Origin of the sequence: Cernens ardua (assembly GCF_051251085.1) — a bacterium.
Classification (GTDB): Bacteria; Pseudomonadota; Gammaproteobacteria; order Pseudomonadales; family Halomonadaceae; genus Cernens; species Cernens ardua.
Map to the genome: position 1 here is coordinate 1 of NZ_JBPCZH010000002.1, position 57,671 is coordinate 57,671.

Annotated in this window: 52 protein-coding genes (1 of these 52 running past the window's edge); 35 read left to right on the plus strand and 17 right to left on the minus strand. The window is 49.9% G+C overall.

The window, feature by feature from the left end; genetic code table 11:
* Together LMG33818_RS04555 and LMG33818_RS04560 are read left to right on the plus strand one after the other, a co-directional pair.
* On the plus strand, positions 1–218 hold a 218-nt coding region (locus LMG33818_RS04555), incomplete at its 5' end, for a hypothetical protein (protein WP_442322185.1).
* Between the two features lie 807 nt (positions 219–1,025).
* Positions 1,026–1,556: a hypothetical protein gene (locus LMG33818_RS04560; protein WP_442322186.1), complete on the plus strand. Its 531-nt coding sequence runs from the start codon at positions 1,026–1,028 to the stop codon at positions 1,554–1,556.
* A 162-nt stretch (positions 1,557–1,718) separates the two neighbouring features.
* On the opposite strand, the gene LMG33818_RS04565 is transcribed toward LMG33818_RS04560, so the two are convergent.
* The 3 genes from LMG33818_RS04565 to LMG33818_RS04575 form a co-directional block, all read right to left on the minus strand.
* Positions 1,719–2,519, minus strand: coding sequence for a Tim44 domain-containing protein (locus tag LMG33818_RS04565; protein ID WP_442322187.1), 801 nt, complete (start codon positions 2,517–2,519; stop codon positions 1,719–1,721).
* Positions 2,520–2,572: 53 nt separating this feature from the next.
* A complete protein-coding gene (yaaA, locus tag LMG33818_RS04570) occupies positions 2,573–3,358 on the minus strand; it encodes a peroxide stress protein YaaA (RefSeq protein WP_442322188.1) in 786 nt (261 codons plus the stop codon).
* A 188-nt stretch (positions 3,359–3,546) separates the two neighbouring features.
* Positions 3,547–4,584, minus strand: coding sequence for an NADP(H)-dependent aldo-keto reductase (locus tag LMG33818_RS04575; protein WP_442322189.1), 1,038 nt, complete (start codon positions 4,582–4,584; stop codon positions 3,547–3,549).
* A gap of 471 nt (positions 4,585–5,055) precedes the next feature.
* Between LMG33818_RS04575 and LMG33818_RS04580 the strand changes: the two genes are divergently transcribed.
* A complete protein-coding gene (locus tag LMG33818_RS04580) occupies positions 5,056–5,772 on the plus strand; it encodes a hypothetical protein (protein ID WP_442322190.1) in 717 nt (238 codons plus the stop codon).
* Positions 5,773–5,810: 38 nt separating this feature from the next.
* Here LMG33818_RS04580 and LMG33818_RS04585 read toward each other — a convergent pair whose 3' ends face one another.
* The 4 genes from LMG33818_RS04585 to LMG33818_RS04600 all read right to left on the minus strand — a co-directional run bounded on the left by LMG33818_RS04585 (position 5,811) and on the right by LMG33818_RS04600 (position 8,007).
* A complete protein-coding gene (locus LMG33818_RS04585) occupies positions 5,811–6,353 on the minus strand; it encodes an LOG family protein (RefSeq protein WP_442322191.1) in 543 nt (180 codons plus the stop codon).
* Between the two features lie 66 nt (positions 6,354–6,419).
* Complete coding sequence (locus LMG33818_RS04590; protein WP_442322192.1) at positions 6,420–6,944, minus strand: DUF501 domain-containing protein; 525 nt, start codon at positions 6,942–6,944, stop codon at positions 6,420–6,422.
* A gap of 61 nt (positions 6,945–7,005) precedes the next feature.
* On the minus strand, positions 7,006–7,485 hold the full coding sequence (gene ybaK / locus LMG33818_RS04595) for a Cys-tRNA(Pro) deacylase (RefSeq protein WP_442322193.1): 480 nt from the start codon (positions 7,483–7,485) through the stop codon (positions 7,006–7,008).
* A gap of 99 nt (positions 7,486–7,584) precedes the next feature.
* Positions 7,585–8,007 (minus strand): hypothetical protein, encoded by a 423-nt coding sequence (locus LMG33818_RS04600; RefSeq protein WP_442322194.1) that lies wholly within the window; start codon positions 8,005–8,007, stop codon positions 7,585–7,587.
* A gap of 149 nt (positions 8,008–8,156) precedes the next feature.
* On the opposite strand from LMG33818_RS04600, the gene LMG33818_RS04605 reads away from it, so the two are divergent.
* Both LMG33818_RS04605 and LMG33818_RS04610 read left to right on the plus strand, forming a co-directional pair.
* Positions 8,157–9,311 (plus strand): MalY/PatB family protein, encoded by a 1,155-nt coding sequence (locus LMG33818_RS04605; protein ID WP_442322195.1) that lies wholly within the window; start codon positions 8,157–8,159, stop codon positions 9,309–9,311.
* Between the two features lie 277 nt (positions 9,312–9,588).
* A complete protein-coding gene (locus LMG33818_RS04610) occupies positions 9,589–9,804 on the plus strand; it encodes a hypothetical protein (protein ID WP_442322196.1) in 216 nt (71 codons plus the stop codon).
* A 115-nt stretch (positions 9,805–9,919) separates the two neighbouring features.
* Here the strand turns inward: LMG33818_RS04610 and LMG33818_RS04615 are convergent, their stop codons facing one another.
* Entirely contained in the window at positions 9,920–10,852 is a 933-nt protein-coding gene (locus tag LMG33818_RS04615) for a tetratricopeptide repeat protein (protein ID WP_442322197.1), read from the minus strand.
* 311 nt (positions 10,853–11,163) lie between these two features.
* Here LMG33818_RS04615 and trxB point away from each other — a divergent pair, with 311 nt between their 5' ends.
* Positions 11,164–12,135, plus strand: a complete 972-nt coding sequence (gene trxB, locus LMG33818_RS04620; RefSeq protein WP_442322198.1) for a thioredoxin-disulfide reductase — start codon at positions 11,164–11,166, stop codon at positions 12,133–12,135.
* A 352-nt stretch (positions 12,136–12,487) separates the two neighbouring features.
* On the opposite strand, the gene LMG33818_RS04625 is transcribed toward trxB, so the two are convergent.
* Positions 12,488–12,727: a SlyX family protein gene (locus LMG33818_RS04625; RefSeq protein WP_442322199.1), complete on the minus strand. Its 240-nt coding sequence runs from the start codon at positions 12,725–12,727 to the stop codon at positions 12,488–12,490.
* Positions 12,728–12,973: 246 nt separating this feature from the next.
* Between LMG33818_RS04625 and LMG33818_RS04630 the strand changes: the two genes are divergently transcribed.
* The gene (locus LMG33818_RS04630; protein ID WP_442322200.1) at positions 12,974–13,450 is read left to right on the plus strand and encodes a cold-shock protein; all 477 of its coding nucleotides are present in this window, start codon (positions 12,974–12,976) and stop codon (positions 13,448–13,450) included.
* Positions 13,451–13,694: 244 nt separating this feature from the next.
* Here LMG33818_RS04630 and LMG33818_RS04635 read toward each other — a convergent pair whose 3' ends face one another.
* The 6 genes from LMG33818_RS04635 to map all read right to left on the minus strand — a co-directional run bounded on the left by LMG33818_RS04635 (position 13,695) and on the right by map (position 21,286).
* Positions 13,695–14,084, minus strand: coding sequence for a hypothetical protein (locus LMG33818_RS04635; RefSeq protein WP_442322201.1), 390 nt, complete (start codon positions 14,082–14,084; stop codon positions 13,695–13,697).
* Between the two features lie 9 nt (positions 14,085–14,093).
* A complete protein-coding gene (dapE, locus tag LMG33818_RS04640; RefSeq protein WP_442322202.1) occupies positions 14,094–15,290 on the minus strand; it encodes a succinyl-diaminopimelate desuccinylase in 1,197 nt (398 codons plus the stop codon).
* Positions 15,291–15,537: 247 nt separating this feature from the next.
* Positions 15,538–16,560: a 2,3,4,5-tetrahydropyridine-2,6-dicarboxylate N-succinyltransferase gene (dapD, locus tag LMG33818_RS04645; RefSeq protein ID WP_442322203.1), complete on the minus strand. Its 1,023-nt coding sequence runs from the start codon at positions 16,558–16,560 to the stop codon at positions 15,538–15,540.
* A 101-nt stretch (positions 16,561–16,661) separates the two neighbouring features.
* On the minus strand, positions 16,662–17,030 hold the full coding sequence (locus tag LMG33818_RS04650) for a Spx/MgsR family RNA polymerase-binding regulatory protein (RefSeq protein WP_442322204.1): 369 nt from the start codon (positions 17,028–17,030) through the stop codon (positions 16,662–16,664).
* 190 nt (positions 17,031–17,220) lie between these two features.
* Complete coding sequence (glnD, locus tag LMG33818_RS04655; protein WP_442322205.1) at positions 17,221–19,941, minus strand: [protein-PII] uridylyltransferase; 2,721 nt, start codon at positions 19,939–19,941, stop codon at positions 17,221–17,223.
* A 547-nt stretch (positions 19,942–20,488) separates the two neighbouring features.
* Positions 20,489–21,286 carry a type I methionyl aminopeptidase gene (gene map, locus LMG33818_RS04660; RefSeq protein WP_442322206.1) on the minus strand — a complete coding sequence of 266 codons (798 nt, stop codon included), beginning with the start codon at positions 21,284–21,286 and terminating at the stop codon, positions 20,489–20,491.
* 361 nt (positions 21,287–21,647) lie between these two features.
* On the opposite strand from map, the gene LMG33818_RS04665 reads away from it, so the two are divergent.
* The 26 genes from LMG33818_RS04665 to LMG33818_RS04790 all read left to right on the plus strand — a co-directional run bounded on the left by LMG33818_RS04665 (position 21,648) and on the right by LMG33818_RS04790 (position 50,697).
* Entirely contained in the window at positions 21,648–21,821 is a 174-nt protein-coding gene (locus LMG33818_RS04665) for a hypothetical protein (RefSeq protein WP_442322207.1), read from the plus strand.
* Between the two features lie 21 nt (positions 21,822–21,842).
* Positions 21,843–22,574: a 30S ribosomal protein S2 gene (gene rpsB, locus LMG33818_RS04670; RefSeq protein ID WP_442322208.1), complete on the plus strand. Its 732-nt coding sequence runs from the start codon at positions 21,843–21,845 to the stop codon at positions 22,572–22,574.
* Positions 22,575–22,819: 245 nt separating this feature from the next.
* Entirely contained in the window at positions 22,820–23,689 is an 870-nt protein-coding gene (gene tsf / locus LMG33818_RS04675; protein ID WP_442322209.1) for a translation elongation factor Ts, read from the plus strand.
* A gap of 112 nt (positions 23,690–23,801) precedes the next feature.
* On the plus strand, positions 23,802–24,560 hold the full coding sequence (gene pyrH / locus LMG33818_RS04680) for a UMP kinase (protein WP_442322210.1): 759 nt from the start codon (positions 23,802–23,804) through the stop codon (positions 24,558–24,560).
* Positions 24,561–24,724: 164 nt separating this feature from the next.
* Entirely contained in the window at positions 24,725–25,282 is a 558-nt protein-coding gene (gene frr, locus LMG33818_RS04685) for a ribosome recycling factor (RefSeq protein WP_442322211.1), read from the plus strand.
* A gap of 6 nt (positions 25,283–25,288) precedes the next feature.
* Complete coding sequence (uppS, locus tag LMG33818_RS04690) at positions 25,289–26,056, plus strand: polyprenyl diphosphate synthase (RefSeq protein ID WP_442322212.1); 768 nt, start codon at positions 25,289–25,291, stop codon at positions 26,054–26,056.
* Entirely contained in the window at positions 26,049–26,849 is an 801-nt protein-coding gene (locus LMG33818_RS04695; RefSeq protein WP_442322213.1) for a phosphatidate cytidylyltransferase, read from the plus strand. Before uppS ends, LMG33818_RS04695 begins: the two co-directional genes overlap by 8 nt.
* A gap of 62 nt (positions 26,850–26,911) precedes the next feature.
* Positions 26,912–28,267, plus strand: coding sequence for an RIP metalloprotease RseP (gene rseP / locus LMG33818_RS04700; RefSeq protein ID WP_442322214.1), 1,356 nt, complete (start codon positions 26,912–26,914; stop codon positions 28,265–28,267).
* A gap of 303 nt (positions 28,268–28,570) precedes the next feature.
* Positions 28,571–30,913 carry an outer membrane protein assembly factor BamA gene (gene bamA, locus LMG33818_RS04705; RefSeq protein WP_442322215.1) on the plus strand — a complete coding sequence of 781 codons (2,343 nt, stop codon included), beginning with the start codon at positions 28,571–28,573 and terminating at the stop codon, positions 30,911–30,913.
* 264 nt (positions 30,914–31,177) lie between these two features.
* Positions 31,178–31,681 carry an OmpH/Skp family outer membrane protein gene (locus tag LMG33818_RS04710; protein WP_442322216.1) on the plus strand — a complete coding sequence of 168 codons (504 nt, stop codon included), beginning with the start codon at positions 31,178–31,180 and terminating at the stop codon, positions 31,679–31,681.
* A gap of 175 nt (positions 31,682–31,856) precedes the next feature.
* Positions 31,857–32,885, plus strand: coding sequence for a UDP-3-O-(3-hydroxymyristoyl)glucosamine N-acyltransferase (lpxD, locus tag LMG33818_RS04715; RefSeq protein ID WP_442322217.1), 1,029 nt, complete (start codon positions 31,857–31,859; stop codon positions 32,883–32,885).
* A 318-nt stretch (positions 32,886–33,203) separates the two neighbouring features.
* Positions 33,204–33,647, plus strand: a complete 444-nt coding sequence (fabZ, locus tag LMG33818_RS04720) for a 3-hydroxyacyl-ACP dehydratase FabZ (protein WP_442322218.1) — start codon at positions 33,204–33,206, stop codon at positions 33,645–33,647.
* Positions 33,644–34,411, plus strand: coding sequence for an acyl-ACP--UDP-N-acetylglucosamine O-acyltransferase (gene lpxA / locus LMG33818_RS04725; RefSeq protein ID WP_442322219.1), 768 nt, complete (start codon positions 33,644–33,646; stop codon positions 34,409–34,411). The genes fabZ and lpxA overlap by 4 nt, the downstream gene beginning before the upstream one ends.
* A 189-nt stretch (positions 34,412–34,600) precedes the next feature.
* A complete protein-coding gene (gene lpxB / locus LMG33818_RS04730; protein ID WP_442322220.1) occupies positions 34,601–35,779 on the plus strand; it encodes a lipid-A-disaccharide synthase in 1,179 nt (392 codons plus the stop codon).
* Between the two features lie 219 nt (positions 35,780–35,998).
* Entirely contained in the window at positions 35,999–36,667 is a 669-nt protein-coding gene (gene rnhB / locus LMG33818_RS04735) for a ribonuclease HII (protein ID WP_442322221.1), read from the plus strand.
* A complete protein-coding gene (gene dnaE / locus LMG33818_RS04740) occupies positions 36,661–40,164 on the plus strand; it encodes a DNA polymerase III subunit alpha (RefSeq protein WP_442322591.1) in 3,504 nt (1,167 codons plus the stop codon). Before rnhB ends, dnaE begins: the two co-directional genes overlap by 7 nt.
* A gap of 152 nt (positions 40,165–40,316) precedes the next feature.
* Entirely contained in the window at positions 40,317–41,273 is a 957-nt protein-coding gene (gene accA, locus LMG33818_RS04745) for an acetyl-CoA carboxylase carboxyl transferase subunit alpha (protein WP_442322222.1), read from the plus strand.
* Complete coding sequence (gene tilS, locus LMG33818_RS04750) at positions 41,257–42,705, plus strand: tRNA lysidine(34) synthetase TilS (protein ID WP_442322223.1); 1,449 nt, start codon at positions 41,257–41,259, stop codon at positions 42,703–42,705. The genes accA and tilS overlap by 17 nt, the downstream gene beginning before the upstream one ends.
* A gap of 852 nt (positions 42,706–43,557) precedes the next feature.
* The gene (gene rho / locus LMG33818_RS04755) at positions 43,558–44,817 is read left to right on the plus strand and encodes a transcription termination factor Rho (protein ID WP_442322224.1); all 1,260 of its coding nucleotides are present in this window, start codon (positions 43,558–43,560) and stop codon (positions 44,815–44,817) included.
* A gap of 338 nt (positions 44,818–45,155) precedes the next feature.
* Positions 45,156–46,625, plus strand: coding sequence for a 4-hydroxy-3-polyprenylbenzoate decarboxylase (gene ubiD / locus LMG33818_RS04760; RefSeq protein ID WP_442322225.1), 1,470 nt, complete (start codon positions 45,156–45,158; stop codon positions 46,623–46,625).
* 218 nt (positions 46,626–46,843) lie between these two features.
* Positions 46,844–47,668, plus strand: a complete 825-nt coding sequence (locus tag LMG33818_RS04765) for an FAD-binding oxidoreductase (RefSeq protein WP_442322226.1) — start codon at positions 46,844–46,846, stop codon at positions 47,666–47,668.
* Complete coding sequence (folM, locus tag LMG33818_RS04770; RefSeq protein WP_442322227.1) at positions 47,665–48,378, plus strand: dihydromonapterin reductase; 714 nt, start codon at positions 47,665–47,667, stop codon at positions 48,376–48,378. Before LMG33818_RS04765 ends, folM begins: the two co-directional genes overlap by 4 nt.
* 117 nt (positions 48,379–48,495) lie before the next feature.
* The gene (locus LMG33818_RS04775) at positions 48,496–48,687 is read left to right on the plus strand and encodes a hypothetical protein (protein ID WP_442322228.1); all 192 of its coding nucleotides are present in this window, start codon (positions 48,496–48,498) and stop codon (positions 48,685–48,687) included.
* Positions 48,688–48,878: 191 nt separating this feature from the next.
* Positions 48,879–49,013: a hypothetical protein gene (locus LMG33818_RS04780; protein WP_442322229.1), complete on the plus strand. Its 135-nt coding sequence runs from the start codon at positions 48,879–48,881 to the stop codon at positions 49,011–49,013.
* A gap of 134 nt (positions 49,014–49,147) precedes the next feature.
* On the plus strand, positions 49,148–50,212 hold the full coding sequence (locus LMG33818_RS04785; RefSeq protein ID WP_442322230.1) for a 3-deoxy-7-phosphoheptulonate synthase: 1,065 nt from the start codon (positions 49,148–49,150) through the stop codon (positions 50,210–50,212).
* Positions 50,213–50,223: 11 nt separating this feature from the next.
* Positions 50,224–50,697 (plus strand): GNAT family N-acetyltransferase, encoded by a 474-nt coding sequence (locus LMG33818_RS04790; RefSeq protein ID WP_442322231.1) that lies wholly within the window; start codon positions 50,224–50,226, stop codon positions 50,695–50,697.
* A gap of 94 nt (positions 50,698–50,791) precedes the next feature.
* Here LMG33818_RS04790 and dps read toward each other — a convergent pair whose 3' ends face one another.
* Positions 50,792–51,319, minus strand: coding sequence for a DNA starvation/stationary phase protection protein Dps (dps, locus tag LMG33818_RS04795; protein ID WP_442322232.1), 528 nt, complete (start codon positions 51,317–51,319; stop codon positions 50,792–50,794).
* Between the two features lie 473 nt (positions 51,320–51,792).
* A complete protein-coding gene (gene putA / locus LMG33818_RS04800; protein ID WP_442322233.1) occupies positions 51,793–55,737 on the minus strand; it encodes a trifunctional transcriptional regulator/proline dehydrogenase/L-glutamate gamma-semialdehyde dehydrogenase in 3,945 nt (1,314 codons plus the stop codon).
* 425 nt (positions 55,738–56,162) lie between these two features.
* Between putA and bla the strand changes: the two genes are divergently transcribed.
* Both bla and LMG33818_RS04810 read left to right on the plus strand, forming a co-directional pair.
* Entirely contained in the window at positions 56,163–57,080 is a 918-nt protein-coding gene (bla, locus tag LMG33818_RS04805; protein WP_442322234.1) for a class A beta-lactamase, read from the plus strand.
* A gap of 162 nt (positions 57,081–57,242) precedes the next feature.
* A protein-coding gene (locus tag LMG33818_RS04810) for a flavin reductase family protein (protein WP_442322235.1) crosses the window boundary here: on the plus strand, positions 57,243–57,671 show its 5' portion. It continues 201 nt past the right edge of the window; 429 of the gene's 630 nt are visible here — the first part of the coding sequence; its start codon is at positions 57,243–57,245; its stop codon lies off the right edge, out of view.

Genomic DNA, 57,671 nt, shown 5'->3' on the forward strand with positions numbered 1-57,671 from the left:
TTAGCGCCGATGGTAGTGTGGGGCTTCCCCATGTGAGAGTAGGTCATCGTCAGGCATCTATCCCAGAGAACCCGTTGTGTCGGAAGGCACAGCGGGTTTTCTTTTTGTCTGTAGGAAAATTGCCCGGTACCTCTCATGTTGAGTGTTCTCCCTCCTTTTTATTTCTTTTCTTTCCCTGGGTATCAATGACAGCGTGGTCGTGTGGAGAGTCGGCGTAGACTTACAGGAAGGAGCGCCAGAAAGACTTGACTCATAATTAAATTTATAAAAACGACATGTTTTAGTGACCGGATTTATTGGGAAATAGGGGCTATACTCTCATTCCTATCAGTTTGGTTGGGTGTATCTTCATAAAAGTGGTCCTGTTTGGCATATATATCCAGCTTGTGTAGTCGTTTTGGATATGCAAGGTTTGGAATTTTATAGACCGATTTTATATTTATCGAACGCTTTCCTATATACCCAGGTTATGTTGCCAAGTTTACCTAAAATACACAGATATAATTGGAAAAAATATTATTTGGTATAATGTAACTATTTAAATAATAGGGAATGATGTAGCGTAATCTGGAGAAATAGCAGATATCTCTTCATAAATACCATGCTGGCTATGCATGCATATCTAATATTGAAGAGAGTACAGGTATTGTTTCTATCAGATCTATGTTAAAAATATTCTCATTAGTCAGTTATGTGATTGATATATGGGCCATATTTATGAGAATGAGAGTAATTCTTATGATAGCGGTTATATAACCCATTCGCTTTTCGCATACGAATTAGCTATTACTAGTTGATATACATACTGAAGATATTATTAGCATGTTATTTAATATTCCTTTTCTTTAAACTAAAGTTGTATGTTTCATCTCGGAAGAGTAGCCAAAGCAATACTATACTCTGACTGTATACAATCAGGTGTATATTTTAACGTTAAATTACTTGCTGGTTTGGTAGTTTGATAATATAACTAGTACTGGAAGTTGTACGTTTAGTACGACATTGAACTTGAAGAGAGTATTGTTATGAAAAAATTGCTTGGAACAGTTGCAGCGAGTGTTTTTGTGATCTCGGCCTTGGCAGGATGTAACAAAGCACCCTCCAGTAACGATGCCTCCGATAGCGCATCGCAAGCTTCTCAGTCAGCAAGTAATGCTGCAAATGATGCATCAAGTTCTGCAAGTGATGCAGCAAATGACGCGTCCAACTCTGCCAGCAACGCGGCAGAAAACGCTAAAAATTCAGCAAGCAATGCGGCTGATAGTGCAAGTAACAGTGCTTCCAATGCATATGACAATGCAAAAAATGAAGCTTCTAATGCTGCTGATCATGCTTCTGATGCTGCGCATAATGCAGCACAAAAAGCTTCCGATGCAGCTAGTAAGGCTAAAGACAGTGCCTCTGACGCCGCTGGCAAAGCAAAAGAAAGTGCTTCCAATGCATGGGATAGTGCCAAGGAAGCTGCAAGCAATGCCAAGAAAAGCATTTCCAACTCATTGAGCAGTGATACTTCTACCAATACTAGCGATACCAGCAGCAGCGCTAGCGCTCAATAAGGTGTTTTACTCAGGCTAATGAGTAGCTTGAGTTTCAGGCAAGGGATTGCCACACTGTTTCAAGGCCTATCCTGAAAAGGGTAGGCTTTTTGTTTTAGGTTTCGTTATGGATAAAAAAAAGCGCTCTTATGAGAGCGCTTTTGCTTTACTGAAGAACAGGGATTAGCTGCGTTGCTCAATTCCCTGAATATACCAAGGAGCCTGATCCTGCATTGAGCGTGTCAGGTGCCAAACCTCATTGAATTCGGTCTGTTGGCCATTTTCAATCAAAGTACCTCTGAAGAGCACAGATGCTTCTGCACTTTGTCCCAGCTCTTGGATGCTTGCCAAGTCAGCAAAAAGACGGACAATATCTGTTTTGTTGTTGGCAGGTTGATTGGCCCGCTCTTGTCTCAGCACATTATAAAGAGCCGGGGTCACATAATCCTGAATTTCAGGCAGATTATTATCATCCCAGGCTTTCTGAATGCGGGTGAAATGTTGTTTTGCATCATTCAGGAACCGCTCCCGATCAAACCATGCAGGTACGGGCTGATGTGCTCCACCAGTATTCATCGTATTGAAACCACTGGCTGACTGCTGATTCACGTTATTGCGGTATTGTTGATTGGCAGAGGCATGCGCAGTTGCTGCACGACGTTTGGCGATAAAAGCGATTACAACGAAAGCGATGACGATGATGAGCAGGAAGTCCAGCAAATTAAACCCATGGAATCCGCCGCCAAAAAACAGGGCGCCGAGAAGGCCACCAGCGACCAGTCCGGTAAGAAAGCGGCCATGACCACTCGCAGGGGCTTTTGCGCCAGATTGTACGGGACGGTGTTGCGTTTGATAGTGCGGTGTAGCTGAGCGTGAATAGGTTCCCATACTGCGCCCACCACCGAAGCGTGCTGCATTGGCAGTATCGACAGCGAGGCCAAAGGCCATCAGACCTATCAGCATCGATATAATAAATTGCCGCATAAAAAACTCCTTAAGGTATGCGCGAATCAATATTCTTGTTTAAAGAGTAAGCTTTATTGCTCACCCCGGGTAAAGACCCAATCAGTTTCGTTGGAGAGTGCTGAATCAAATGTGTATCCAGCAATATCGAATCTTTTGAGTGCCTCTGGGTCGTCAAGGTTGTTTTTCAAAATCCACGAGAGCATTTGGCCCCGTGCCTTTTTGGCATAAAAGCTGATGACTTTCAGCTTACCGTTCTTTTCATCCTTAAAAATGGGGGTAATGACAGTACGCTTCAATGCTTTGCGATCAATTACTTTGGAATACTCATTCGAGGCCAGATTGATAAGAACAGGGCTGCCACTTTCATCAATGGCTTTGGTCAAATCCTTTGTTAGACGATCACGCCATACGTCGTAAAGATTATCACCCTCTGTTGTTTTGAGTTTGATCCCCATTTCAAGGCGATAGGGTTGTATCAAATCCAGCGGACGAAGCATGCCATAGAGTCCGGAGAGTATACGAACGTGCTGTTGTGCATTTTCCCATGTTTGTTTATCCAACGCCTTGGCATCCAGCCCTACATATACATCGCCCTGAAAGGCGAAGACTGCCTGGCGTGCAGGATTTTCCCTGGACTTCAGGCTGAAGGGTGGTTTCCATTCTGCATACCGGGCCACGTTCAGTTGTGCGAGCTTATCACTAATATTCATCAACGAAGATAATTCGGCAGGTGATAAGGTCCGCAGTGTCTGAATCAGCTTCTTGCTCTCCTCCAGATACTCGGGTTGGGTGTGTTCCGTAAAGGGAGGTGTTGACTCAAAATCCAGAGTCTTGGCTGGGGAGATAATACTCAGCATGGCAAATCTCTTTATAGGGGAGGTTAGCATTCGCATAGCCCTGATGGCTAATGTCCACCAAGGCTATTAAGGTATAAATAAGTTTGGATACCTGCATATGGCTATTTATAAAAGCTCATAAACAGCTATAGGTACGATTTTTCCATTACGCTATAAAATCAGGATATCCACTCAGTTAATGGATGGCGTCAGGGTGCTGGGTTTGGAATACGCTGATGGACTGCTTCAATCTCATCAAGGACCTCTTGTGACAAACTCAGCGATTCACTGGCAAGGTTGTCGTTCAACTGGGAAAGGGTAGTGGCCCCAATGATGTTGCTCGTCAGAAACGGCCGCGAGTTGACATAGGCCAATGCCATTTGTGCCGGGTCAAGATCATGTTTGCGGGCTATTTCTACATAAGACCATGTCGCTTCTTCGGCTAAGGGTGAATTATAGCGTTGAAACCGTTCAAAGAGTGTCAAACGAGCGTCTTTTGGTTTTTGGCCACCCAGATATTTACCCGAGAGGACACCGAATGCCAAAGGCGAATAAGCCAATAGACCAACATTTTCGCGGTAACTCACTTCTGCCAAACCTACTTCATAGCTTCTGTTCAGCAAATTATAGGGGTTTTGGATGCTGGCAATGCGAGGCAAACCCAGTTTGTCGGCAAGATGCAGAAATGACATGGCACCCCATGCGGTTTCATTTGAGAGCCCGATTGCCCGAACCTTCCCAGCATCGACCAGCGTTTTCAGCGCGCTGAGTGTCTCCTCCAGGGAAATGGCTTCATCATCCTCTTGTGCGGTATAGCCCAACTTGCCAAAAAAATTGGCCTGGCGTTCCGGCCAATGGAGCTGGTAGAGATCCAGATAGTCTGTTTGTAGTCGCTTGAGGCTATCTTCCAATGCACGTGTGATATGTTCAGCATTAAGGCGGGGGCCTCCACGCAAATGTGTCATATTACGGTTAGGCCCAGCCACTTTGGAGGCCAGTACGAGATCATCTCGCTTGCCTCTCTGTTTCAGCCAGCTGCCAATGTAACGTTCAGTGCTGCCTTGCGTCTCTGCTTTGGGCGGTACAGGGTACATTTCCGCGGTATCTATGAAGTTGACGCCAGAATCCAGTGCGCGGTCCAGCTGGTCGTGAGCATCGTTTTCAGTATTTTGCTCCCCAAATGTCATGGTGCCGAGGCATAGGCGACTGACTTGAATGCCGGTATTCCCTAAAGAACGATATTCCATGGTATCTCCTGAAAGATAGTGGTGGGGGAAAACATAAAGACGTGATTACCTTGATGTGTTCACTCTATCGCAAGATGCTATGTGACGTAACAAGAAGAGGGGCCATGATGGTGCTTTTTCATCAAGACCCCGCTGGTAAAGGAAGTGCTGATTGGAAGCCTTTATTAGAAGTAGTTGTTAACAGTATAAAGCCAAAAGGATCAATTGCCGATTGAAGCGGTTTATCTGCAAATTTACATAAAACTATTCATTCTCTTTGCGTTAAGTCTGCATTTCTTGCAAGTAAACTCGTTTCATAAAGAAAAGGACTTTTAACTTTTCTGAAACATTTTTACTTTTTTTTAGTCATATCAAACATTGTTTTAAGGTGAGTGTATTTTAGGCATGTATCTTGCACTTCAGTTATCAGTATCTTAATGAGCCCGCGGTGAATATGTATTGGGCGTCGAGAACAAGTCAAATAATAGAAAGATGTCAAAGCATATGGGTGTTATTGGTTTTTCCAGCCGTTCAGTGATGGTAGCGCGCGTGCTCGGTGATGTGTTCGGGACAGGGATGTTGGGATCAGGAGATCAACGGATGACGTTTGAACAGCGGCTCAAGAAATATGAGTCCCTGCGACAGAGGTGTGATGCTCGCCCTACGTCATTGGAGGGTGCGCCCTCTTATGGTGCAAATAGTCACCCTGCGCTGATTTCTTCCTCCGCGTTACCCGCTATCGTGGATGTTGAGGCATCAGGTTTTGGTCGGGGGAGTTATCCGATTGAAATTGCTATCGCTTTACCTCAGGGAGCTATTGAGTCACGCCTGGTGAAGCCACTGCCGGAATGGACGCATTGGACGGAAGAGGCAGAAGCGCTACACGGTATCAGTCGGGATCAACTATTGCGAGAAGGGACTGAAGTTGAGGAAGTAGCATTGTGGCTTAACAAATGCCTTCAGCTGATTGGTCTGGCATATTCCGACAGCTGGGGATATGACAGTAGCTGGATTGCACGACTCTATAATGACAGTGGTACGGTACAGCGGTTTCGTTTGGATAGTCTGCGTTCGATCCTGACTCAGCATCAGCTTGAGTGCTGGGATACTGTGCGTGCGGCTGTACAACATAATGATGAGATTCGCCGACACAGAGCGGGGGATGATGTTCGTATGCTGCAAAAAACCTTCGCCCTGACACGTATGTAAATAAACGTTCCAAATATCGAATCAGAGCGAATACATGATTATTTGGCTGCAAGCATTCGTGCTAATAGTGATGAAATGTCCGTATCGCAAAAGAGACTGTTGCGCGTCTGTTCATTCAAAAAGCCGTTTTGAACGGTTTCATCCATAAACTTCAATAACGTGTCGTAAAAGCTATTCACATTAAGAAGTCCTACCGGTTTGTCATGGTAATCCAGGTAAGACCATGTCCAGATTTCGAATAATTCCTCGAATGTACCTATGCCTCCGGGTAACGCGATAAATGCATCTGACAACGCGCTCATGCGTGCCTTGCGGGCGTGCATGTCTGTCACACGGATCAATTCAGTCAACCCTGTATGCTGTGCCTCACGTTCTACCAGAGCATCCGGAATAACGCCGACGACTTCCCCTCCCGCCGCCAGGGCACCTTCTGCACAACGTCCCATCAGGCCAACGCGTCCACCGCCATAAACAAGGCGATACCCCTGTTCGGCAATGGTGCGCCCCACCTGTTCGGCGACGTCACCCCACAAGGGGGAATTGCCATCTCGTGATCCCAGATATACACATACACTTGCCATGGGAAGACTCCTTGAAGTTAAAAATAGGCCGGTTATCCCGTTATTGAATAATCGGTACTTCAGTTCTCATCGAATAACCGCTGCGACTTGTGGATAGTGTTTGTCGATCCATGCACCAATAGCATTGTGGGTACTCAGATGATGCGCATACTGAGTGTGTAGACAACGCACCTGTTCCCAATTACTGATTCCCCCCACTCCACGCTCACGTAATGGACGTTCAAATCCGAGCTGCTCAGTTTGTTGCCGGACATCATCCGTCATGTAAAACCAGCGATCCTTTACATAGTCTTTATGGCTACGGGTATAGGCGGCCATCAATTCTGGATCTTCCTGCAGATGCGCCTCTAAAGCTTTGATAACACCCGCTGCTTCCAGGTGGGAAAGTTCCACTTTCAATTCTTCACTACAAAGCCAATAGAGCGTTGGGAAAGGAGCATTTTCAACAATGGAATGCATGCGTAAAGCAAGGGGCGTGCCCTGACTATCGGTGGCTGTTACCGCTTGAATGCCACGGGGAGCCCGACCAAGCTGCTCGGCGATAATATCCAGCTGGTGGGTTGAGGGGGGGTGGTCGACACGGATTAACATGTGTGTGTTCCTGACAAAAAATACAAATAAGAGAGGCGTCGTGGCAAGCACATCCTACTGACTAGGCGTATGTTGCAATGGGCTCGATTTTTGCCTCAATCAACGTGGCAAGGGACCCGGGTGCAATAGCGATTTCCAATCCACGCTGGCCGCCACTGATAAAGATCTCATCCTGCACTGAAGCGGAAGCATCGAGAACCGCTGGGCTCCGTTTTTTCTGACCCAAAGGACTAATACCGCCCACCACGTAACCGGTAATACGTTGAGCCACCTCTGGGGAAGCCATTTTGGCTTTTCTTACACCAAATACACGCGCCACGGCTTTCAAGTCCAGTTGTGCATTCACCGGTACCATGGCGACAGCAAGGTGTTCATTGCCAAGGTCAACCATTAATGTCTTGAAAACTTGTGCCTCTGCCTGCCCCAGTTCGGAGGCGGCTGACTGCCCGTAATGTCCCGAGTGCCCTTCAGCATTGAACTCGATAATGCGATGAGGCACTTTTTGGCGTTCCAATAATGTAATTGCCGGTGTCTTGGCCATGTTGACGCTCGCTTTCCGTGCCCACTGATAGGGAATGAAAAGGTGATAAATGATGATGTAATCAGAAAAACAGTGCTAGTGCGCTGAATGAGGCCTATTTTACAGTAATCGCTGCTGCTTCACATCTTCCCAGGCGAGAGAAACCCAAGGCGCCAACTCTTTCTTCAAATGAAGGGGGAGAGCCATAACAGCCGCTGCTTCCGAATCGAAGGATTTGATACGCAGCCATAAATAGGCCCAGGCAGCATGCTCTTCTGGCAGCTCGGGCTGAGGCTTTTGTGGCATTTGCAACATTAGGAACAGGGCGGTTTTCGCTAACCACAATGGGGGCGTCATTCGGGTATATTGTTGGAGCTCTTCAGGGGTAGGGTTGGCTTCAGGGCCGCCTAAATTGGCCAGCCGAGCGGTGTCTCCCAGAATCATGACAAGCTGCTGTGGAGACGCGTTGGCCAGTCCCACCATCCGCCGTACCACCAACGGCCATCCGCTGACAGCTTCGGAATAAAATGGGCGTGGATTCATTTATAAATGCCTTGGAAAGAGATAGCCTGATGGATTAGTTTATCGTATTGATCGCGCATTGTGTGTGAATTGCGGTATTAACGAGTTCGTACAACGTTCATGACTTTATGTGATCACCCTCTCCACAATAACAAACAGGATATTTCGGAATGCAGTTTGATTTTACTTCGCTGACGGATCGACGCCGTTACCCTTCAAAAAAATGGACGTTGTATGAACAGGATGTCCTTCCGTTGTGGGTAGCCGATATGGATTTTCCTGTCGCACCGGTGATCAGTGAAGCATTGACAGAGCAGATTGAAAAGCAGCCTACCTTCGGTTATGTAGCCCCCACTGCCTCATTGCAACAGGCGCTGTGCGACTGGAGCCTGACACACTATCACTGGCAAATTGAAACGCAGTGGCAATGTTGGCTTCCGGGGGTGGTGCCTGCATTACACATGGCAGCCATGGCACTTACTGAACCGGATGAAGAGTTGCTGGTGCTCCCCCCAATCTATCCGCCGTTTCTTTCGGTAGGCAAGCATACCGGGCGTCCCATGCGGACTGTGCCATTGCGTGAACCTACTTCGGAAGATCCGTGGTGGCGATTGGATCGCGATGCTCTGGAAAAAAGTGTGACGCCCAAAACGCGTATGTTGTTGTGGTGTAATCCGCACAATCCGACGGGGCGTGTGTTTGATCACGAAGAACTTGAGTGGTTAGGGGATTTTGTTGAACGTCATGACCTCTTGGTGTGTTCCGATGAGCTGCACTGTGATCTTCTGCTGGATGAACAGGCGCAGCATGTTCCTCTTGCGAGCCTGAGCAATACCCTTGCTGCACGAACCATTACACTGTGGGCGGCAAGTAAAACCTTCAATATTGCCGGACTGACCTGTGCATGTGCCGTGATTCCAGATCCGGCGTTGCGGGCGCGTTTTAATCAGCAATCGGCAGGATTGCAGCCATCGCATAATATCCTTGGGCTAGTCGCTACTGAAGCGGCTTATAGTCAGGGGGAACCCTGGCGGCAAGCCTTGTTGGATGTTCTTCGTTCAAACAGTCAGCTGCTGGCAGAGCATGTGGCGAAGTGGCCAGATGCCGTTATGATTCCTCCGCAGGGGTCGTATCTGGCATGGGTTGACCTACGGAAAGCCTCCCTCGGTGAGCCCCCTCAAAAAGCGTTGCTTGATAAAGCGAGAGTCGGGCTTTCAGATGGTGCTGACTTTGGCGCCCCGGGTTTTGTCCGTATTAATCTTGCGACGCAACAGGTACGTTTAAGGGAAGCACTGGAGCGTATGGATGGACTTCTTGAGAAATAAACGCGTCCAAATAGCTTAGGTATGTCGAACGGTGGGCTCTGTAGTTTTACTCGTCTTGTTTGAAGAGCCCTACCTGTATAGGAGAAGGTAGAAAATAGGAGGAGGTAGAAACCTTTATTCAACCTTTAAAATAGGGAAAAGGCACTGTTCTTTTGAAACTTATTCGTGATTCCTTTTTCCAACGCGAGGTATGTTGAGTATCAGCGTATCTGGTTCTGGAATACATGATGCTGATTCCATGAGCACAAATGAATGCATGCATCATGGAGCAAATGGGATGACACATCGTTCAAAATACGGATTACGTCGCGTGGCGGTAGGCGTGGCGGTATTGGTCGCACTATCCGGGTGTGAGGCTTCGCCTGTATTGGAAAAAAAAGAAGGTAGAGCTGGCTGCCGAGTGCATAAAAATGTGAGCGGTATTGAAAGAGTAGCGCTTGAGCGATCAGGCTGTTATTCAGAGGCCAAGGGCGGCGTTAAATTTGGGTGGTAGCTTCCGTGATTTTGCGCTGATATCCCGCCTCTGAAACCGCCTCGTTTGCAAACAAGGCGGTTTTTACGTCATGCCTTCCCTTAGTGATAGGCGTGCTCGCTAGTTTACATTGGGATCAGTAAAGAAGGGCGAACATTTTGCGTCTGTAAGCGATGGTAAGAGGATCGTCATTACCCAAGGCTTCAAATACACGGAGTAGTGTTTTCCTCGGTGCATCATCATTGTAATGGGGGTCACTTTTCATCAGTTGGATAAGTGCCTCCAATCCCTCTTCATACTGGCCCTCAGCAATCGATCGAAGTGCACGTTTGAAGTGTGCCTCACTATCCTGACGATCTCCCAGTGCCTGTACTTCCTCTTGAGAAGGGGCTTCACTGGCAAACTGAAGGCGTGTTTTCAACGCTTTGGCACGGGGTTCGGATTGCTGATCAGTGGGTAAACTGTTCAACCAGGCCTGTGCTTCATCAGTATTCCCTTCAGAGGCATAGGTTTCAGCAATACCCAGTGGATGATCCGCTACGTTGGGCTCTGATTCCATCAGTTGTTTGTAGATCTGGCGAGCCTGTTCGTATTGGCCTGCCGCTTGTGCCTGTTTAGCCTGTTCGGTTAGCGGTATCCCTGCATCTTTTGGTGCTTCTACATATTGGCCGAGCCATTTACGAATCTGGCTTTCGGGTAGCGCGCCCTGAAACTGATCATAAAGCTGGCCCTGCACAATCAGTTTGACGTCAGGTACCGAGGTGATGCCCAGCTGAGAGGTAATTTGTGGATAGGCCTTGGCGTCCAGGCGTGCCAATGTAAAACCACCATGATATTCATTGGCGAGTGTTTCCAGGGTCGCATTCAGTTGTTGGCAATCTTCACTTTGCGGATCCCATGATTGCAGGAGCACTGCGCCCTTCATCGAGCCTTCCAACACAACCTGTTGGAAATTCTTCAGGTCAACATCAACGCTATAACTCTTTTGCGTATTACTTCCCTGAGTGGGACCGGCATCGGCCGTACCACTGGTCAGGGGAGCCCCCGTACGTGGATCAACAATGGGCATGTGGAATTACCTTTTCTACGCCACACTCAGCCTTGGCTGAGCATGGAAACCTTTGGAAATATGGATTACCTCTTAAATGCTGTCGATAGCGCTTAAAATCAACCCTTTCATGTAAAAACTTGATGTTGGAAAGTCGAGCCGGATGGGGGAAACAAGTGTCAATGGTCAAGGCATGGCGCAAGATTTAAACTATTGCTTCCATAAAGTATTTAAAGGCACTCAATCGTGATCTGGACTTGCAGCCGGGCGATCGTTTGATTAACGTCTATCACATTCCAGTTTTTTAAACGCATATGCGTAATGAGGCAACCATGTCCAATGTAGTTCACCGTTCACTGATTATTCTGGGTTCAGGGCCTGCAGGCTATTCTGCTGCAGTGTATGCCGCCCGTGCCAACCTGAAACCGATGCTGATTACGGGCGTAGAGGTGGGCGGTCAGCTTACCACGACCACTGAGGTCGATAATTGGCCCGGTGATGATGCCGGGGTCCAGGGCCCGGAGTTGATGGAACGTATGCGGCGCCATGCCGAGCGCTTCGATACCGAAATCGTTCATGACTATATTACCGAAGCCGTGTTAACCGAACGCCCATTTTCACTGAAAGGGGGGGACACGATATATCAGTGCGATGCATTGATTATAGCGACCGGGGCGTCAGCGCTTTATCTGGGGCTAGAATCCGAAGCACGTTTCCGGGGGCAAGGGGTATCTGCCTGCGCTACGTGTGATGGTTTTTTCTATCGTAATCAGGAAGTGGTCGTCGTTGGAGGGGGCAATACAGCAGTTGAGGAAGCGTTGTATCTCTCCAATGTCGCTTCCAAGGTGACGCTGGTTCATCGTCGTGACTCTCTCAAGGCAGAAAAGATTTTGCAGAAGCAGTTCTTCGACAAGGTGGAGAACGGTAATATCGAGGTGCTGTGGAATCATGAAATTGATGAAGTCGTGGGGGACCAGTCTGGCGTTACAGGCGTTAAGGTCCGTTCATGCATTGATGGCACTGTCTCCGATATTCAGGCGCCCGGGCTCTTCGTCGCTATTGGCCATAAGCCGAATACGGACATTTTTGCGGGCCAACTGGAAATGACCAACGGGTATATCGAGGTGGCTTCCGGCACGCAGGGAAACGCGACACAAACCAGTATTCCCGGTGTATTTGCAGCAGGGGATGTGGCAGATTCCATTTATCGACAGGCGATTACGTCGGCTGGTAGTGGATGCATGGCTGCACTGGATGCAGAGCGTTTCATCGACAGCCTGGACCCTTCTGTCCCCCATGCCTGATTGATTCATTCCTGGCAACGCACGCCATAGTGATATTTTCCCTGATCACTATGGTGTTGCTGATACAGCGTTGCTTGGCAGGCATATTCTATCTGTTGCATATAAATACAGGAAAAGGCCTTGCTTGTGATAGGCAAGGTCTTTCTACATCAAGATTATTTCCACTCGTCATTCTTTCCCAACACAATGCCTTCCTACTCTAGTGGCATGACTCTGTGCCGAATACATCAACGATGGTGGGGGCATGTTAGAACTGTGTTGATGTTATTACCGTCGATGAAGGGACCGATGGTGCAGAAATCCATAATCCAGTAATAGATGTAGGAGCGATAACAGCATGGATTGTGGATGCTCAATAGTGGGGTGGCCGCTCGTCCTCTGCGCGCCATTCCTGTGCCTGATTCATGCTGTCACGTTGTTCTCTAAGACGTTCGCTTAATAATTGATTAACGCGCTTGAGAGTTTCTATTTCTTTCTCTTGCTCAATTATTCTGGTGTCCAGCTTTTCAAGCCAGTCCTCCTGATAAGTGATGCGCATTTCCAATGCTTCGATTCTTGCGTCCTGTTGTTCAAGCAGGTCTTGTTTTTGCATGTTACTATTCCTGTAATGGCTCTTGACTCGAGGGCCATTGTCGCAAGGGTATGTGTGTATCAACATCGTATAAGTGAAGAGATGATAGCGTGTTTTATTGATAGGGTCGTCTTTTGTATTACCCCATCATCACTTCATTTGTTAAGTAACGAGTTCCAATTACGGATTGTGGTACCGATAGGTGTCATTTGCCTTGCGATCAGGGTTCTTTTTTATTAATCATGTTTGAATGAGAGAAACATTGTAATGAGTTCCAAATCATTTTTACGCTGTCTTGCTGTCAGTGTCCTTTTTGCACTGTTAGCACCGCCTCTGATTGGTTTCCTTGTCTCGCTGCCTCAGCGCCAGTTGTATTCCCAATGGCTGGATGGCGTGGCTGCGCATGGTCATGATGGAGGTTTGTTTCACTTGTACCTGATGGCCTTTGTCGGCGCTTTCATTGTGCTGATAATAGCCACATTGATTGTCCAATGGAGTACTCCTCGAAAAACAACGATCCCCGAGTTGGAAGATGATGACCGTGAGGCCGGTGTGGTCAAATGGTTTAACGTCAATAAAGGATATGGTTTTATCACTCGAGAAGGCGGTGACGATGTTTTCGTCCACTTCCGTGCTATTCGTGGTAATGGCCATCGTACGTTGGTAGAAGGGCAGCGTGTTCGTTATTACGCTGTTGAAAATGACCGCGGTATTCAGGCGGAAGATGTAACGGTTATTACCTGATCTTGTAATGACATGGCCTGGTGCCTCTTTCCGGGGTATGCCTTTATAGCTTCGGTTGGGCGCCCTATGAAGGGCATGTGAGTGTGAGGTTATGGGATGGTAAGATTTATAAGATAGAGAACTTCAGGCTTGCCTGGAATAATGTAAAATAATAAAGAAACCCCCGGCAGTCATGGCGACTACCGGGGTTTTTGTTTATATAGGCACGCAGCAACCCATATATTATGCAATCAAGAGGGAATTTCTATTGGGCTGGGTCTGGCCATTCGATAACTGTCTCTTCTCCATTGGGTTGAAGACACATGAAGCGGTCAGGTTCATCCCCCGGATGCCAGCCTCCCAATGAACAGCGGACTTCTACCTTTAAATGGACATTAATGTCTCGTGCCAAGTCGATATCCCGTGGCCACGGTGAGTGTGGGCTATCAATCCACAAGCTGGCAAAGCCATCGGCGACCGAGGCCATCACTAAAACAGGAAGTCCAACACCCTCGAACTCACCACGGCCACGCCATTTGTTTTTCCCTGTGCTGGCTAGCTCTGCACCGATTCGCTCCAGAATCCACGCTCTTAGCGCATCAATATCCAATGGGGCGAAATACACCTCAATATCAGGGTAGCGTTCGACAGTCATAAGTGTCCTTCAAGCGGCAAATAGCCTGGCGATAATGGATTCATATATATCACGTAGTGAATCAAGCTCACTGGCCCTGATACGTTCATCCACCTGATGAATGGTAGCATTGACTGGCCCCAATTCGATGACCTGTGCGCCCAGTGTTGCGATAAAACGGCCATCGGAGGTTCCACCGGATGTAGAGAGCTCGGGTACTTGCCCCGTGTGTTCGGATACGGCAGCCACGGCAGCATTCAGTAGATCTCCGGGCTCGGTCAGGAAGGGGGCGCCAGAGACTTTCCATTCCAGATGATAATCCGTGCCTTCGGTTAATCCATGCGATGCGAAAATGGCATGTGTACGTTGCTGCAAGGAGCCACTGGTGCTTTCTGTCGAGAAACGGAAATTGAAGCGGATATGGGCTTCTCCCGGAACGACGTTGTCTGTACCCGTCCCTGACTGGAAATTGGAGACTTGAAAGGTGGTGGCCGGAAAGAAACGGTTACCGTTGTCCCATTGTTCTGCAATCAGATCCGTCAGTACTGGGGCAATCATGTGAATCGGATTGCGCGCCTTGTGAGGATAAGCAACATGCCCTTGCAAGCCAATAACAGTCAAATAACCGGACATGGAACCACGACGGCCATTCTTGATAACATCACCTACCGTTTCCGTGCTGGAGGGCTCACCGACAATACAATAATCAATAGGCTCCCCACGTTCGGCAAACTGACGAACGACCTCACGAGTGCCAAACAGGGCAGGGCCTTCTTCATCACTGGTGAGGAGCAGGGCCAGCCGCCCTGTATGGTCTGGCGTATGGCGGACATACTCTTCCAACGCAACGACCATGGAAGCCACACTGCCTTTCATGTCAGAGGCGCCACGGCCCCGCAAATACCCTTCATCATCGATACTTGCTTCAAATGGTGGGGTATGCCATTGCGTTTCGGGGCCACTGGGGACGACATCAGTGTGTCCGGCAAAAACCAGCGTTCTTCCTTCTCCATGGGTCGCCCATAGATTGGTGACTCCTTCAAGATTGATCCATTCGATCGTGAAGCCGACTTTTTCCAGCCGTTCCGCGATGACGGCCTGACATCCACAGTCCTCGGGAGAAACGGAAGGCCGTGAAATAAGGTCACAGGCCAACGCCAATGTCGGGCTCAGGGATGCCGGATCAATGTGAGCAGCCGGGTATCCGGATGAAGTGTTCTCTGACATGAAAGAGCGCCTTGGTAGGTCCCCCTGTAGGGAGGGACATCATCAGTAACGGTATTTTTTAAATGCTATCGTCTTGAACGGTGTTGTTCGTAAAGAGTACTTCGTCCAAAAAGTGGTGATTTACTCTTTATAGCCCAGTGGGCGGACACCCTGGAAGGTGTGTACATTGGGGGTTCTTCCTCTGCGTACACCCTTCCGGATAGAGTTTCCGATGTTGAAAGAATCTCACAGGTTGAAAGTGGATATCTTAATTATTGCTGTGAAGTGCATCATTCAAAACGATAGCAGATTTGTTAATACGACACTCAACGCGTCCTGAAACAGAGTGGCGAATGAACAGCATGTCGGACTGACCGGCCAGATCACGCGCACTGACAACCTTGACCTCTTTCCCTTCTGCATCAATAACCGTTACCTTGGTACCGGCAGTAATGTACAGGCCCGCTTCGATAGTGCAGCGGTCACCCAAAGGAATACCACAGCCTGCATTGGCGCCGATCAGGCAGTTTTCACCAAACGAAAGAACGATACCGCCGCCACCCGAGAGCGTACCCATGGTTGAGCAACCCGCCCCCAAGTCTGAATGAGCACCGACGAAAACACCGGCAGAAATACGGCCTTCTACCATATTGGGGCCTTCCGTGCCGGCGTTGAAGTTACAGAAACCTTCGTGCATGACCGTAGTTCCTTCACCCAGATAGGCGCCCAGGCGAATACGGATCGCATCCCCAATACGAACGCCGGTGGGTACCACATAATCCGTCATTTTCGGGAATTTATCGACAGATGTAACGCTGATGGTACGGCCTTCCAGACGGGCCTGTAATTGGCGTTCGGTCAGCTCTTCAATATCGATCGGGCCTTCAGACGTCCAGGCTACGTTTTTCAATACACCGAAAATGCCATCCAGCTTTGTACCATGAGGCTTGACCAGACGGTGAGAAAGCAGCTGCAATTTCAGGTAGGCTTCAGGAACACTCTCTGGTGCAACATCTTCCTCAAGAAAAACGGCTACCAAGGGCTTCTGACTGTTGCTCAGTGATTCTGCCAGTTGTGCTTGAGCATTATTGCCTGCACCCCGCAGAGCGGCTGCCAGTTCCTGACATTGTGTATGGTTGAAAGGAACGACGCGGTCATTAGTGTTACCCAGTGCGCGGCGAGCTTCCTTGACCGGTGCTACATCCGGCGAAAGTAGGGGAGAGGGGAAATAAACCTCGAGCCATTCCCCTTTTTTGTTTTGGGTGCCAATACCAAGTGCGAAACTGAACATGTTGAATCCTTACCAATTAATATTATCAGCGCCTGAATACGATACCCCCTGTTCAGGCAGGCTATGTGTATGTGCGGGGCCGGCGACGAACAGTGAGCCGATCAGACCAGTGTCTTGTAGGCTTGTTCATCCAGCCCGACAACCAGTGATTTGCCATCATCCAATAGCGGCCGCTTTAGCAGCGTTGGGTGCTGAATAGCGAGTGCTTCCGCGCTCTTTTGGGAAGTGAGGGATGCCTTTTCTTCATCAGAGAGCTGCCGCCAGGTGGTGCTACGCTTGTTGATCAACGTTTCCCAAGGGGCTTGGTCGAAGAAGTGCTGTACCAGTGAGGTCGAGAGCTGTCCGTTATGTCGGGCGGCTTCTTCGCGTAGATCAGTAAAGGTATAATCCACCTTCAATGCATCCAGTAGTTTGCGTGCCTTGCGGCAGGTATCGCAGGCGTTGAGCCCGTAGAGTTTTATTGATGACATATGAACTCCCATGCGGCCTGTTTTTTCAATGTTGAAGTAATCACAATCAACACGATTCATGGCTACCTTACTGATGATGACTGACGTGTTCTTTCTCTTTCTGAAGACGATTGCCTTGTAGAGACGATTGTGGCTCGCACAGGAATCCTTCACTTTTTGAGTGGGACAAAGTTTACCAAAGAATGAACGATTAAGCCTCTGCATCCAGCACAGTTTGCAATCTTTTCAGTAGTGCTGCGTTTTTTTCTTCATCCTGAAGGGGTTTGCCTTCGGCATCAGTGATAAAAAAGACGTCCTCAACCCGTTCACCAAAGGTAGCGATCTTGGCGTTGATCACTGAGATATCGAATTCAAGGAAAATACGGCCGATACGTGCCAGTAGCCCCGGGCGGTCTGCCGCGATGATCTCCAGAATACTGCGCTGATGGAGGGTGTCATGGCGCAGATGCGGTTGTGTCTTGACCTGAAAATGCTTGAGCTGGCGGGGCGTATGCCGATTGACGATTTTCGGATATTCCGTGGTATTGACCAGACTTTTGGTCAGATGTTGGTGCAGTTTTCGCAGGCGTTGCGGGCTTCTGATGACGCGGCCCTGTTCATCCAACAGGAGGAAGCTGTTGAGCGTCCAGCCGTCCTTGGTTGTAATGATACGTGCATCGTGAATCGAGACTTCGGCCTGTTCCAATGCGGCCATTGTGGCTGCGAACAGATTGGGTGCTTCTGGTGTATTGAGGAATACTTTTGTGCCGCCATCGGTAGCGCCTTCAGCGGGGGCACTGATCAGCACCAGGGGCAGGACGGGGTTCCCCTGCTTCTGATTTTGTAAAATACCGATGGCCTGCCATACGATTTCATGTGTGCTGTATGTCAGGAAGTAATCATCACCGAATGAGTCCCACAGTTTTTTAATCTGATTTTCGTTGATACGCCGTGCTTTCAGAAGCTGCGCCGCTTCCTGCCGTGTGCTCTCGACCCATTCGGATTTGTTGATGGGATGATCCAGTCCGCGATAAAGCGCTCTGCGCGTCTCTTCATGCAGTACCCGTAATAGCGCTGATCGCCAGCCATTCCACAGGGATGGGTTAGTGGCATCGATATCTGCAACGGTCAACAGGTAAAGGTAGTCCAGATACTCTTCGTTTCGAACCTTAAGGGCGAATTCACGAATCACATCTGGTTCGGCAAGATCTCGTTTTTGTGCTGTCCACGACATGAGCAAATGGTTTTCTACCAACCAGGTGACCAGCATGGTATCGCGGTTGGAGAGGTCATGGCGTTGACAAAACCGCCGGACATCTTCGGCACCCACCCGAGAGTGATCTCCGCCGCGCCCCTTGCCCAGGTCATGGAACAATCCGGCAATCCATAGTAGCTCCAGCTTGGGCAGATGGGGAATGATCTGTTTGGCGAGAGTGAACTTGCTGGCTTCAGACGGCATCCGGAAGCTCTGCATGCGCGCCAACACATTGAGTGTGTGCGCATCGACGGTATAGATATGGAAAAGGTCGTATTGCATCAAGCCGACGATCTGATCGAATTCCGGCAGGTATTTACCCAACACACCATAACGGGCCATGAGCGCCAACTGTTTGGGTACATCTCCCGGGCTACGTAGAAGCTCCATGAACAGGCTGCGATGACGTACATCGCGACGAAAATCCTGATTAATCAGATGGCGATTTTCCCGAATAAGACGGATCGTGTTGGCATCCACCCCTTTAATGGAAGGATTCTGTGCCAGTAGCACGAACAGTTCCAGCAAAGCCCCGGGACGGCGTTTGAAAACCAATGGGCTGCGGGCTTTCAAGCGGTTGCTTTTCAGGCTAAAGCGCTTGTTGATTACGATTTCGGCGTGCTGATCTGGTTTTGGCAGCATCAGATCTTCGAAGTGGAGCAGTAGCATGTCGTTCAGCTCTACCATGGCAGAAACCATACGGTAGTAACGCCGCATCATTTGCTCGATTGCCAGACTTCCCGGCCGATCCTTGTAGCCAAGCACTTTGGCTACAACCCGTTGATGGTCAAACAGTAAGCGATCTTCGGCACGGTGGGTCGTCTGATGTAGGGCATAACGAATCTGCCAAAGAAATGCCTGGCCATGACTATAAATTCGCCAGTCCGAGTCGGTCATGTAGCCGCGGTCAACAATTTCACTGATTCGCTGCCGCCCGAAGTGGCGGCGCGCTATCCATAAAATGGTCTGGAGATCCCGCAATCCACCGGGGGAGTTTTTCAGATTGGGTTCCAGTCCATATTCGGAATTGTTGAATTTATCGTGGCGAAGCCGTTGTTCTTCCTCTTTCGCCTTCAGAAACTCCGCAGCGGACCACATTTTATCAACGCTGGTTTCGTGCATCAGCTGCTGGTGCAGTGCTTCACTGCCCGTAAGCAAACGGGTTTCCAGCAAATTGGTAATGACCGTGAGATCATTTCGTGCTTCCTGCACACATTCGTCTATCGTTCGAACGCTATGGCCAATCTTGAGGCCCAAATCCCACAGAAAGGTGATGAATGTTGAAAGCGGTTCACGGAAGAGCGGGTCGTCCTCGCTCAGCAGAATCAGAAGGTCTACATCAGAGTAGGGGTGAAGCTCTTCACGACCATAGCCGCCTACGGCAATCAGGGAAATCTCACGTGTTGTTGCCGGCCACGTAATCAACTGCCAGGCGATCGTGAGCAACCTGTCTACCGCCCATGCGCGGTTTTTGACCAGATCACGTATATCCTCACCCTGATAAAATCCCTCATCCAGGCGTTCAGAAACCTGCTTGAGTGTTTGTTTAAACAGGTTGATATGACGTGCAGTAATCGTTCCGCCACTTTCGATGCTCAGTTCGTGAAGTTCCTCACGAAGTCGGGGCTCATCGATTATCTGGGTATTCGGCGTGAAAGCGTAGTGATGCAGCAGCATAGGCGTGTATGGGATCGCACGGTATAGGGCCAAAGGGCTCGAATTCGAAGGACTCTCAATGTTCCAAGAGCGCTGGCTATCCAGAGCATTCAGAATCTTGACTATTCAGATTCTATAATTATCAGGCTCCTTGAATCACTCGGTTTTCAAAAATCATCCGGCTCTAAAAGACCGATGATTTACCTGATTATACAGGGGTATTCGTGGCTGATATTCATTTGCAAGACTTGAACAAGTACTCTCCATACCCATGTCGTTATGGAAACAATTTCAAATGAGCGCACACAAGTGGAAATCAATCACCCTTCGAGTATTCGAATAATGTTATATAACGCTATATAAATAGTTGTAACGAAGCGAGTCAATAACACCACGAAGATAGACTGACGACTACATCTTCGTGGCTTCAGTCATTGAACACTGTTTTCGCTACACACTATTTATCATGCCGTTGATTGCCTTTGTTGTACAAGATAACCAGCGGCCCCCCTGCGCCAGAATGTGACGCTTTTCCTCGTGCGACAAGGCAGCGAAGTAGAGGCAGTGATTATGCGTACTCTCCCCCCAAAAAGGAAAGATCTTCGTCTTCACGCTTGGTGGTAACGATAACGCCATCCTTGCTGATGATCAGTGTGTGTTCCCATTGCGCTGACAGGCTTTTGTCACGAGTGACAGCGGTCCAGCCATCCTTAAGGACTTTGGTCGGCCAATTGCCCGCGTTGATCATCGGTTCGACTGTCAGGCACATGCCTTCCTCCAGAGTGGCATCCGTATGAGTGTCATACCCGTCGTAATGCAATACCTGTGGTTCCTGATGGAAATCCTTGCCAATACCGTGACCACAGTAATCGCGCACCACGCTATATCCATTACTTTCTGCATGTTGCTGAATGGCGCGCCCAAGATCGGAGAGTTTGACACCGGGTCGCATTAGTTTCATGGCTTCGTACAGGCACTCTTGTGTCACTCGGGAAAGGCGTTCGCCCTTGATATTCTCGTCCACAATAAACATGGCACTGGTATCGCCGTAGTAACCATCCTTGATGATAGTGATATCAATATTAAGGATGTCACCTTTCTTCAGCTTTTTGCCGAAGTCGGGAATGCCATGGCAGACCACGTGATTCAACGAAATACAGCTGGCATGCTGGTAACCATGATAGCCAATGGTAGCCGAGACAGAGTCGATCTCATCTTCAATATAGCGGTGGCAGATACGGTCCAGCTCGCCTGTAGAGATACCGGGTTTGACATGTTGCTTGATCATTTCCAGTACCGAGGCAGCAAGGCGACCTGCCACGCGCAGTTTTTCGATATCATCAGGGGAATAGATAGGAATGCTCATAGTATTCTTCGGAAGTCGTTTGTATAAATCGGTTGGCTGAATATGTTTGTCGAAAAAAACCTGTTTGATAACACGTATGTCTGGATGTGGGTGTATCCAACGCTAACTACCCGCTATCAATAGATAATCAGTAGCGCTGAAGGCACACGGCTTTTTCCTGTTAATGGTGTCAGCATATCGCCTTGGACAACTTCTCGCATCAAGGAGATGCAAGAAACTTTCGTTTTTCATGCATATCGTGCCTTGAGTACTGTTCAGACTTCTTTTTAATGGCGTTTTGTGGTATAAAACCGCGCCTGAGCTTTTTGGGCTTCTTCTCACCTGCAGCGTTGTGCCATGTTGCATGTCATGATTACAGGGCATGAAGAGGATAAAGAGGCTCGGTCAATATCACTTTATAACGCTAGCGCTGATGGCATTGGCTGCCGTTGCAGTGTCTGATAACCGTTATAGTAACTACGACACCACACACGTTCCGTCACATGGTCCCGGGTGCCGCATTGCGGTCGGATCCATGGGGTACGTGGAGGCGTAACCCAAACCAAGGAGAAGTATCATGGCAGTTAAAATGATTGACCTGCTGAAGGCAGGTGCGCACTTCGGTCACCAGACCAAGTACTGGAACCCGAAAATGAGCGAGTACATTTTTGGTGCGCGCAACAAAATCCACATCATCAACCTGGAATATACTCTGCCTGCTCTTAACGAAGCAGCAGCGACTGTCCAGAAGATGGCTGCTAACAACAACAAAATCCTGTTCGTGGGTACCAAGCGTGCTGCGAGCAAGGTCATTGCTGAAGAAGCATCCCGTGTAGGTCAGCCTTACGTCAACCATCGCTGGTTGGGCGGCATGTTGACCAACTACAAAACCATTCGTCAGTCCATCAAGCGCCTGCGTGAACTCGAGCAGATGCATGATGACGGCACGTTCGACAAGCTCACCAAGAAAGAAGTCCTGATGGCAACCCGCGAGCAGGAAAAGCTTGAGCGTTCCATCGGCGGTATCAAGAACATGGGTGGCCTGCCTGATCTGCTGTTCGTTATCGACGTAGATCATGAGCGTATTGCCATCAATGAAGCCAACAAGCTTGGTATTCCGGTTATTGGTGTTGTGGATAGTAACTCCAACCCTGATGGTGTGGATTATGTTATCCCGGGTAACGATGACTCCATTCGTGCGATCCAGATCTACGTAACGGCTATTGCCGATGCCGTAGCACGTGCGAAAGAAGGCCGTCCTGACGAGTTCGTTGAAGTTGAAGAAACTGTCGTCACCGAAGGCGAATAATCGTCATTGGCTTCGGGCGCAGGAATAGGCTCGAAGCGAGAGGGGGCCTTGGCCCCCTTTTATATACCTGTTTAATATGCTGGTGAGTTGCCTTTCGGTACTGACCAGTCCAGTAGGTAGGGTTTTGCGAAACCTTCGTCTCTGGGTTTCGGAAAATCCATGCCATACATTGTTCATGTGTATGGTCCTGTTTACTCTATGGCCGGAGAGTCAACGATCCGGTCTTGAATAATGGAGAATTCAATATGGCAGCGATCAGTGCTTCTCTGGTCAAGGAACTGCGTGAGCGTACCGGGCTTGGAATGATGGAGTGCAAAAAGGCACTTCAGGAAGCTGACGGAGATATCGAGCTTGCGATCGACAACCTGCGTAAAAGCGCCGGTCTGAAATCCGCCAAGAAAGCGGGCCGTATTGCCGCTGAAGGCATTATTACTGTTCGCGTGGCGGATGATGCCAGCTATGCTGTATTGGTTGAAGTTAACTCTGAAACCGACTTCGTCGCACGTGATGACAACTTCAAGGGCTTCGCTCAGAAAGTGACTGACCGTGTTTTTGAAACCAAAAACACCGATATTGCTTCCCTGATGGAAGGCGAGCTGGAAGAAGCACGTAACCAGCTGGTTCAGAAAATTGGCGAAAACATCAGTGTTCGCCGTGCAGCTGTGGTTGAAGCACCTGAAGCTGGAGTTGTCGGTGGTTATGTCCACGGTGATCGCATCGGTGCGGTTGTTGTCCTGAAAGGTGGCAATGAAGAAACTGCGCGTGATATCGCGATGCACGTGGCTGCGATCAATCCTGCGGTGGCTCTTCCTGAAGATATGCCTCAGGAGCAGCTGGATCATGAAAAAGCGATTATCCTGGCTCAGCCTGACATGGCCGGCAAGCCTGCTGAGATCGCGGAAAAAATGGTTCAGGGCCGCCTGAAAAAATATCTGGCTGAAAACAGTCTGGTAAATCAGCCCTTCGTTAAAGATCCGAATCAGAGCGTTGCCGAGTTCGCCAAACAAGCGGGTGGTGAAGTTGTTGGCTTTGTTCGTTTCGAAGTAGGTGAAGGCATCGAGAAAGAAGAAGTGGACTTCGCTAAAGAAGTTATGGAGCAGGCTCGCCGTAGCTAATTGGCGGTGATTTCTCCATCATCGGCGTTGCGTTAGCGCAGCGCCGAATTTTTATCAGAAATGCTGGATTCCTGTCTCAACGCATTCCCCAAGCTTGCCGGAGATAAAGCACATGGCCGTAAACAATGATCGTAACGCCAAATATAAACGTATTCTTTTAAAGCTCTCGGGTGAAGCCCTGATGGGCGAACTTGATTTTGGTATTGACCCCAAGGTCCTCGATAGAATGGCGTTGGAAATCGGCCAGCTGGTGGGTATTGGTGTCCAGGTTGGGTTGGTGATCGGTGGTGGCAATCTGTTCCGTGGAGCTGCATTGAACGCCGCTGGCATGGAACGTGTCACGGGTGACCACATGGGTATGCTGGCCACCGTCATGAATGGTCTGGCCATGCGAGACGCTCTGGAACGTGCCAGTATTCGCTCGCGCGTCATGTCTGCCATTCCCATGAGTGGGGTCGTGGAACACTATGATCGTCGTGCCGCTATCCGTTATCTGAGTAGTGGTGATGTCGTGATTTTTTCTGCAGGTACTGGTAATCCTTTCTTTACAACAGATTCTGCAGCCTGTCTACGTGGCATCGAAATTGATGCCGATGTTGTGATCAAGGCGACCAAGGTGGATGGCGTCTACGACGACGACCCTGTGAAGAATCCTGATGCCATTAAATATGAACGTTTGGGCTATGATGATGTCCTTGATCAGAAGCTCGGCGTGATGGATTTGACCGCCATTTGTCTGGTACGTGATCATGACATGCCTGTTCGTGTCTTCGATATGACCAAACCGGGTGCATTGCTCAATCTGGTCATGGGTGGCAAGGAAGGTACGCTGATCGCTCAAGGTGCTGCCGAAAAGAGTCAGGCAGACTAAAGCAAACAAAGTTTATATAGCCAATGGTATAAGATGCGTGGCATGACGGTCGTTTATCTGTTTTATTCATGTCGAGTTAGCCGTTCATGCTCAGGCAGTGTGTGTCGGGGGTTGTAGCTCCCACCCATTATCGTTGAAAGCCCGCTGTTCAAAGGACAATATTCGTGATTAAAGATATTCAAAAAGACGCTGAAAGCCGAATGAAGAAAAGTGTCGAATCCTTGGTGTCCGCATTCAACAAGATTCGCACGGGGCGTGCGCACCCCAGTCTGCTGGAAGCAGTAATGGTTGATTATTACGGAAGCGACGTGCCGATTAGCCAAGTGGCTAATATCAACGTGGAGGACGCACGTACTTTGGCCGTTGTGCCCTGGGAAAAGCCCATGGTGCCCAAGGTTGAGAAAGCAATCATTACGTCCGACCTGGGGCTGAATCCAGCGACTGCAGGTACCGTTATTCGTGTTCCCATGCCGCCGCTGACAGAAGAGACCCGTCGTGGCTACACACGTCAGGCACGCGCTGAAGCAGAGCAGGGCAAGGTAGCGATTCGCAATATCCGTCGCGATGCGAACAATGATGTCAAGAATTTGCTGAAAGACAAGGATATTTCTGAAGACGAAGCGCGTCAGGCGGAAGATGCCATCCAGAAACTGACTGACAAGCATATCGCTGAAGTGGATCAGTTGCTGGAACACAAGGAACAAGACTTGATGCAGGTCTAATACCTTATGTCGTTATTACCAGCGAACAAGGAAGCTACCGTATCTGAGGAGCGTGTAACGCCCAGTCATGTTGCCATTATCATGGATGGCAATAATCGATGGGCGAAAGCTCGGGGATTGTCAGCTATTCGTGGGCATCATGCGGGTGTTGAATCTGTCCGTGCGGTCGTACGCCGTGCTGCTGAGAAGCGAGTGAAACACCTGACCCTGTTCGCTTTTTCAAGTGAAAACTGGAAGCGTCCGAAGGACGAGGTACGAGCCTTGATGGAGCTTTTCGTCATTGCTCTTAAACGTGAAGTCAGCAAGCTTCACCGTAATAACATTCGCTTATCCGTTGTGGGTGATCGCAGTCGATTGCATGGCTCCCTTATCAAACTCATTGAGAGCGCAGAAGCAAAAACGCGCGCTAATGATGGTCTGCATCTCTATATAGCGGTAAATTATGGTGGCCGTTGGGATATTACTGATACGGTTCGCCAGCTGGCTCAGCAAGTTGAAAAGGGTGAGTTGGTCGCCGATGCCATTAACGAGCAGTTGCTTGATCAGACTATGCAACACAAGATCCCCGATGTGGATCTTTGTATCCGTACCAGCGGTGAGCAGCGCGTAAGTAATTTTTTGCTATGGCAGCTGGCCTATTCGGAATTATACTTTTCCCCTTATTACTGGCCTGATTTCGGAGCAGATGCTTTTGATGAAGCATTGGCTGCCTTTTCAAAGCGTACTCGACGTTTTGGTATGACTGATGAGCAAATAGAGGTACGGGGTGCTTAAACAACGATTTTTGACAGCCCTGGCTATTGGGCCTGTTTCGCTGGTTCTGCTATTCACGCTGACAGGTGGCTGGTTTGCCAGTTTTGTTGGTCTTGTCGTCGTGCTATGCGGCTGGGAGTGGGCCAATCTTGCGGGGTATCAGGGGAAGCAGGAGCGTCTGATCATTGCTTTGGGGTTGGGTGTTATCCTTTCACTGGTCTGGTCCAGCGGAATCGTGTGGCAACGCTGGCCATTATGGCTGGCGTTTTGGGGCTGGGTACTGAACACTTTTTGGGTCATGGGTTATCCCAAGTGGGAAGGTCAATGGTCCGGGCGTGTTACCCGGTTGATCATGGGAGTGGTTGCTCTCGTACCCTGCTGGATGGCGCTTAATCAATTGCGCATTGCGCCGTGGTGGCTCCTTTATGTGTTGTTTGTGGTTTGGGGGGCGGATATAGCGGCCTACTTTGCCGGCCGCGCATTTGGCAATCGCAAATTAGCGCCCAGTGTCAGTCCCGGAAAATCCTGGGCAGGTGTTTATGGTGGGCTGGTAGGTACCTCTCTGTTTGCCATTATCATGACGTTCATCCAGCACATCAGTTTTGGTGGTTTCATTTGCCTCTTGATAGTGACCTGGATCATAACGTTTGCTTCCGTATTGGGTGACTTGCTGGAAAGCATGTTGAAGCGTCACAGCCATGTAAAGGATTCGAGCCAGCTGCTCCCCGGGCATGGTGGTATTCTGGATCGTATAGATAGTCTGACGGCTGCCGTACCGCTCTTTGCGCTTTTCATGCCCTGGATTGTTCATTAGCCTGATCGATACATCCGATAGCGCTTGATCAGGCGCTTTTCCTACTGTTCGGGATCGTGACCATGGATATCGTGGAAAATATCATTGCCGTTATCGTGGTGCTTGGGATTCTGATTACATTCCATGAGTTCGGCCACTTTTGGGTGGCACGCCGTTGTGGCGTCAAGGTTCTTCGCTTCTCTATCGGATTCGGTAAACCGCTATATCTTCGCAAGGGGGCATCCGGAACCGAGTTCGCTATCTCCTGTATCCCCTTTGGCGGATACGTCAAAATGCTCGATGAGCGTGAAGCCCCGGTTCCTCAGGATGAGCTTCCCTACGCTTTTAATCGCCAGAGTATCTTTCGGCGTATTGCGATTGTTGCCGCCGGACCAATCGCCAACTTTATCCTTGCCTTTCTGCTTTATTGGGTTCTGTTTATCCATGGCATCACGGGGATTGCTCCTGTTGTGGGTGCCGTATCCCCTTCGTCACCTGCAGAGTCAGGCCATCTAAAAACGGGTGAGGAAATCACTGCTATTCAGGGGCGAAATGTACGCTCCTGGCAAGAAGCGAACCTTGCTCTACTCGCCTTGATTGGTCAGAACTCGCCAATTCAGATCGAGACGGCGGACGGGCAAATGCATGCGGTTCCCGTATCCCGTTTCCTCGTTGGGCAAAACCCACCAGATCCACTCCCCGCGCTGGGAATCGCTCCCTGGGAGCCGCCCATTCCCGCTCGAGTCAGTTATGTGATGAAGGGGAGCCCAGCGGAGCGTGCTGGGTTGAAAGCGGGAGATAATATTCTCTCCATTCAGTCAAAGGTAGTAAGAGAGGTAGTAAGCCAGTGGGAGCAATTTGCCGAACAGGTTCGCCAATCCCCCGGTAAAACGCTGGTGCTCGAAGTACGTCATTCTGATGGCTCTTTGGGAACTATTCGTTTGACTCCAGAGTCGAAGCTATCAGAAAACAGGGAGCGTGAAGGGTATATTGGTGCTGCGGCCCAAGCAGAGCCGTATCCTCATCAGTATCTTCGTAATGTACGTTATTCCCCTCTGGCTGCATTGCCACAAGCGGTACGTCAGACAGGTGAAATGACGTGGCTGACGGTAGATTCATTGGGGAAAATGGTGATTGGCCTGATTTCGCCTCGCAATTTGTCGGGCCCTATCACCATTGCTCGGGTGGCCGGTGCGTCTGCACGTAGCGGTATTGAGTCATTTATCGGTTTTTTGGCTTATCTGTCGATTAGTCTTGGTGTTATTAACCTGCTGCCGATACCCGTGTTGGATGGTGGTCACCTGTTGTATTTCGTCATCGAGGCCATTCGTGGGCGCCCCCTTTCAGAGAAGGTGCAGCTGACAGGTTTACAGATTGGCGTTACTCTGGTGGCCGTCGTCATGTTCATGGCGTTTTATTTCGACATTATGCGTTTATGAAGTGGCAAAATTTTTGCTTTGGTCGTAAATCAACGTATCTTATTCGGATATAGGTATAGCGTACCGTTGCTGATTTACCTTGCCGAATGCTTTAGCCTGTTGGCTTATAAGAATGACTTAAGTTAAATGGCTTCATAATAGGCTTAACTATGTTGTAGTGTCATGCGAGAATGAGCCTGGTCACACTTGTATGATAAATAGCGTGTGTTATGGTGCCAGTTCGCAGATGGATTGATGGAAATCTCTATTGTGTCTAGCGGTGGAATTAACAAAAATGCAACCCGAAAGAAGCGAAAGGACGGTATGAAAATAAAGACCATTGGTTTTGCAGCACTGTTGCTGGGCAGCTCTCAGGCAGTCATGGCGGCGTCTTTTCCCATTTCGAACATTCGTGTAGAAGGGTTGCAACGAGTTTCGTCAGGTACAGTCTTCAATGTTTTGCCATTGGGGCCGAATGATGCTCTGGATGAAAGTTCTCTGAATCAGGCGGGTGAAGCGCTTTACCATACCGGTCTTTTTGATGATGTCAGTTTTTCCCGCCAGGGCGGTAATCTTCTGATTCATGTCAAGGAGCGTCCTTCTGTTGCACGTATCCATATCACCGGTAATAAACAGATCCCGACGGACAACCTGATCAAGGGGTTGGCTCAGGCGGGTATCGTTCGTGGTCAGGTGCTTCAGCGTTCCACTCTGAATGATGTTCAGCAGCAGCTTGAAAACGAGTACCAGTCCCAGGGTCGTTTCAACGCACAGATCAAGACTTCCATTACCCGGCTGAATGCTAACAATGTTCAGGTGAACATCAATATCAATGAAGGCGGTACTGCCCGTATTCGACAGATCAACTTCGTGGGTAACCATGCATTTAGTGACGGTGAATTGCGTCGCCAGTTGTCCTTGGCTGACCACCCGGGTTGGTTCTTCGGATGGTTCTCGCATAACGGCTATACACATGATGCCTTTGATCAGGATTTGAATTCACTCAAGAGCTTTTATCAGGATCGTGGTTACGTCAACTTTCGTGTAACGTCCTCCCAGGTTTCCATCAGCCCTGATCTCGCCAATATTTACGTTAATGTGAATGTAGATGAAGGTGCGCGCTATACCATCAGCAAAATTGCCTTCTCTGGTCGTTTGGGAATGGATGAAAGCCAGATCCGTAAACTGATCAACGCCAAGTCCGGTCAGGTATATAATCAGAGTCAATTGGATGACTCCGCTCAGGCAATCAAGCAGGCACTGGGTAACGAGGGGTATGCGTTTGCCAAGGTGAATGTTGTTCCTGAAACCGATGATACAAATGACACGGCAACGGTTGTATTCAATATTGACCCCGGTCATCGTGCGTATGTAAGGCGTATCAATTTTATCGGTAATACCACGACTGAAGATCAAGTGCTTCGTCGGGAAATGGTACAGATGGAGGGGGCGCCTGCTTCTTCACAGAATATCCAGCTGTCACGTCTGGCACTTCAACGCCTGGGCTTCTTCAGTGATGTAGAGGAAAAAACCGTTCCTGTACCGGGCCATCCCGATGAAGTGGATGTCGACTATACGGTGAAAGAGCAACCTTCAGGCAGTATTTCTGCATCGTTGGGTTTTGCCCAGTCTGAAGGTCTGATTTATGGATTGTCCCTCTCTCAGCCCAACTTCCTCGGAACGGGTAATGAAGTGGATGTAGGTGCTTCACGTAGCGATTACTACACCAATCTGAACTTCGCCTATACCAACCCCTATTGGACGCTCAGCGGTATCTCACGCGGTTTCAATTTGTATTACAACAAGTTTGATTACGATAACAACGATACCGATGTGTCGGCGTTTTCCAGTAATGCCTTTGGTGGCGGTGTCAATTTCGGTTATCCGATCAGTGATCTTTCCCGCATGAATTTTGGTATCGGCGCCGAGCACCGCGATATCAAAAGTTATAGGGAAACACCTTGGGAAATCTTCGATTATATCAAGCAGCATGGTCGCCATTACAACGACTACACGTTGTCGGCTAGCTGGACACGCAACAACCTGAACTACGGCATCATGCCTACTGCCGGGAGTAATCAGCAGCTGTCCCTTGAAGCGACGGGGCCGGGGAGCGATGTTCAGTATTACAAGGTGACCTATAATGGTCAGAAACTCTTTGCACTTACGCCAGGGTGGTCACTGAAGTTCGGTACCCAGCTGGGATATGGCCATGGTTATGGGAAAACAAGTATCTTCCCGTTCTTCGAAAACTACTATGCGGGTGGCCTGGGGTCCGTACGTGGGTTCAGGAGCCAGGCGTTGGGTCAGCGTACTACCCGTCGTAACGACGGGGATCGCTACACCCTGGGCGGTAATATTTTGATTTCCGGATCGGCGGATCTGATTTTCCCGACACCTTTTGTGCATAACAGCCGTCGTGTGCAGACCTCTGTTTTTGTGGATGCAGGTAACACCTATCTGTCCAAATGTTACTCAACAGCGGGTGGGCCTCAGTCCTCATGTGAATCTGGTGTTCACTTGAATCAGATGAACGTTGCTGCAGGTATCAGCCTGAATTGGCTAACAGCTATTGGCCCGCTGAGTTTCAGTGTGTCGCGTCCGATTCACAAGGCGAACAATGCTGCATCCCAGTTCTTCCAGTTCTCTTTGGGACAAACTTTCTAGGAGTGCTGAATACAGTTTCTTCTTCAATAGGGGCTCTGGGTCAAGTGGTTTCGTACAGAGCCTTATGGAAAAACGAAAGCATGAGTCTAAAAGCGATGGAAGGGCTGGCGTAGGTTCATGGCGCTGTATCGGCTCCCGTAAGCAAGGGTCGTTCACGTTTTGATAAAATAGGTGCCTAGGCGCTTTAAGCAAGTATCTCATCGTTGTCAGGCATATCCTGTGATGTGTTGATAACGTGCCGATTTTCTACAAGGAGTTAATTACATGCGTAAATTAGGGATTGCTGTAGGATTGGCTGCAGCCGTAATGGGTACTTCCTTCGCGGCTCAGGCCAATGAAGTTGCGGTTGTTGACTGGCAGCAGGCATTGATGAATACGACTGCCGCAAAACAGTCCATCAATCAGCTGCGTAATCAACTTGGCAATCAGCCGCAGCAGGTTGAATCTCTTGGTCAACGTGTACAGCAGCTTCAGGATCGCCTGCAGCGCGATGGCTCAACCATGTCAGAAAGTGCACGCAACAATCTGATCAAGCAGCTTCAGACTCAGGGCACCGAGTTCGAACAGAAGCGTGATCACCTTGAGCAGGTACGCCAGCAGACTGAGCAGAACTTCCTTCAGCAGGCACGTCCTCGTCTTCAGCGTGCAATGCAGTCTGTCATTCGTGCACACCACGTTGATGTCCTGATTGACCGCTCTGCTGTTCTATATGCACCAGACGCACTGGATCTGACCAACGAAGTGACTGCAGCTTACAATCGCGGTTAATTCAGCCTTTCAAGGTTGATGCAATTGCCGTGGCGGTGTAGCTCTCCCGTGGGCCATGCATGCTGTCAAGTATCCACGGGTTGTCGATGCAGCTGTATCGTTATGGTGTTGCCTTCAGTTGTTTTCACTTCTTCAATGGCGCACTAGTGCGCCATTGGTCATTAAGCGAATGAACATGAATACCTCTTCTACCCTGGGCTGGACATTAGGAGAGCTTGCTGAAAAAGCGCAAGCTACTCTTAAAGGGGATGCCTCGCGCCGAGTCACCGGATTTTCAACATTGCAGGATGCCGGTCCTGATGATATCGCTTTCCTGGCAAACCCTGCCTACCTAAAACACCTGGAGAGCACTCGGGCTGCAGCAGTATTGGTCTCGGCGGAGCATGCGGATGCTTGTCCAACCAATGCATTGATTCTTAAAAACCCTTATCTCGGTTTTGCGCTGTTGTCCCCTTGTTTTGCTCGTACAGAGCAAATGTTTGAAGCGGGGATCCATCCTTCTGCCACCATCAGTGATACGGCTGAGCTGGGTGAAGATGTGTCGATCGGTCCGAATGTCGTTATTGGAGCACACGTTCGTATCGGACGTGGGACACGTATCGGTGCAGGCTGTTTTATTGGAGACGATACCGAGATCGGTGAAGAGGGGCTGTTATACGCTAATGTGACACTTTATCACGGCCTGATGATCGGAAAGCGTGCTATTATTCATAGCTCAGCGGTTGTGGGTGGGGACGGTTTCGGCTTCGCCCATACAGGAAGGAACTGGGTCAAGATTGCACAAATCGGCAGTGTCATCATCGGTGATGATGTCGAAATCGGTGCATGCTCCAGTATTGATCGCGGTGCGCTCGGCGACACAGTGATTGGAAATGATGTTAAAATAGATAGTCAGGTTCAGGTTGCACATAATGTGCAGGTTGGAGACCACAGTGCCCTGGCGGGTTGTGTTGGGGTAGCAGGCTCAACAAGGATTGGCCGTGGCTGCCTATTGGGCGGCGGTGTCGGGCTGGGTGGCCATATCGAAATTGCTGATGGCGTCACTTTGACCGGTATGAGCATGGTGACCAACTCGATTCCCGAACCCGGGGTATATTCCTCCGGCACAGGGGTTATGCCCAATGCACAATGGCGCAAAAGTGTCGTTCGATTCAGACAGCTCGATTCTTTGGCCAAGCGCCTGAATAAACTAGAAAAGTCCTAGATCCTGTGGAGTATTCCTTACACAGGGCGGCTGCACATTAATTGGTGGAAGCCTGTGCTTCTACCTTTTTCGTGTCAGCATATAAATTTTCCGCTAGGGTAGTTGTATATTTGTTGCTCCGTTGTTGCCATTTCATGGTCATTGTCCAGTGGTAGTGATTACTTACAGGGAGTCACCATCCGGGGCAGGTAATGTCGTGGCATATACATTGTCGTGCATGGATGCCATGCACCACACATAGCGGGGTGTTTTTTTCGTACGCTTGAATTTTCAGGCGAATTGTTTTTATAAGAGGCATTTGTCTCAGAGGTTTTCTGCATGGTCATGGATATCAAGGAAATCCAGGAATTCTTACCCCATAGGTACCCATTCCTTTTAGTCGATCGCGTTGTCGAACTGGAAGAAGGTAGCTATATCAAGGCCTATAAGAATATCAGCTTCAATGAAAATTTCTTCTGTGGGCACTTTCCTGAGCACCCGATCATGCCAGGCGTTCTGATTACTGAAGCTCTGGCTCAGGCAGCTGGGATTCTCGGTTTCAAAACAGGTAACAAGCGTCCCAGCGATGGCTATGTCTATTATTATGTAGGCAGTGATAACGTCCGCCTGAAACGTCCTGTGGTGCCGGGCGATCAGCTGATTTTGGAAGCATGGATTGTCAAGGAACGCCGTGGTATCTGGAAATTCGCCTGCAAGGCCAGTGTAGATGAGGCGCTTGTATGTGAAGCTGACATCATGTGTGCTGAGAGGAAACTCGATTGATACACCCCACTGCAATCATAGATCCGGGCGCCAGGCTGGCTCCCGACGTAAAAGTCGGCCCCTACAGCATGATCGGGCCTGATGTTGTGATTGGCCCTGGATGTGTTATCGAATCACACGTTGTTATCAAAGGGCCTACCTCCATTGGTGCCAACAACCGTTTTTTCCAGTTTGCGTCCATTGGCGAAGAGTGTCAGGACAAAAAATATCACGGGGAAAGTACACGTCTTGTTATCGGTGATAACAATATTTTCCGTGAAAGTGTTACCGTCCACCGAGGTACAGCTCAGGATAATTGGGAAACCCGCGTTGGTAGCGATAACCTTGTGATGGCGTATGCCCACATAGCGCATGATTGTGTTATCGGTGACCACTGTGTTCTGGCCAATAGCGCGACGCTAGCCGGGCACGTTACTGTGGGAGATCACGCTATTATTGGTGGATTGGCGGCCATCCATCAGTTCTGTCGTATTGGTTCCCATTCGATGATCGGTGGTTTGGCTGCCGTGAGCATGGACATCGTTGCCTACACTATCGCCAATGGTAATCCGGCAAGAACGCATGGTATCAATATTGAAGGACTGCGCCGTCGCGGTTTTGATGCCGATGTCATAAGTAAGTTGCGTGAGGCGTACAAGCTGGTTTTTCGTAGCAATCGTAAGCTGGCTGAGTGCATCGACATTCTGGAAGAGGGCGAAACAGGCCCTGAACTTCAGTTGTTTGTGGATTCACTCAAATACTCTTCTCGGGGTATTACCCGTTAATCCTGCGCACTTCCGAGCTACCTCCCTGCTCATCAGAGTCCATTTACTCTGACGGGTAGGTAGGGTGGCCGGTATTTCCCATGGTGTTTTCTCCCATGGGAATAATTTCAGCATGTATGGCAAATCGCAGTTTGAATTCTGCTCGGTTATTCTCCCGTTGTTTATCCCTTCATTGTGAAGTCTTCCTTTATGCCGATTTCTCTTGCTTCCATTGATTCAGATTCACCTTTACGTATCTTTGTCGTTGCCGGTGAGCTCTCAGGAGACGTTCTAGGCGCGGGACTGATGAGTGAGATCAAAAAACGCTACCCTAATGCCCTCTTTCGAGGAGTGGGCGGTCCAGCAATGATAGCGGAAGGCTTCGAGACACTGGTGCCGATGGAGCGCCTCTCGGTCATGGGATTCGTCGAGGTCATCAGGCACCTGCCGGGGTTGATTTCGCTCAGGCATCAACTGGAGAAGGACGCGCTCGCCTGGCAGGCTGATATCATGGTAGGCATCGATTCGCCCGACTTTAATACCGGTCTTGAACTGGCACTGCGCAAAAAGGGTATTGCCACGGCTCACTACGTCAGCCCATCCGTATGGGCATGGCGGCAAGGGCGTGTGAAGAAAATCCGGCGTGCTGATGATCTTATGCTGACGTTTCTTCCTTTCGAAGCAGATTTTTATCGTCAACATCAGGTGCCGGTCACCTTTGTTGGGCATCCGCTGGCAGACAAGCTTCCTCTTGAGGATGACCAAAAAGCGGCACGGCGCTCATTATCGCTCGACGCCCGTGCCCCTTTGCTGGCATTACTGCCAGGATCACGTTACAACGAGGTCAAACTGATGCTTCCGGTGTATCTGGAGGCGTTGAGATTGCTGAGAGGCTATCACTTTGGGCTGGAAGCCATCATTCCTGCGGCATCGCCTGAACGGCGCCATGAAATCGAAGCCTTGATAGAAACGGCGGATATTGATCCGGGGACAAAATCCGTTCTACATGTCATTGATGGACAGGCGGCTCAGGCGATGACGGCAGCAGATGCCGTCTTGTTGACTTCGGGGACTTCTGCGCTGGAAGCCATGTTATGCCATCGGCCCATGGTCGTGGCATATTGTATGGCACCTTTAACATATGCTATTGCGAAACGTGTAGTACGAACACAATGGATTTCCCTTCCGAATCTACTGGCGCAGGAAACCATAGTGCCCGAACTGATTCAGGAAGAGGCCAGTGCTGAAAAAATCGCCGAGATATTACAGCCTTTGCTCTTTGAAGACCAGACTCCCTTGCGCCAACGTTTCAAGCAGATGCATCATGTTCTGGCGGTTAATGCCAGTGAACATGCAGCCGAGGCTGTGCTGGGGCTGATTACATCCTGAGCGTGGCAAATGTCCGGTGGGGTATTGCTTTTGTCTGGTGGGATATTGCTTTTGAGTGTAGCCTCCTGTGCGGCTACCGAGCTGATTTCACGCTCTCAACTAAACGCATGGGTTGATAAATACCTGGCACACACCTCAGTGTTTTCGAATGTGATAGGCCCTTGAGCGTCATGGGGGCTTGAACGTATTCCGCTGCCACTATCTGAAGGGAGCTTTTTTGTGGCTAAAGCCATTACCTATCCTCCGCTCGAAATTCCGTATAAAGGTTATTATCTGGCAGGTGTTGATGAAGTCGGACGGGGGCCATTGATTGGTGATGTCGTCGCTGCCGCTGTAATTCTTGATCCAACAGATCCCATTGAAGGACTTACTGATTCCAAGGCGCTATCAGCGAAAAAACGTGAATATTTCGACGCTCAGATTCGTGAAAAGGCGTTGGCCTTTGCTATTGGTCGTGCTTCACCTGAAGAAATTGACGAATTGAACATCTATCATGCGACGCATCTTGCCATGCGCCGCGCTATTGATGCACTGATGCCCAGAGCAGAATATCTACTGGTCGATGGTAATCGGATGCCCGAGCATGCCCTACCAGGCATGCCTGTCGTCAAGGGGGATTTGCGTCATCCTGCCATCAGTGCCGCGTCGATTGTCGCCAAAGTGGCACGTGATCACGACATGGTTGCACTGGATGTTCTCTACCCTGAATTTGGTTTGGCCAGACATAAGGGATATCCTACAAAAGAGCACCTGACGGCGTTGGAGCAGCACGGTGTGTTACCACAACATCGGCGCTCTTTTGGCCCTGTAAAGCGCATGTTGGCGTCTACTGATCACACTTCCGGTATCAATATGAATTTGCACCACAGCACAGGTTTTCCATCATGACCTCATTCGTTCATTTACGTGTTCACAGTGAATATTCCCTCTCTGACGGGCTCGTAAGACTGAAAGCGCTTAATCAGGCCACTCAGGATCTGGGCATGCCTGCTATCTCCGTTACGGATGAAAGTAACCTTTTCGGTTTGGTCAAATTGTATCAGGCCGCTCAGGGAAGCGGTCTGAAACCTGTCATCGGTGCCGATTTCTGGATGCATAATCCACTGGATGATGATCATCCTTACCGGATTACATTATTTGCCATGAATGCAACAGGGTATCGCCATCTGATTGAGCTGATCTCCCGCGTATGGCAGGAGGGACAAAGCAAAGGGCGTGCGTTTGTTCACAAAGAGTGGATTTTCGAAGCATCCGAAGGGCTCTTGGCACTTTCGGGTGCCCGTGAAGGCGAAATCGGCCGCTTCCTTTTGTCTGGGCACAAAGAGACAGCAGCAACGTTGCTGAGCGAATGGCAACGTTTCTTTCCCAACCGTTTTTATCTGGAGTTGCAGCGTACTGGCCGCGTGAATGATGAAGAGTGTGTGCATCTGTCCGTGGATCTGGCGCTGGAGACACAGACACCGGTCGTGGCTACCAATGATGTCCGTTTTCTCAAGAAAGAAGATTTCTGGGCCCATGAAACGCGCGTCGCTATTGGGGAAGGGCGTGCACTGGATGATCCACGCCGTGAGCGAAAATACAGTGAAGAGCAATATCTGAAATCGCCTGATGAAATGGCGGCACTCTTCGCTGATATTCCTTCCGCGCTGGAAAATAGTGTCATGATTGCCGCGCGCTGTAGCGTGGATGTACGCATGGGGGAATACTTCCTGCCGGAGTATCCTGTGCCGGAAGGCATGACGATTGAAGAGTACATTTCCAGGATTTCCCATGAAGGGCTGGACGAGCGCCTTAGTCAACTCTTCGAAGGTCCGAATGCGATCTATTCCGGCCGTTCCCGCAGTGAAGAGGAGCCTGAATACCGCAAACGTCTTGATTTCGAGCTCGGGATCATCAACCAGATGGGGTTCCCCGGTTACTTCCTCATTGTGATGGACTTTATCAAATGGGGAAAAAACAATGACGTACCGGTAGGGCCCGGGCGTGGTTCCGGTGCAGGCTCACTGGTGGCCTACTGCCTCAAGATTACGGACCTTGACCCGCTGGAATATGACCTGCTGTTCGAACGTTTCCTGAACCCTGAACGTGTCTCCATGCCTGACTTCGACGTCGACTTCTGCATGGAAAAACGTGACCGAGTGATCGACTATGTAGCCGACCGCTATGGGCGTAATGCCGTATCTCAGATTGCTACTTTCGGTACCATGGCCGCCAAAGCGGTTGTCAGGGACGTAGCGCGTGCGCAGGGTAAACCGTATTCACTGGGTGATAAAATATCCAAACTGATTCCCTTCGAAGTCGGTATGACGCTCGAAAAGGCGATCATTGCCGAGCCTGCGCTGAAAGAATTCATCGAAAATGACGACGAGGCGGGCGAAATATGGGAGATGGCAACCAAGCTTGAAGGTATCACCCGCGGTACCGGTAAGCACGCGGGGGGCGTGGTCATTGCGCCGACCAAACTGACTGACTTCTCCCCCCTTCTTTGTGATGAAGAAGGAAACGGGCTGGTCACCCAGTTCGACAAGAACGATGTCGAAACGGTGGGGCTGGTCAAGTTCGACTTTTTGGGTCTGCGTACACTGACGATTATTGACTGGGCATTGGAGATGGTCGATACCGTACGTGCACGTGAGGGGCAGGGCCCATTGGATATCAGCGCCATTCCGCTTGACGACAAACCCACCTTCGACCTTCTTAAAAAAGCTGAAACGACCGCGGTATTCCAGCTGGAATCGCGTGGTATGAAAGAGCTGATCAAACGCCTGCAGCCCGATTCACTTGAGGACATGATCGCACTGGTGGCTCTGTTCCGACCGGGGCCATTGCAGTCCGGCATGGTTGACGACTTCATCAACCGTAAGCATGGTCGTGCCGAATTGGCTTATCCACACCCGGATTATCAGCACGAATGGCTCAAGCCGGTGCTCGAACCGACCTACGGTATCATCCTGTATCAGGAGCAGGTGATGCAGATTGCTCAGGTGCTGGCCGGTTACACGCTGGGGCAGGCAGACATGCTGCGCCGTGCAATGGGTAAGAAAAAGCCCGAAGAGATGGCCAAGCAGCGTCAGGGATTCATCGACGGGTGCCGGGCCAATAACATCAGCGATGATCTGGCGGGTAATATTTTTGATTTGGTTGAAAAATTTGCCGGCTACGGTTTCAACAAATCACACTCTGCCGCCTACGGTCTGGTGTCCTATCAGACCGCCTGGCTTAAACGACATTACCCTGCGCCCTTTATGGCCGCGGTGCTCTCGACCGAAATGGATAACCTCGACAAAGTCGTTCCTTTGATCGAAGAGTGCCGTCGCATGGGGCTTACGGTAACGCCGCCTGATGTCAATCTGGGTAGCTACAAATTCAGCGTGAATGAGGCGGGTGAAATCGTTTATGGTCTTGGTGCCATTCGTGGTGTAGGGGAAGGGCCGATCTCTGCGATCGTGGAAGCACGTGAAGAGGGTGGTAACTTCATTGACATTTTCGATTTCTGCCAACGCATCGATTCCAAACGGCTTAATAAACGCACCATGGAAGCATTGATTCGCTCCGGTGCACTGGATAACCTTGGCCCTTCACGTGCGGTCATGGCAGCGGCGCTGGAGAGCGCTATCAAAGCAGCATCGCAAAGCCATGAGAACCAAAGTGTAGGTATTGATGACCTCTTTGGTGAAGTATTCGCCAGTGGTGATGATGCGATCGACAATTACGCCGAGTATCGCAAGGTGCGTCAATGGACAGATCGCGAGCGTCTTGGGGGCGAAAAGGAGACGTTGGGCCTCTACCTGACAGGGCATCCGATCGATGAATATGAGTCAGAACTCAAGCGCTTTGTGTCTACGCGGATCAATGAGCTAAAACCTTCGCGCCAGCCCCAACGTGTAGCCGGGCTGGTGGTCGGAATGCGTACGATGAAATCCAAGCGTGGTGATACCATTGCGTTTGTGACTCTGGATGACCGCACGGGCCGTATCGAGGCCTCGCTCTTTGGTGAATTGTACGATCAGGTGCGTAATCAGTTGAATGATAGTCAGGTGCTCATTGTGGAGGGTGAAGTCTCCACCGATGATTACTCCGGTGGCCTTCGTATGCGAGTTAAAGAGATCACCCCCATGGTCAACGCGCGTAAACGTTATGGTGAAGCTGTAGAAGTGAGCGTTGACGCTTCTCAGCTGGATGTCCGTTTCACCCGAGCATTGCGCGAAGGGCTAAGCGCGCATCTTGATCAGGAAGGCTTGCCTGTTCGTTTGCATTACAGCAACGAGACGGCCGCCGGCGCTTTCGAGCTCAATGAACAGTGGCGTGTTGCACCCTGTGATGAACTTTTAATTAAATTGGCTGAAATGCAGGGCCAACACGGTGTAAAATTATGTTATCGCTAATTCTTTCGTCTACTCTTGCGAGTTGACATGATCATGGGATAATAGCGCCTTATTTGCGCTCGGGTTAGACCCTTACACGCATCCCCAAATGCATCCTTGCCGTAGAGCCGTAATCCGAGCCACGGCGTTGGCAGAGTTATCAGATACTTTCTATGAACCCCAATTACCTGGAATTCGAACAGCCTATCGCTGAGCTTCAAGATAAAATCGAAGAGCTTCGTCTGGTAGGGACTGACAGCAAGATCAACCTCAGTGAAGAGATTGGTCGGTTGGAAGACAAAAGCCACAAGCTGACTCAGCAGATCTTCCGTGATCTGACCCCGTGGCAGGTTTCCCAGTTGGCGAGGCATCCGCAGCGCCCTTATACACTCGATTATATCGTTCATATCTTTGCCGAATTTGACGAGCTGCATGGTGATCGCGCATTCGCCGATGACTATGCACTGATTGGCGGCATCGCACGTATTGATGACAACCCCGTGATGGTGATTGGTCATCAGAAAGGTCGTACCGTTAAAGACAAGGTCAAACGCAATTTCGGTATGCCTCGTCCGGAGGGCTATCGCAAGGCTGTCCGCCTGATGGAGATGGCCGAGCGTTTCAAAATGCCTATCCTGACATTCATTGACACACCTGGCGCCTACCCGGGGATCGATGCGGAAGAGCGTGGTCAGAGCGAAGCCATCGCTTACAATCTGGCAGTGATGTCACGCCTTAAAACGCCGATCATCTCTACGGTGATTGGTGAAGGTGGTTCCGGTGGTGCCCTGGCTATCGGTGTATGTGACGAGCTCATGATGCTGCAGTACTCAACGTACTCGGTCATATCCCCGGAAGGTTGTGCTTCCATTCTGTGGAAAAGTGCCGAAAAAGCATCGGAAGCAGCACAAGCGATGGGAATCACGGCGGGTCAGCTTAAGGATCTTGGCTTCGTGGATACGCTTATCAATGAACCTTTGGGTGGAGCGCATCGTAATCCGGCGGAGATGTCGGTTCACCTGAAAGATGCGCTCCTGACCAGCATTGACAAACTGGGCAAGCTCGATACCAGTGAATTGCTGGATCGCCGCTACAAGCGCCTGATGAGCTACGGTGCCCCTCAGGCCTGATCAGCGTGCCATGAGCCTCATGGCCGATGGCCGCCCATTGCTGGATGCGGCCCTGACGCAGGTTCCCCCCCATCATCGATTATGGATTGCGCTGTCTGGTGGTATGGACAGCGTTTGCCTTCTGCACTTGGCTGCAGAGGCAATCCGTCATCGTTCCCGTCAACATTTGCCCGTTCCTTCCCTTCACGCGGTTCATGTCAATCATCATTTGCAGGCGGCTGCCGAGCACTTCGAAACCTCGTGCCGTACTTTATGCGATGCATTGAAAGTTCCCCTGCATGTGGTGCATGTCACGCCTCAGATATCTGGCACGGGGGTGGAAGCCGCTGCAAGAGAAGCCCGATACGAGGCCTTCGGTCAGTGCCTGGGTCCTGATGATGTCCTATGGTTGGCACATCATCGCAATGATCAGGCTGAAACCTTTATGCTTCGGTTGCTTCGCGGGAGTGGTTTGACGGGGTTGGGTGCCATGCCAGCTCGTCGGCGCCTCGGTCATGGTTGGTTACAGCGCCCCTTGCTGAATATGCCGCATTCTGCACTCATTGATCTGGCGCGTGAACAGCAGTGGCAGTGGGTTGATGATCCTTCGAATGATACCGAGGACTTTGATCGCAACTGGCTAAGGCATCGGATTATTCCCGAGATTGAAACCCGTTGGCCGCAAGTAGTGCAGACGTTGGCACATACCTCTGATCATCTGCGAGAAAGCCATCAATTATTGATGCAGTACGCGGTCGAAGAGCTTGAACGATTGACCTCTGATCCTGCGCGCCTTCCTGTTCAACCCTTGCTGACACGTGATGCATCACGTTGTGCGCTGTTGATTCGCTGTGCCCTGGATCAACGGCAGTTACCGTTACCTCCCCGTTCCAAACTGAACTCGTTGATCAGTCAGCTCACTATGCATGAAAGTCGTTGTGCTGAAGTCAAATGGACGGGTGTTTTGGCACGTATCTGGAAAGACCACCTCTATTTGTTGGCGGAACAGGAGATACCCGTGACGCGAGGAGAGGGTGGGGCGACTAACGAAAGTGATTGGTACCCGCATGCTGTGTCTGTGCTCAATAAATATGTTAAAGGTGATCAGGGCAATTTTGTTATTCAGCCAAGGCGTGGCGGTGAAAAGCTATTTTATAAAGGCATGCATCGCCGCGTAAAAACATTGCTTCAGACATACCAGATCCCACCCTGGGAACGAAAACAGTTGGTATTCGTGTACACATATGACGGCGAGGTATTTTCATCCTCTGAGCCTCTCCGTAAAGAAGACACGCCCGTTACCGAGTGCAGTGAAAGTGCATTTCATTCGTCATTGCAGGACCAAAAAAACACCTGTTTGGTGGCTGTTCTGAGCGATTCACTTTGTCTGGTGGCAGATGGTTACAAGGCCATGTTCAACCCATGCAGCGGCTCTATACAGGGAAGTAAATAACGGTTTTTACAGTGTACAGTCATTGTTGGAATGCTCATCGGAGGAAGATTTATATAAAATGCGGTGATTTTGGTGATGTTTGCGTAAAATAGGGGTTGCATCGGCTCTTATTGTTGCCTATGATGCAGTTGCATCCTTACTTCGATGCCCTACAGCGCTAATTGGTTTCTTGATTAACGCATGATGGATACCCGGCTGTTCTGACTCTCCTTCTGCGCCATTGGGCCCAGTGGATCATGAGCAAGTTAATCATGAGTAGGTCAGTGAATGAAAAGCCAGTCATTCCCTCAACGAGTCAACTTTCCTGTTCCAGCTATAATTCCAGCGCACCTTACTACTTTCTGCTCCCGCTTTGCCCATCCTTGAATATCATGTTTGATCAGGTCTAAACCTCGAGCAAAGTAGAATTACTCTAGATAGCTTTTATACATTTGTTGACTCTTCGCTGATGGATATGCAGGGGCCGTATCGAAATCTTCATGTCGATTCGTTCCTTTCGATTCCATGAGTGATCAGGGTGGATTGAAAGCTCGGGGCTACCCGAGACCGAATTTTCGTTGGAAGGGATCTCGTGTCTACACTTTCAGCGGTCAATTTTCAGGTATCAGGAGCATTTCATTACATTTTGGGCCTGCCTTGTATTTCCCGGCCGGTATAACAACACACTTTCATGATTTGTCCTTCCGCATGACTCCTTTTTGTTATTCGAAAGCACAGCCCATGATTTGCCGATGTTTTATCCGTATGCCCATGACGGTGACCTCTGATACCTCTGGACACATCAACATGTCATTACGACATTGACTCTAATTTTGTATCGTATGCTCATTGCAGCTTTTCTGAACTAAGCCCATGAATCTAACAGAACTCAAGCAAAAATCCGTTCCGGAACTCCTCGAACTCGCCCAGAGCATGTCCATTGACAACGTGGCGAGGTCCCGCAAGCAGGACATCATCTTCGCTATCTTGAAGAAACACGCGAAAAGCGGTGAAGATATCTATGGCGATGGTGTTCTCGAAATTCTTCAGGATGGTTTTGGTTTCCTTCGTAGTGCGGACAGCTCGTATCTTGCCGGTCCGGATGATATTTACGTTTCTCCCTCGCAGATTCGTCGTTTTAACCTGCGCAAAGGGGATACCATTTCAGGCAAGATCCGTCCTCCGAAGGAAGGGGAACGTTATTTTGCCCTGCTGAAAGTCAGTCAGATCAACTTTGATCGTCCTGATAACGCCCGCCACAAGATCCTCTTTGAAAACCTGACCCCTCTTTTCCCCGATGAACGCCTGACCATGGAAATTGGTAACGGTTCTACCGAGGATCTGACCTCTCGTATCATTGACCTGACGTCGCCGATTGGTAAAGGTCAGCGTGGCCTGATCGTATCACCGCCCAAGGCCGGTAAGACCATGATGATGCAGAACATCGCCAATGCGATTGTTCGTAACAACCCTGAGTGTTATCTGATCGTCCTTCTGATCGATGAACGTCCCGAGGAAGTGACCGAGATGAGCCGCACAGTACGTGGTGAAGTCGTGGCTTCAACGTTTGATGAGCCGCCGGCACGTCACGTTCAGGTAGCTGAAATGGTTATCGAAAAGGCCAAGCGTCTGGTAGAGCATAAAAAAGACGTTGTTATCATGCTGGATTCCATCACTCGTCTGGCGCGTGCCTACAACACTGTCGTACCTTCCTCGGGTAAGGTACTGACAGGGGGTGTGGATGCCCACGGCCTGGAAAAACCGAAGCGGTTCTTTGGTGCTGCCCGTAATATTGAAGAAGGCGGCAGCTTGACCATTCTGGCAACAGCACTGGTCGATACCGGCTCCAAAATGGACGAAGTGATCTTCGAGGAATTCAAGGGCACGGGTAACATGGAAGCCCATCTGGACAGAAAGCTGGCCGAGAAACGCGTTTTCCCTGCTATCAATATCCGTCGTTCGGGGACTCGTCGTGAAGATCTTCTTTGTTCTGAAGAAGAGATGCAGCGCATGTGGATTCTGCGTAAACTGCTCAATCCGATGGATGATGTTGCCGCCACTGAATTCCTGATTGATCGTTTGAAAGATACGAAGACCAATGACGAGTTCTTCGAAGCCATGAAACGACGTTAGGTGTGCGTTTTCATCTGTTGGATCGCATTTGATCGCGTTCCCACAGGTGAATTGGCTGAATGGAAGGCGGATGCTTATGGCGTCCGCCTTTTTCATGATATCGGTTTATTGTTTTCTTATTCGTTATGGTACTTATATAGAACCATACGTTAGTGGGAAAGTACGCGCTTAATATCGTACATTAATGAATACCGGTTTTGTTCTTTTTCACGAAGAATGGGCCGATAGCACTTTTCCGGTGTTGTGAGAGCCACGTTGGCTGGTAGATTTTGCCAATGGAGTCAACCGGCATGTCTCACGTATCTCCAAAAATGAGTGCTTAGTAAAAGGATGTCAGCATGCAGTACCGCGATTTGCGCGATTTTATCACCCGCCTTGAGGCAATGGGGGAGCTTCGACGCATCACTGTTGAAGTGGACCCTCATCTGGAAATGACCGAAATATGTGATCGTGTACTGCGTGCCGAAGGGCCTGCATTACTGTTTGAAAATGTGAAAGGATCATCCATACCTGTACTGGCAAACCTTTTCGGTACGCCACGACGTGTTGCGTTGGGTATGGGGCAGGATGATGTTTTCAAGTTGCGTGAGATTGGTGAATTACTGGCCTACCTGAAAGAGCCAGAGCCACCTGGTGGCTTGCGCGATGCCTGGGAAAAAGTCCCGTTGCTCAAGAAAGTATTGAGCATGGGGCCGAAAAAAGTCCGCAATGCACCATGTCAGGAAGTGGTGCTGGAGGGTGATGACGTTGACCTTGATCAGCTGCCTATCCAGACCTGCTGGCCGGGGGATGCCGGGCCGCTGGTTACCTGGCCGCTGGTGGTCACGAAAGGGCCGCATAAAAAACGTCAGAATCTGGGCATTTATCGGCAGCAGAAAATCGGCAAGAATCGTTTGATCATGCGCTGGTTGTCTCATCGGGGGGGCGCACTGGATTTTCGTGAATGGCAACAGACGCATCCGGGCGAGCCTTTCCCGGTAGCCGTTGCGTTGGGTGCTGACCCAGCCACGATTCTCGGGGCCGTCACACCGGTGCCTGACACACTTTCCGAGTTTGCTTTTGCCGGGTTGTTACGTGGTAGCAAAACGGAACTGGTCAAATGTGGGCATGCCGACATTCAGGTGCCTGCTTCGGCAGAGATCGTGCTGGAAGGGTATATCTATCCTGATGATGTGGCGCCTGAAGGGCCCTTTGGGGATCATACCGGTTATTACAATGAAGTGGACACGTTTCCTGTCTTTACGGTAACGCGTATCACGCATCGCAAAGATCCGATTTATCATTCGACCTATACCGGTCGGCCACCGGATGAACCTGCGGTACTGGGCTTGGCGCTCAATGAAGTCTTTGTGCCAATCCTGCGTAAGCAGTTTCCAGAGATCGTGGATTTTTATCTGCCACCTGAAGGCTGTTCATACCGCATGGCAGTCGTATCCATGAAAAAGCAGTATGCAGGGCATGCCAAGCGCGTCATGATGGGTGTGTGGAGCTTTCTTCGCCAGTTCATGTATACCAAATTCGTGATCGTGGTGGATGATGATATCAATACGCGGGACTGGAAAGATGTCATCTGGGCCATTACCACGCGGATGGACCCTGCCAGAGACACCGTTATGGTCGAAAATACCCCGATTGATTATCTGGATTTTGCGTCACCGGTGAGTGGGCTGGGCTCCAAAATGGGGCTGGATGCAACATCCAAGTGGCCCGGTGAAACAACGCGTGAGTGGGGCGTACCCATCGTTATGGATAACGCGGTCAAGGATCGTGTGACGGAACGGTGGGAAAGCCTTGGTATTTTCGATTGAGGCAGCTTCAAGGAGTTTTTGGGCTGATATAAAGGATGTTTTTGACTGATATGGTGAGCACACATCCGTCTTAGCCTACATCTGTATCAGCCAGTGGTTAGTGGTGAGGTCTAAAGAGAGAGTTAATGCTGTAGCTCTACATTGATGGATAGGGTAGAGCGCTGCAGTGAATGTCATACCCAATATTTCCTCGAACGAGGATAACGAGAGAGCCTAGTATGAGTACGACCACGGTGACTTGCCGTATTGAATCGCTTGAGACATTGGATGCCGGTGTAACACGTGTATTCCTGCGTATTACTGATGGTCAGGATGTCCCCTATGCACCGGGCCAGTATCTTGAATTGTCCGTTGAGGTAGAGGGTGAGCAGCGTTGGGTACCTTTTTCTATCGGCAATGCCTATCGGGGCGAGCAACTGCTTGAGCTTCACATTCTTGAGGTCCCTTCGAGCAAAAGCAACACAGCACTTTTCCAGCGTTTGCGCGTTGGAGAAACCTTCGACGTTCGTTTGCCTTCGGGTAAAAGTGTGGTGGAGATCGGTGATAAACGGCCTCTGTTACTGGTCGCTGCAGGCACTGGCTTTGCACAGATGAAGGCAATTACTGAAGCCGTATTGGCGCATGACCCGGATCATCCGATTGATCTCTGGTGGGCAACACGTACCCGTGAGGATCTTTATCTGGATGATCTAGCGCGTGAATGGGCGGCTACCCATTCCAATTTTCATTATCATCCGGTGGTGGAAGAATTCGTCGTCAAATCACATACCTATGAGCATGGTGAGCCTGTCGAATCACGTGAACAGGAAGAACAGGATGCATTTGACGGGCTGGTAGAACGCGTGGATCGCGCACTGGCAAAAACACTGAAATCCACTCAAAAATACAGCATCTATATTTCGGGCTCACCGGGTATGGTGTATTCCGTCATGGATGCGCTGGAAGAGATAGAACCACTGACCGAATATGTATTTTCCGATGTCTTCAGTTATGCACCACGCCCCGAGAAACCGGCGAATATCGAGGAAAACATCCGTTCATGAGTCAGTCTCCGATATTGATCACCGGAGGAGTGCAGCGCCTTGGCCGATATTGTGCCGAGCGCTTGCTGGATGAGGGGACTCCCGTCATTGTGACGTATCGGCAGGAACGTCCGGCTGTGGATGCGCTTAGAGCGCGAGGAGCGATTGTGCTCTATGCCGATTTTTCGACGGAAGAGGGTATTTGGCAATTCATAACGCTGCTACGTGAAACAACCCCATGTCTGCGTGCGGTCATCCATAATGCATCATTATGGCGAGCTGATGCTGAAGGCGTGGAAGCGGGCCGCTATTTCGACCTGATGTTTCATGTTCACATGCAGGCGCCCTATCTGATCAATACACAGGTAAGGGATTTACTGGAGGCTGCCCCTGAGCAATTGACAGATATCATCCATATTACTGATTTTTCATCGGTTAAAGGGTCGAAACGTCATTCTGCCTATGCTGCCTCCAAGGCAGGAATGGAAAATCTGGCTCGCTCCTTCGCCGCTCTTTATGCGCCCACTATCAAAGTAAATGCGCTGGCTCCGGCATCGATCATGCTGAATGAGGGAGACGATGTCGACTATATCGCTCATTTGAAAGAAAAATCCGTACTTGATGTCCTTCCCGGTCCGGGGGCGGTGTGGGACGGCATTCGTTATTTGCTGGATGCCAGATTTGTAACAGGCACTACGCTAGCAATTGACGGCGGCAGGAATGTGAAGTAAAAAAACAAGTGCAAGTAAAAGTGTAGTTGATGGTTGGTTGGTAAAACACGCAGAGGTCAAGAGGCCGCATCGATAACTGAATCGGCTTTTCACTCACCGTATTACACTGGATTTTTCATGCGAACATCACATAGTCAGTCACTTCCCCGAGTTCGGTCCTGGTCATCGGACCGTGATTGGACGCGATTCCTCAACATACGTACCTTGCGTCGGGAACGCGGTGGCTTTCTAGGCATAGCCCTGTTTCTTGCAGCAATCGCAGTAGTGACCGCCTTGCCCGCACTCTTTCTATGGCTGGAAATTCTTTAACGCTGAAATATCCGGTTTTTGATCGACTCATGCGTGAATCTCAGATGGCACTGAATGCAAAAGCACCACAGTTTTACTCAGACGATTATTGAGGCCGTTAAACGGCTTTTTAGATACCGTTTAAACACTTGCGGGCTTAATCTCATTAGAGTAATCTCTACCTATATTCATTCATTTTAATGGAAACGTTCATGCACCCCACGTTAGCTATACAGTTAACTACACTCTCCATCGGTAGTGTTGCGTGCCCAGCGCGTACTGCGGGTGTGTGTCGTGCGGTGAATGAAGGTTTCTGCAACTACTTCGGGTATTGGTTTAGCCACTAGGCACGCCTTTACTCACAGGCGTGCCCGAGGATGGGGCGCCTGAACGAAGTTGTTGTAAACCCCGGTCAGGCTCTCCTGACCGGGGTTTTTTATTATGGGATAACGTGTTCTCAGCATCCCAGGGAATCAGACATATGACTACTGAACTATCTACAGCACCCAATACGGATCGACAACACAAATCTACGGTGCTACCCACAGTGGCAGAGTTGCGTAAACAACTCCCTTTGCCACAGGTGCTCAAGCAACGTGTTGAGTCTCAACGAGAAGAGGTACGCAGGATCATGCGGGGTGAAGACTCCCGCATGATGATCGTAATGGGGCCCTGTTCCCTACATGATGAGCGGTCTGCGGTTGAGTATGCAGGCAAGATGGCTGAGTTGGCGGAAGCAGTGAAAGACCAGTTCCTGCTGGTGATGCGTGCCTACGTTGAGAAACCGAGAACGACAGTAGGATGGAAGGGGATGCTCTATGATCCCTACCTGAATGGTAGTGATGATATGGCATCTGGCGTGCGCCTGTCACGTGCCTTGATGCTTGAACTGCTGCAACAGGGAGTGCCTTTGGCCACAGAACTGTTGCACCCCATGGCAGCGGGTTATTTCTCGGACCTGATAGCATGGGCGGCCATTGGTGCGCGTACGACCGAATCCCAGATTCACCGTGAAATGGTAAGCGGACTTCCCATGCCTGTCGGCTTCAAGAATGCTACGGATGGCTCAGTTTTCGCAGCTGCCGATGCCATTCGTTCTGCCAACCATCCTCACCACTTCCTGGGATTGGATGATAATGGACATCCCGCAATGCTCAATAGTGAAGGGAATCCCGACACACATATTGTGCTGCGCGGTGGTCGTTCCGGCCCTAACTATAAGGCCGAGAGCGTGGCTGAAGCACGCCAACAGCTCAATCAGGCTGGCCTGAATCCCAGTATCATGGTGGATTGTAGCCATGGTAATAGCCATAAAAACCCTGCGTTGCAGCCGGTAGTCTTCAATTCCGTTCTTGAGCAGCGTACACATGGGGATACCAGCTTGCGGAGCGTCATGCTGGAAAGCCACCTACATGAGGGGGCTCAGAAGTTGGGGCCATCGCTCAAATATGGTGTGTCAATTACCGATGGTTGCCTTGGCTGGGAGCAAACGGCAGAACTTGTTCGGCAGGGGGCAGAGGCACTGAAAGCATCGCATCAAGCGTAAGATTTGACCTCATGACCTCAGAGAACATGTTTTCATTTACTGTTCGGGCTGCTGTCTCGAATGATTTACCGACGCTGTTGGCCCTTTATCAGCATCTCAATAAAGGGGATGAAATTCCGGATGCAGCATCTGCCGAGGCTGCTTTGGCACAGCTGTCGTCGATGCCGGGAAGCGAGCTTCTTGTCGGGTTCGAGGGGGATACAATGGTGGCAGCCTGTACCCTCATGATTCTTCCCAACCTGACTCGGGGAGGGCGGCCCTTTGCCTTGATCGAGAACGTGGTTACTCATGCTGGCTATCGACACAAAGGATATGCTCGTAAGGTTTTAGCGTGTGCCACTGAACAGGCAGAGTATTACGGCTGTTACAAGATCATGCTTCTGACCAGCGGGGATACCGATATTTGTCACTTTTATGAGCGAGTTGGATTTGAGCAGACGAAAACAGGATTTCAGATAAGATTGAAAAAAGACAAGGCACTCTAAATTTTTTATAACAAAAGCCCCGAACATTGGGTTCGGGGCTTTTTCTGTATCTGATTTAAAAGATAAATCAGTTATTTCATACACGTATTACTACTTATTTAACCTGTAGATGCGCTTCGATAAACCACAGATTTTTGTCCAATCCACGTGATACTTCGGTGAAAAGGTCTGACGTATCCTGATCGCCCAATTCATCGGTATCGTCAATGGCTTTACGGACGGTGGCTGCAGCAGCGCCATAATGATCAGCCAGTGCGGTAAGATGATCATGAACAGAATGAATATCAAGGGGATAGGCATTCAGGCTGGTGTGGTTATTTACGCTCTGAACGGTACCAAAAGCTGTTCCTCCCAGCTGGGTTGCACGCTCAGCCACAGTGTCCACGTAACCATCAATTTCGGTACGGAAGCCATCCAGCATTTCGTGGACGCCGATAAATTGCGGACCTTTAAGATTCCAGTGTGCCTGCTTGATAACCAATGCCAGATCGATCAATTCGGCAAGACGTGCATTAAGAATTTCGACGACCTTGGCACGCGTGGTTTCTGGAAGATTGTTACGTGTAGGAAAGAGTTTGGAGGTTTTGATTTCTTTCACGTTATTTGGTTTTGCGCTACTCATGGTCTTCTCCTCTTGAATAGAAGTGAGAGCCGAACAGGGTTGGCAACACTCGAAAACGGTGGCTGTATTGAGCGCGTTTTATCCGAGAGATTCTGCTACAAAACACGATCATGAATCGTAGACAGTGGCTTACCCTATTCGCTATACCTGAAACTGCCTTTCATTATAGAAGACAGATTAGAATTTCGCCTGCTATAGCGACAACAGATTTTGACTATCGATAGTGGCGTTTTGAATAACTTATTTATCACGATCATGAAAGATAGCGACAAAAAGTAACAGGGCCTGCATATCACTATGGAGAGCCGGACAGAGTATTGCGTGAATGACTGCTTTTTGAATAAATGAGGGCTCTTGGCAGAATTTCAATATATCCATTACGTATGGATGTAAAATAATGAATGCAGCAAAAAGGCCTCCTCTTCACGATCATGAAGAGGAGGCCTTCTGTTATGGCGATGACAAGTGGTCTATTAACCGATCGTCATCAGGCTCGCGTTTCCTCCCGCAGCCGCTGTATTGATACTCAATGCATGTTCGATCAGCAAATGTTCGATAGGGACATTTGTTTCACCATTTCCCATGCCAAATACGTTCACGATAGCACCATCGCGAGCGGCGACAGCTTGCGTGACGTTGAGCAGGGTATCTGAATCACCATGGTAAAGTACTGCATCATAGGCTACCCCTTCCTGACGCCAGTCAGATACCAGCTCGACACGTGAACGAATATTCTTCGGTAATTTCGCATGTAGTTTGCGCGTCTCTTCTGTATCTTCCCATATGGATTTGGCACCGATTGCTGTGACTGCCGCTAACTGGATCAATAGATCTTCCGGATCTGTCGCCAGGCATAGAATGTGATGCCGCGGTAGAAGTGAATAGGTATTGCGCTCACCGGTCGGGCCGGGCAGCTCCAGCGTCACACCACTCAATGCCTGTGTTTCCAGTGTTTTGCAGTAGTCGGCCACCACGCTGTTATGCTCTTTCTTCGCCCATTCCGCCAGCTCATTCAAGCGGGCAAGGTATTGGGGTTGAGTCGAAGGCTCAATTCGAGTGCGCTCTTTCTCACTCAGCGGGATACCGTTGGGACGGACCGAAAGCAGACGCGTCAAATAAATCGGGCCACCCGCTTTCGGACCGGTGCCTGAAAGGCCTTCGCCACCGAAGGGTTGGACACCTACCACTGCGCCGACGATGTTGCGGTTAACGTAGAGGTTACCTACCTCTGCCTTGGCGATTACCTGTGCAATGGTTTCGTCAATGCGGGTATGAAGCCCCATGGTGAGGCCATAACCGTTCGCATTGATATTATCCAGCAGTTTACCCAGCTCTTTCTGCTTGTAGGTCACGATATGGAGAACCGGGCCGAACACTTCGCGCTCCAGTTCATTCAGGTCATCCAGCTCAATCAGTGTGGGGGGAATAAAGATACCATGCTCATTGGCTTCCTTGTCATTGATACTGATCTGGTGAACCTTGTGCCCCTTTGAACGCATTTTTTCGATATGCGCATTGATCGTTTCACGTGCTTCGTTATCGATGACAGGGCCAATATCAGAAGAGAGTTGCTCGGGGTTACCCAAACGGCATTCTTTCATCGCTCCTTTCAGCATATCAAGCACACGCTCCGCAACATCTTCCTGTACGCAAAGAATACGTAGAGCGGAACAACGCTGCCCGGCACTATCGAATGCAGAAGCCAGCACATCAGGAATGACCTGCTCAGGCAACGCCGATGAATCCACAATCATTGCATTCTGACCACCGGTTTCGGCAATCAGCGGAATCGGGCGTCCCTGACTATCCAGTCGGCCTGAGAGGTTACGTGCAAGGATTCGGGCGACTTCTGTAGACCCCGTGAACATGACGCCACGAATACGATCATCACCCACCAGCTTGGCACCCACGGTTTCACCTGTGCCCGGCAATAGTTGTAGTACACCCTCAGGCAAGCCGGCCTCGATCAGGATACGTGCCCCTTCAGAGGCAATAAGCGGCGTCTGTTCCGCCGGTTTGGCCAGCACTGTATTACCGGTGACTAATGCAGCGGCAATCTGGCCTGTGAAGATGGCCAGGGGGAAGTTCCATGGGCTGATACAGACAACCGGTCCCAATGGACGGTGCGAGTGATTGTCGAAATGTTCCCGCGCCTGAGCGGCATAGTAACGCAGGAAGTCGACAGCTTCGCGGACCTCGGCAATCGCATTGGCATAGGTTTTTCCTGCTTCGCGCACCAGCACGCCCATCAGCGGTTGAAGTTGTGCTTCCATGAGGTCTGCTGCACGTTCAAGGACTTCCGCACGCTCTTCCGGTTGAGTCGCCTGCCAAATGGGGGCGGCATCGACGGAGGCGGCAAGGGCCTTTTCCACAATCTCAGGCGTGGCTTCTTCAACCAACCCTACCACGTCACGTGTATCGGAAGGATTCTCAACCGCCGCGGTGGCGCCATGCGAGTATTCGAACGGTACGATAGGACGTGCTTCCAGCGGGTGGCTGGCACCATACAAGAGCGCACTGGAAAGTGATGCCAAGCGCTGTTCATTGGAGAGATCCAGTCCGGTGGAATTTACACGTTCATCCCCATAAAGCTCGATCGGTAACGGAATACGTGGATGAGGGAGGCCCATGGCGCCTTCCTGTTCAGCCATTTGCTCCGCTTCTTCAACAGGATCACGCACCAGTTCGTCCAGTGAAATATCGTGATCGGCAATACGGTTCACAAAAGAGGTGTTGGCCCCATTTTCCAGCAAACGACGCACCAGATACGCGAGCAGGGTTTCATGGCTTCCACAGGGCGCATAAATGCGGCAGGGTCGGTTCAGGCCATTTTTGCCGACAACGTGTTCGTATAAAGGCTCGCCCATGCCGTGAAGACACTGGAATTCATACTGGCCGGGGTAATAATTGTTGCCCGCCAGTTTGTAGATGGCTGCAAGGGTATAGGCATTGTGTGTCGCAAACTGGGGGTAGATAGCTTCGGGTGCCGCCAACAGTTTACGTGCGCAGCTGATGTAGGAGAGGTCAGTGTATACTTTGCGGGTATAAACGGGATAACCCTCAAGCCCTTCTACCTGTGCGACCTTGATTTCGGAATCCCAGTAAGCCCCTTTTACCAGACGAATCATCAGGCGGCGGCGACTACGACGTGCCAGATCAATCAAGTAATCGATGACCAGTGGGCAACGTTTCTGGTAACCCTGAATAACGAAACCGATTCCGTTCCAGCCCTCAAGTTCAGGTTCGAAGCAAAGGTGCTCCAGCAAATCCAGCGAAAGCTCAAGGCGATCGGCTTCTTCAGCATCAATATTGATACCGATATCGTACTCTTGTGCCAGCAGAACGAGAGATTTCAACCGCGGATAAAGTTCGTCCATTACGCGGTCATATTGCGCACGCGAGTAGCGGGGATGCAGCGCCGACAGTTTGATGGAGATACCTGGACCTTCATAGATACCACGACCATTGGAGGCTTTGCCGATCGCGTGGATGGCCTGCTCATAGTCGTTGTAGTAGTCATCTGCCCCTTTGGCTGTCATCGCCGCTTCACCCAGCATATCGTAGGAATAGCGGAAGCCTTTGGCTTCATAACGACCTGCATTGGCCAGTGCTTCGCCGATGGTTTCACCCGTCACGAATTGTTCGCCCATCAAACGCATGGCCATATCCACCCCCTTGCGGATGAGTGGTTCGCCCCGTTTACCGATGATACGGTTGAGTGAAGAGGTAAGCCCGGCTTCATTATGTGTGGTGGTGAGCTTGCCGGTAATCAGAAGTCCCCAGGTCGCTGCATTTACGAAAAGCGACTGACTACGGCCCAAGTGGCTCTGCCAGTTACCGCCACTTAGCTTGTCGCGAATCAGTAGGTCGCGGGTACCTTTGTCCGGGACACGAAGGAGTGCTTCAGCCAGACACATCAGCGCGATACCCTCTTGCGAGGAGAGCGAAAATTCCTGCAGCAATCCCTGGACAATTCCCTGGCGCCCACCCGAGCTTTTCTGATTCCTGAGCCGCTCAGCGAGGCCATAGGCCAATTCATGAACAGCCTTGGCCTGCTTGGGAGCGATACGCGCCTGTTCTACAAGCGTAGGAACAATCTCCTGTTCAGGACGGCGATAGGCTGATGTAATGGCAGCACGCAAAACGGACTGGGGCTGAATGCTTTCCGCAAATTCAAGAAAAGGCTGCGGTGCATGTTGTTGCGGTTGCACCTCATCAATGGTGTCGCCATCTTCACTGGGTGTGAGCTCATCTGCAGTAACAGGAAAGCCCTGTCCACGTTCATACTGTTCGAGACAGTTGAAAATAGCCTGTTTGATAAGCCAGTGAGGCGTGCGGTCCAGAGAGTGTGCCGCTGTTTTCAGGCGATCACGTGTCGCCTGATCCAGTTTTACGCCCATTGTTGTGCTATTAGCCATGGCGCCAGATCCCAAGTTGAAGATGAACAGGTAGGCGAAGACAGAATCGCCTTGTGAATAGGAAGAGCATACCCGTAAAATTCAACAAGGTGCAACCTGTTGCAACCCGGTATTTAACTAAAGATCAAGATCGCAACTTTCTTGTTTGGATGTTGCCTTTTCGAGGTGCAACTTTATCCGGGGAATCACAATTGTGGTGCACACAATGCAGATTGGGCTCTAGTGAATTTACTCATACAAACAACTTGCCTGCCTCGCTGTAGACGCAATGTTGTGAAAGATTTCACCCTAACACCGCCCTCTGGAACCATTACCATCGCTTGCATTGTTAACATCATGGCCACTGTTAACATCATAAACACTATAGTCATCCCAAATGTTATTACCGTTGCAAAACCATTCCTGTCAAAAGAGTATTCGATAATATGAAAGGGACACCTCTTTTTGCGTTCCTGAAAATCATTCCCTTTATGCTTCTCTCTCTAGGGATGAATGCACATGACGCCTACGCGGCCGATCCTCTAAAACAGGCCGCGCTTCAGACTGAACATGATTTGCATGCCTATGTTGGTTATTTCGTGTTGGACACAGGGAACCAAAAAACCTGGCATTACCACGCCGATCATCGTTTTCTATTGACAAGTACCTTCAAGGTACTGGCTTGTAGCGATCTTCTTCATCAGCAGGAAGAAGGGCACCTTTCCATGAGGCAAACGGTGATCGTCCATCCCCATGATGTCCTGAGCTATGCACCTGTTACCAGGCACTTTATAGGGCGGCCCATGTCATTTACTCAGCTATGTCAGGCAGGTATACAGCTAAGTGATAATACGGCCGGCAATCTGATATTGCAGAAAATTGGCGGTCCACAGGGATTGACTCACTATATCCGCGCTTTGGGTGACCACTCTACACGTTTGGATCGAACGGAACCTTCATTGAATAACAAGGATCATGCTGGCCAACGTGATACAACGACACCCCAAGCGATAGTATTCACACTCGATCGATTGGTGCACGGGGGAGCGTTGAATGCAGACTCAAGACATCAGATACTGAGCTGGATGGAAGGCAATAAAGTGACCGGCACGTTATTACGCGCGGGATTGCCTTCCAGTTGGAAAATTGCGGACAAAAGTGGCAGTGGAAATGATGGTGCGCGGGGGGTGATCGCTGTCGTTTGGCCCCCCCAACATGCACCTGTCCTCGTTGCATTTTATATGCGGGGAAGCCATGCCCCTTTGGCACGCCTTGATGCCGCCATTGCGCATTGGGCGTCACAGTTGGTGCCCCTTTTTAATCAGCCGCTCATTGATCAGTTCAGCGCACAAGCGAACGGATAAAGTATTTCCGGCCTATTGCGCCATTGGCGATATCGTCTGGTTTTGGCAAGTTTATCTGAAGTTGGAAGGTGTAGAACCAGGATGTGTATAAATGGAATATGAAGCGAAACACGCTGCACTGCACCATACTGATGTTTATTCAATGCTCTGAGGAAGTGGTTCATGTCCCACCATTATTATCGCCCAAGTGAAGGTCATGGCCTTGCCCATGATCCGTTCAATGCTATTATCGCGCCGCGCCCCATCGGCTGGATTGCCTCTCGTAGTGGTGCTGGCGTACTCAATCTCGCCCCTTACAGTTTTTTCAATGCCTTCAATTACACTCCACCGATTATCGGTTTTAGCAGCACAGGGCGTAAGGATTCTCTAAGGAATATAGAGGAAACAGGGGAGTTCAGCTGGAATCTGGCGACTCAAACGCTGGCAGATCAGATGAATATGAGTAGTGCAGCAGTACCGCCAGACGTGGATGAATTTGCTTTATCCGGGCTCACGCCATTGGAGAGCCATGAAATTAACGTGCCACGTGTCGCAGAGTCGCCGGTTTCAATGGAATGTCGGCTGATTGAGATAGTTCAATTAAAAACAGCA

Bases quoted from the DNA above. Each gene is read 5' to 3' on its own strand.
- trxB (WP_442322198.1), top strand. From the start codon at position 11,164: ATGTCCAATGTAGTTCACCGTTCACTGATTATTCTGGGTTCAGGGCCT.
- LMG33818_RS04610 (WP_442322196.1), top strand. From the start codon at position 9,589: ATGACACATCGTTCAAAATACGGATTACGTCGCGTGGCGGTAGGCGTG.
- uppS (WP_442322212.1), top strand. From the start codon at position 25,289: ATGTCGTTATTACCAGCGAACAAGGAAGCTACCGTATCTGAGGAGCGT.
- dps (WP_442322232.1), bottom strand. From the start codon at position 51,319: ATGAGTAGCGCAAAACCAAATAACGTGAAAGAAATCAAAACCTCCAAA.
- LMG33818_RS04585 (WP_442322191.1), bottom strand. From the start codon at position 6,353: ATGGCAAGTGTATGTGTATATCTGGGATCACGAGATGGCAATTCCCCC.
- LMG33818_RS04630 (WP_442322200.1), top strand. From the start codon at position 12,974: ATGAGTTCCAAATCATTTTTACGCTGTCTTGCTGTCAGTGTCCTTTTT.
- LMG33818_RS04580 (WP_442322190.1), top strand. From the start codon at position 5,056: ATGTCAAAGCATATGGGTGTTATTGGTTTTTCCAGCCGTTCAGTGATG.
- LMG33818_RS04635 (WP_442322201.1), bottom strand. From the start codon at position 14,084: ATGACTGTCGAACGCTACCCTGATATTGAGGTGTATTTCGCCCCATTG.
- LMG33818_RS04560 (WP_442322186.1), top strand. From the start codon at position 1,026: ATGAAAAAATTGCTTGGAACAGTTGCAGCGAGTGTTTTTGTGATCTCG.
- LMG33818_RS04615 (WP_442322197.1), bottom strand. From the start codon at position 10,852: ATGCCCATTGTTGATCCACGTACGGGGGCTCCCCTGACCAGTGGTACG.
- yaaA (WP_442322188.1), bottom strand. From the start codon at position 3,358: ATGCTGAGTATTATCTCCCCAGCCAAGACTCTGGATTTTGAGTCAACA.
- dapD (WP_442322203.1), bottom strand. From the start codon at position 16,560: ATGTTCAGTTTCGCACTTGGTATTGGCACCCAAAACAAAAAAGGGGAA.
- tsf (WP_442322209.1), top strand. From the start codon at position 22,820: ATGGCAGCGATCAGTGCTTCTCTGGTCAAGGAACTGCGTGAGCGTACC.
- dapE (WP_442322202.1), bottom strand. From the start codon at position 15,290: ATGTCAGAGAACACTTCATCCGGATACCCGGCTGCTCACATTGATCCG.
- lpxD (WP_442322217.1), top strand. From the start codon at position 31,857: ATGAATACCTCTTCTACCCTGGGCTGGACATTAGGAGAGCTTGCTGAA.
- map (WP_442322206.1), bottom strand. From the start codon at position 21,286: ATGAGCATTCCTATCTATTCCCCTGATGATATCGAAAAACTGCGCGTG.
- LMG33818_RS04775 (WP_442322228.1), top strand. From the start codon at position 48,496: ATGCGAACATCACATAGTCAGTCACTTCCCCGAGTTCGGTCCTGGTCA.
- LMG33818_RS04650 (WP_442322204.1), bottom strand. From the start codon at position 17,030: ATGTCATCAATAAAACTCTACGGGCTCAACGCCTGCGATACCTGCCGC.
- LMG33818_RS04790 (WP_442322231.1), top strand. From the start codon at position 50,224: ATGACCTCAGAGAACATGTTTTCATTTACTGTTCGGGCTGCTGTCTCG.
- LMG33818_RS04565 (WP_442322187.1), bottom strand. From the start codon at position 2,519: ATGCGGCAATTTATTATATCGATGCTGATAGGTCTGATGGCCTTTGGC.
- bla (WP_442322234.1), top strand. From the start codon at position 56,163: ATGAAAGGGACACCTCTTTTTGCGTTCCTGAAAATCATTCCCTTTATG.
- bamA (WP_442322215.1), top strand. From the start codon at position 28,571: ATGAAAATAAAGACCATTGGTTTTGCAGCACTGTTGCTGGGCAGCTCT.
- lpxB (WP_442322220.1), top strand. From the start codon at position 34,601: ATGCCGATTTCTCTTGCTTCCATTGATTCAGATTCACCTTTACGTATC.
- LMG33818_RS04710 (WP_442322216.1), top strand. From the start codon at position 31,178: ATGCGTAAATTAGGGATTGCTGTAGGATTGGCTGCAGCCGTAATGGGT.
- LMG33818_RS04600 (WP_442322194.1), bottom strand. From the start codon at position 8,007: ATGAATCCACGCCCATTTTATTCCGAAGCTGTCAGCGGATGGCCGTTG.
- ybaK (WP_442322193.1), bottom strand. From the start codon at position 7,485: ATGGCCAAGACACCGGCAATTACATTATTGGAACGCCAAAAAGTGCCT.
- pyrH (WP_442322210.1), top strand. From the start codon at position 23,802: ATGGCCGTAAACAATGATCGTAACGCCAAATATAAACGTATTCTTTTA.
- folM (WP_442322227.1), top strand. From the start codon at position 47,665: ATGAGTCAGTCTCCGATATTGATCACCGGAGGAGTGCAGCGCCTTGGC.
- putA (WP_442322233.1), bottom strand. From the start codon at position 55,737: ATGGCTAATAGCACAACAATGGGCGTAAAACTGGATCAGGCGACACGT.
- LMG33818_RS04575 (WP_442322189.1), bottom strand. From the start codon at position 4,584: ATGGAATATCGTTCTTTAGGGAATACCGGCATTCAAGTCAGTCGCCTA.
- LMG33818_RS04765 (WP_442322226.1), top strand. From the start codon at position 46,844: ATGAGTACGACCACGGTGACTTGCCGTATTGAATCGCTTGAGACATTG.
- LMG33818_RS04780 (WP_442322229.1), top strand. From the start codon at position 48,879: ATGCACCCCACGTTAGCTATACAGTTAACTACACTCTCCATCGGTAGT.
- rseP (WP_442322214.1), top strand. From the start codon at position 26,912: ATGGATATCGTGGAAAATATCATTGCCGTTATCGTGGTGCTTGGGATT.
- LMG33818_RS04785 (WP_442322230.1), top strand. From the start codon at position 49,148: ATGACTACTGAACTATCTACAGCACCCAATACGGATCGACAACACAAA.
- rho (WP_442322224.1), top strand. From the start codon at position 43,558: ATGAATCTAACAGAACTCAAGCAAAAATCCGTTCCGGAACTCCTCGAA.
- rpsB (WP_442322208.1), top strand. From the start codon at position 21,843: ATGGCAGTTAAAATGATTGACCTGCTGAAGGCAGGTGCGCACTTCGGT.
- ubiD (WP_442322225.1), top strand. From the start codon at position 45,156: ATGCAGTACCGCGATTTGCGCGATTTTATCACCCGCCTTGAGGCAATG.
- LMG33818_RS04625 (WP_442322199.1), bottom strand. From the start codon at position 12,727: ATGCAAAAACAAGACCTGCTTGAACAACAGGACGCAAGAATCGAAGCA.
- LMG33818_RS04605 (WP_442322195.1), top strand. From the start codon at position 8,157: ATGCAGTTTGATTTTACTTCGCTGACGGATCGACGCCGTTACCCTTCA.
- accA (WP_442322222.1), top strand. From the start codon at position 40,317: ATGAACCCCAATTACCTGGAATTCGAACAGCCTATCGCTGAGCTTCAA.
- fabZ (WP_442322218.1), top strand. From the start codon at position 33,204: ATGGTCATGGATATCAAGGAAATCCAGGAATTCTTACCCCATAGGTAC.
- LMG33818_RS04665 (WP_442322207.1), top strand. From the start codon at position 21,648: ATGAAGAGGATAAAGAGGCTCGGTCAATATCACTTTATAACGCTAGCG.
- glnD (WP_442322205.1), bottom strand. From the start codon at position 19,941: ATGCTGCTGCATCACTACGCTTTCACGCCGAATACCCAGATAATCGAT.
- LMG33818_RS04590 (WP_442322192.1), bottom strand. From the start codon at position 6,944: ATGTTAATCCGTGTCGACCACCCCCCCTCAACCCACCAGCTGGATATT.